Below are 44,581 nucleotides of genomic sequence, written 5' to 3'. Positions count from 1 at the left end.
ATAAGATACTTCTATAATAACATAGTACTAAATAGTACTCAATATTTTATTTTAAAATTTGACAAAAAAATAAAGCCATCACTGGCTCTAAGGGCAATTTATTATTAGTTAGGTGTCAAACTCCCGATAAAAGGTTGTTATTGTTTTTCTATACATACATGTTTGCATATAGGGATTGATAAGGAATAAGAAGTACCTGATTTGAAACTGATCATATAAAATAATTCTATTTTGCTTATCTGTTTTGAAAACAAGTCCATATTTTTGTTCCAAAAAAGCAATTAATAGCATATTTTCTTGTTCGGAAAAGCTTTCAGTAGATAATATTATTTTTGTTGGTATACCATTAACAATTTTTAGATGCCCGTCATCCATGTACCACCAAGCAAGTGACTGTCTGATAAAATATGTATATAATAATGAGGAGGGAATTTCCTTTCTGTTATTTGAATACCATTGTTTGCGAAGATAGGAGATAATGGGAGAAGTCCTGGACTGTGTATAATGGGATGTACTGAAACCTTTAACTGATCGGTTATCAAATATTTTTCTGAACTTTGGTGGATTTAGTGGAATTTCTTTTTTAAATTGATGAAAACAATAATTACTCCATGCAAAATCTGCTGAGGTATGTATAAACTGAAATCTAGGTTTCCTACCCTGTTGAATAGTTATACATCCATCTCCTAATAACTTTCCAATTATTTGAGCTTTAAAGGCTGCTGAAGTATTTTTCCAGGGGGAAACATTCATATATTATCACTCCACATCAATTGGAACATATGTTCTATTATGCCTCATTTATGATCATAAGTACATTTTTTGTGGGATTTATTTTTTCATTACGAAACGGAAAAAGACATCATACTTTAACGAGCATATTTTGGAAATATAAAAAGAACTGCCAGAATGACAGTTCAATTATTTAATGATCATCTAATGATCCGATTTTATCTGCAGCCAATGCCTTCGCCCATTCAACAACGGCTTCTGCATATTTTTGTTCGTCATATATAGCATTTGGTCCATTCGGGTTTACTTCCATAATACTGATTTCCTTATTCGGATTGATTGCAAGAACGATACATAGCTCACTAATATCCCATGATGTTTCCAATGTAGTCGCAATTTGTACTGCAATATCTTTTATTTTTTGTTCGGCTGCTTTATCGTTTTCTAGAAAAGCGGACAATTCTTTTTCGTCTATTTCCACAGCGTTGTCATCTTGAAAATGCTGGGTCTGTCCAGTTGTATGAATGAAAGACCATTCTCGCCTTCTATCTTTTATTAAATGCAGATGAATGGACGTATATGTATCATCGACTGGTCTATTACCAGGGTCAGCTTGCACGATGTAGGCGTGTTTATCTATTTTTTCTTGTATAAGATGTTTAAGCTTTAAATCTGATTGCACTTTACACTTTGTCCCTTCCACAACTAGTGTTTGCCGATTTCCCATGTGTTTCATATATATGGTAGCACCAAACTTTTCTAGTTTTACCTGTACACTGCCATATTTCTCAAGCCATTGGATGACATGATGCGGTTTTCGCACTTTCTGGTAGCTGGCTATCATTGGTGCAAGCGCGTCATCTGCCAATAGCTGTTCATAAATAGCTGATTGCTGATGGGTTTGTACCGGGTATTCATTGGTAAATGGCACATCACTTAATTCATCATAAATAAACTGTGCATCGGCGTGACCACGCCATTTTAGCTGATCAATTATCACATTGGGATAAGCAGTAATCTGTTGGTGCCACTCTCCATCTTCGAAAAATGAGCCACGAATGAGTTCACGATCAAAATCAATGTCATTTGGTGTAAATTGATAAAATGTACATTGTCTGGCAGCTGCAGCTTCTGCGAATGCAAATACAAGTGTGTTTTCTTGAGTTTTTTCTGTGAGCATGCCAATGCATCGTTGTTCATTTATTTTCATAATCGGGAGCTTGCTGCCGCTTGCGTTGAATTGATTAGCTGCATGGATAGATTGTTGGGTATACATCACACCATTTTCTGCAATATATTTTGCATAAGCTATCGTGTTCACCGCACGTTTTTCTTCATGATAGGCGGTTTGCGGACCGTTATTTGCTTCATGCATCCAAATCTTGCCCGTTTCATCAATTGCGAAATCGAGTCCTAACTCATCCAGTGCCAAACCATACAATTTATCCAAATGCCAGGCAACGTCAACGGATAGCTGGAGAATTTCTGTTTCATATTGTTTGCCGCTTTTTTCCCCAAACTCGTTCCGCAAAAAAGCAGGAAAGTCCTCGACACGTCCTTCTGTACTAATATTGCTCAGATTGGTTTTTTTGTTGCCGATTCGCGGATAAATATGTGTCAGCTGCCATTTTCCTTCTCCGTTTTTTTGTACATGGGCTCTAAAATGATAGGGTTCATCCGCTTTTGTACGGGTATGAATATAGCGCTGGATGATAAAGCTGCCTTTTTCCCTTAAAATAATTTGCTCCAGAAATTCCTGAAAGGCATCTGCATTCAGGATTCTTTCCTTCTTTTGGTCCAGTAAAATATAACGGCTGCCTTTTTTCGTAATAAAAAATATATTTTCGCCGCGATTACTGCTTAAGGCTTTGAAGACAACGCGCGGATGTTTTTCCATAAAATCATAAACTTTTTTTGCATCTATACAAACGGTAAAAGGCACGAGCAACTCAGCATACTTTCTGTACTGAACCATCCTTCTCGGCAACGAAAATTTATTGCCGACATGGAAGCTTGTAAATGGTATATGTCGACGTAATTTACGCTCAGCTTGGGATTGTCTACCTACGCCTACATTATGTATCACGTCAGGAAACGGAATGGTTACCCGTTCCCAGTTTCCATTCTGAAAAGTATCAGCCTGAATTCGCTGATCTGCAAAGTTGATATCCTCCGATGTGAAAAAATAGAGCTGTGTTGCTTGGTTTTTACTTTCGTGTAGCATGGCATTCATCCGTGCTTCCGGATAAAAGCTTTTCGGATTACCCCAGCTGTGAAAGATGCCTATTTTTATCGTTTTGTTTTGTTTTTGATTCCCGACCTCCTGAATAAAGCTTTCATTCAGCCGGTTAAATAATGGCTGAAGGGAAAATTGTACGATTTCAGCTATTTTTATAAAATTGCCCGCTTCCAGCTGATTTGCAATCAATAGCAAATATTGTTCTAATTTTTTCGTTTGCTCAGAAAAACGATTGTCCTGTGCGTGAAGCATGTGGATGACAGCTTGTGATCCCTCCACAATGCTGCTAAACATATAAATACTTTGATTTAATTCCCGTTTTTTAATCAGATCTGAAAAATGTTCTGTTGCTTCCGCTAAGGTCTGCAATATATTTTGAACCTGAAACAGTTGTTTTTCGTTTGGTTTGGTCATTTTGACACCTCAATTGTTTGTCGCTAGCTTATACACTTATTATCGGTATTTTACATGGCGATGTTTAATCGCTTCAACATCCATCTCATTTTTTTCACAGATAAATAGTCTGTTTTTTCCATTTTCCTGTATAATGAACATATAGGGAGGTGGGGAATATGCGCATTGTATTGGTGGATGATGAGCCGCTCAACTTGAATCGTTTTGAGAAGTTGATTAAAAAGAACGGTGGGATGGAGATTGCCGGGAAGTATAGCAATCCGTTCGAGGCATTCGAGGCGATTAAGGAGAAGCAGCCGGATGTTGTTTTTCTGGATATCGAGATGCCGGAGTTGGATGGGTTGGAGCTTGCGGAAAAGATTCAAAATCTTCCATTTAAAACAAATATTGTCTTTGTGACGGCGTATCGCGATTATGCGGTTGAGGCATTCGAATTACATGCGATTGATTATCTGGTTAAGCCGGTGCAGCAACATCGGTTGAATGAGACGCTTCGAAGGCTGGCACGTGAACCAAGTGCAGAAGCGGATCCAATTCCAGAAATCATGGTCGGCTGCTTTCAGTCCCTACATTTCAAACAGGTCGGAAACAGACAGAAGACGATTGATGTACGGTGGCGAACAGCGAAAGCACGGGAATTATTTGCCTTTCTCATACATAACTTACATAAGCCTGTGCTCAAGGATGTTATTTTGGAATTACTTTGGCCGGAGATGGAAATCGATAAGGCGATGACGCAGCTTTACTCGACCATTTATCAGATTCGGAAAACGTTGGAAATGCTCGATTTGGAAATTGCGATTAGCAGCAAGAATAATTGCTATCAGCTGGATTTGAACGGAACGAAGCTGGATGTCGTAGAGTGGGAGTCCCAGCTTGATCGTCTACTTGCCGACCAAGAAGCGGATGTCCTTCAGCTAAATCATACCATCCAGCTGTATCAAGGGGATTATTTAGCTGATCATGATTATTTATGGGCCGAGGGTGAGCGGGAGCGTCTGCGTGCAAAATGGCTGGAGCTTGTGACCAAAACAGTAGAAAAATTTATTGTAAAAGAAGACATTACAGCGGCTATCGCCTTGTATCATCGTGTACAGAAACAGTATGCGTATTTAGATGAGGTGTATTTTATGCTGATGCAGCTGTATCACCAGCTCGGTGAAAGAAATGCGGTGATCCAGCAATATGAAAAGCTTGTACACATGCTGGATGAAGAGTTTGGCTTGGAGCCATCCGCTCTGATTAAAAATTGGTATGTCGAATGGAAAAAAGGATTAACACAGGAAGCGCCGTCTATTTAGCTACCTAAAAAGGGCTGTCTACGTTGATAAAAACTTGGGACAGTCTTTTTGGATTGTAAGAACTTCTCCCTGTGACCGGTACGGATGAACAAGTGTACAGTTTTTGTATAGCCCTATGGTGTATCATAGCAATTATTTAGGTCTATTTTCCAAAAATAATCATCTTCTAGTAGAAGTGAGTGTGTTACCATGAGAAAAATTGTCATTGTCAAGGAGCCTTCGATTTTGCGTACAGGGTTAGTTAAAATCTTAGAATCTATGTCAAAGGACGTAAAGGTTATCGTTTATGATGCTTCTGAAATGGAAGCAATGATGGAACTGAGCATAAAGGTGCTGTAATTATAATAGATGTGGATGCGCAGCTGGATTATTGGCGTGTGATTAACCATTATCAGCGCAGGAGGGATAAGCTTGTGATTTGGACTGCCGAGCCAACAAATCGGAAATTATTGGCGCTGTTCCATCGTAATTTGCATGGGTATTTTTTTGAACGGATGGACACGGGGGAACTCATTGCAGCAATTAGGAATGTGTTCCGGGGAGAGCGGTATATCGATCCTGCTTTTTCTGCATTACTATTGGCTGCCTTGGCGGAATAACAATGGGGGAGGCTTGTCAGATGAAACATAAAATCAGCTTGCTGTTCATTGTTACAGGTGTTCTGCTGATTGGTTTGGCTGCTTTTCAATATTTTCATAGCAAGCAGCAATTATCGGCTGCCTTACATGAAGCAGAAAAGCTTGTTTCTATGAATGTGAAAGAGGAGACTGCTGCATCTGCATCAGCAAAAATAGATGTTCCACCATTCAAAGAAAATGATGTGGTTGGTATCTTGCATATACCGAAAATTGAGGGGAAACTTCCTATCGTAGAGGGTACAGATGAAGCGGATCTGGCAAAGGGTGTCGGGCATTATCGTTCCACCGTTTTTCCAGGTGAACAGGAGCAAATCCTGCTGTCTGGCCATCGGGATACGACTTTTCGTAAATTTGGCGAATTAGAAGCTGGGGATCAGTTCATTATCGATATGCCATATGGGAGTTATACCTATGAAATGCGGGAGGCCGTTATTGTGCCTGCGGATGATACATCCATTATTGGACCAAAAGGGGAAGAGGTCCTGACATTATCTACTTGCTATCCATTTAGCTATATTGGATCCGCACCCGATCGGTATGTCATTTTTGCCTATCCAGTTGAAACGGACATTCCGGAATAATGGCTGGAATGCCCGCTTTGGGTTAATGTCTATTTTGTAGCTGCTCATTTAAGGTTTCTGTCTGTTTTCGATAATAGAACAGAGCGCCTAGCCAGAATAGGAAGTAAATCGCGATAAATACAAGTATGTTCAGGAAAATCAGGAGTGGTTTTGGCGATATCCACCCAACTGGAAAAGCAATGCTGAAATAAACGATGATGGACAGGCTGAAATGAATGATGAGTTTTTTGAGTGGGTTCCAGGTTCGGTGCTCCCAAATCAGTGAGGACCAGCCGAAATAAATCCCGACTGCCATACCAGCGAGCATATGCCACCATATTTCATCCACAGAACTGTCGATATGTTTAAACTTTAAGACGGTTAATGCGATAAAAGTGGAGATGGCTCCAAAGCCGACACCAATTATTCCTCGCTTGAAAAGCTCCCTAATCATCGACATAACCTCCCATCATTAACCGTTCTTTTACTTTGGAAACCTGGCTGCGTGAAATATATTCTTTATTTCCGGAATGAAAGTAGACACATAGATTTCCATTGAAGGATAGCTCAAAGCGCTGGATACGGTTCAGATTGCCTATGACAGATTTGGAAAACCTTAGAAAATGATGTGGCATAAGCATGTCTTCCACTTCGTAAAGCTTCATTTTCAGCTCCACATTACGATCTTCCAATGCGGCAAAAATTTTCCTTTTTTCTGCGTAAATATAATCGATATCAGTGGGGTCGAGCAATTCTGTTTGATCATCGACCACTCCGAATAGCCGCTCCGTTTTTCGTTTGCGGATGGTGTTGATAATTTCTTCCAGTTCATCGGACCATTCATTCGTTTGAATGGTAATCGACGGGCCTTCGTATTTGTCATCAATATCAATATTAATTTTCATACCTAACCCCCTTGGGCTTTATCCGCGGGCTTTTTTCAAGAAATGTGGATAGCGCATGAAGGCAATTAGAAATCCAATGCAGCCATATGCGAACACGACGGCGGTTGCTTTGGCGAACAAGGAGAGCTTCAGGGTGCCATTCATTGCATCCTGTAATTCTTGATGGGCCCAATATTGTGGCAGACCGTGTGCAATGATGCGCATGAAATCGGGCATCATCTCTAATGGCATCCACAGTCCGGACAGCATGGCGCCTCCCAGTGCAAATACTTGTGTTAAGGCAATTCCCATGTTTTCTGTATGGACGAGCATGGATAGGGCAAGCCCAATACCGGTTGCGGAAAATGCGAGAACAGCCGATGTGATGAGTAAATACCATGGTTGCCCCAATGGAACTTGATAAACGAGCTTACCAAATGCAAGCAGGATAAATATTTGTATCCATACAATAAACATATACGGTAACCATTTTCCAAGCAAATATTTTATCGAAGAAAGTGACGTGCTGGCAATGCGGGCTGTCATCCCTACATCTCGATCCTTCAAAAAGGTGTTAACCATAGAAATCAGAATGAAAAAAACGAACATGACCGTGTAGCCTGGCACGATGGAAAGAATGACGGTTTCTTGATCTGCATCTGGAACCCCCGATGTGAATACGGAAATAAATAGTACGGTAAAGGCAATTGGTAAAATAATCATCCAAAATAACAATCCGCGATCCTGTGCGTTTTTCTTTAATTCCAGTATAAGCATGGCTTTCATCTAAATGTACCTCCTTGGTTTGAATTTTTCATCAAGATGATTTATCCCGTAGTGCACTTCCAGTCAGTTGGAAGAAGACATCCTCTAGTTTTGGTTGGACCAATTGCAATTGTTCCAGTTTATCGGCATCATTTTTATAGTGATGGAGTATTTGATCCATCATGGCTAATGGTTGATTGGTAGTAATCAAATGTCCTCGATTTTTTTCAGTTATATTATCAGAAGCAGCTAGTTTAGAAGGAGGAGAGAGTTGACCTTTGACAAAAACTGCGGGTGTCACATGCTGTTGCAAAAGTGCATCCATGCTAGATTCTTGTAAAATTTTACCGTGATCAATGAATGCTACATGGTCACACAGCGTTTCGACCTCTTCCATATAATGACTGGCGTAAATGATGGTGCAGCCCTTTTTTATGAGTTGATGGATCATATCAAAAATATATTTCCTGGATTGAGGGTCAATGCCGACAGTTGGCTCATCCATAATGAGCAGCTTCGGTTGATGCATCAAAGCACAGCCAATATTGATTCTGCGTTTCATACCCCCGGAGAATTCGATGATTTTATCCTTTCCGCGTTTCGATAAACCGATTTCCGCTAGAACTTCCTCTGTGCGTTGTCGAAGTTCTTTTCCGCGTAGTCCATACAATCTGCCGAAAAAATGGAGATTGCTTGCTGCAGACAAGGTTTGTTCCAGACAAATTTCCTGTGGTACATAGCCAATATCCTCAGGCTTAGGCATGTCAACCTTGCCCGTATAATCCTGAATGATGGATGATAATATTTTTAATAAAGTAGATTTCCCTGCCCCGTTTGGGCCTACCAAACCATAACAAGATCCGGCTGGTATGGAGAGCGTCGCATCTTGTAATGCTTGATTTTTTCCATAATTCTTTGATACAGATTGGATACTTAACATGTTGATCACCGTCCTTGCTTGGAGTATAGCAAAATAAAACTGCATTTCGATTTGAAAATGGATAACATGCAGCATTCCCTTCATGAAACACCAAAAATAAGGGATGAACGAAATAAAATGATTGATCACAGATTGTTGATAACAAGAATAGTGCGTGTGGGTTCAACAGCCAGTAAAGGCCTGATTGGTTCAACTAACAATCAGTGGGGGAAGTGCGAGAATCCCCACTGATTGAAGTTTCACTTTATTTTACAATTGAAAATTTTAGAAACGTGGGCTATAGTTTGTTACAGGCTTGCTTCTATAAACAAGGGTAAGTGGTCTGGAAATGAATGGATAAACATGGATGCAGAATTGGAAGCGTGTGCATTACTTTACGTAGGATAAGTTGTGGGAATCGGCGAGCCAATTCCTGTCCTGATTGGAAAAGGTCTGACCCTGGGGAGGAATGGGCGCGAGTTGGGATGATTCCCGTGCGAGGATGCTGTTATGGCGCGCGACTTGGCACGTAACCCATGCGAGTTCCGTGCTAAGGTATGCGAGTTCTGCGCTAAGTCATGCGACTTCTACGCCAAGGCATGCGAGTTTCATGCCAAGTCATGCGACTTCCATGCTAAGGTATGCGAGTTCCGTACTAAGGCACGCGAGTTCTATGCTAAGGCATGCGACTTCTACGCCAAGTCATGCGAGTTTCATGCCAAGGTATGCGAGTTTCGTGCCAAGGCATGCGACTTCTGCGCCAAGTCATGCGAGTTCTGTGCTAAGGCATGCGACTTCCATGCTAAGGCATGCGAGTTCCGTACTAAGGCATGCGAGTTTCATGCCAAGGTATGCGACTTCTACGCCAAGTCATGCGAGTTCCATGCCAAGGTATGCGACTTCTGCGCCAAGTCATGCGAGTTCCGTTCTAAGGTATGCTACTTCCATGCTAAGTCATGCGACTTACACATCAAACAGCGACACATAACGCAAAGTCGCTGTCCATTCACCGTTATTCATATCACGACCTGCACATATAGGGTGGGCACAGTTTTTGGAGGAGGAATGTAATTGAAAATTAAGCTGGATGGTAAGGCGGTAGCTTTTGAACAGGCGCTTGTGGAATTGCAGGATGAGCTTGGATTTGTTTTAGCAGATGATGGGATGGTGCTTACTGCTGAACAGGATGATACGGCTGGTGTGTTGGTGGCGCTAAAGGATGGGAAGGCAGAGATTTCCTATCAACGTCCGATTCATTTTTTCCGTGGATTTGGGTTGCTCGTACAGCATGCGCTGAAGGGGGAAGCAGAATTTACGAAGAAAGAGACGCCGCAGTTTGATAAGATTGGTCCGATGTTTGATTTGTCGCGGAATGCGGTGCTTAGAGTGGATAGTGTAAAGACGTACCTTCGAAAGCTTGCCATCATGGGGCTGGATAGTGCGATGCTTTATATGGAGGATACATATGAGGTGGAATCGGAACCGTATTTTGGCTATATGCGTGGCAGGTATTCTGCAGCGGAATTGAAGGAAATGGATGATTATGCGTATCAGTTTGGGATTGAGCTCATTCCTTGTATCCAGACGCTTGCGCATTTGGAGGAATTCTTGAAGTGGGGTGCGGTGACTGCGTATAAGGATACGAGAGGTGCGCTTCTTTTGGAAAGCGAAAAGACTTACGCTTTGCTGGAGGATATGATTACTGCGGCTACGCAATCCTTTCGTAGTAAACGCATTCATATTGGGATGGATGAAGCGGAGGAGCTTGGTCGTGGAAGATTTTTGAATCAGCATGGCTATAAGCCGCGGTTTGAATTAATGAAGCATCATTTGGAGCGTGTGCTGGAGATTACCGATAAGCTTGGTCTCGAGGCAACGATGTGGAGCGATATGTTTTTGAAGCTTGCTTCTTCCACTGGAGATGTGTACACAAGCAATACGGAAATTCCGGAGCATATCGTGAATCAGACACCGGATGGTATCCAATTGATGTATTGGCAATACAATCAAACCGATAAAAATCATTATACAAAAATGTTTAAGCAGCATCAGGCATTTGGCCGGACACCGGCATTTGCAGGTGGTATCTGGGTATGGAATACGTTCGCTGTCAATTATAATTTGTCGCTAAAGGCGAGTGAGGCTGCGTTAATGGCTTGTAAGGAAGCAGGAGTTAAAGAGGTATTTATCACACTTTGGGGTGATGATGGATATGAAAATAATCCATTTGCTGCTTTGCTTGGTATGCAGTATTATGCGGAGCATGCCTATGCTGAGACATTGGATCAGGAGAAGCTTGAGGAGCGTGTGGAATTTTGTACAGGTGTGACAGAGCAAGCATTTCTGAAGCTTCAGGAATTGGACATGCCTCCAGGGGTGGAACAAACGAATACAGATCAGACCAATCCGTCTAAGTTTTTACTATGGCAGGATGTGTTGCTTGGTGTATTTGACAAGCACATTGAAGGGCAAGCGGTTGGAGATTTTTACAAGGAGTTAGCTGGTAGCTGGAAAGATACGAGGGATGCCAATCAAGCATTGGATTATTTATTTGATGTGCCGGAAAAACTGGCTGCTGTCCTTGCTTTAAAAGGGGATGTTGGTGTCAAGCTAAAGCGGGCATATGATGCAAAGGATAAAACGGAGATGGATCGGATTGCGAATCAGGTTCTTCCTGAGATTAGCGTGCGGGTGGATGCATTACGTGAAGCGCATCGGAAGCAATGGTTACAGATTAATAAGCCATTTGGCTGGGAAGTCGTTGATATTCGTTATGGTGGCTTGAAAAACCGTCTCGATACCGCGACGAAGCGCGTGAATGATTATTTAGCTGGTCGAATTCATGCTGTGGAAGAGTTGGAGCAGGAGCGGCTTTATTACACGCCAGAGGCTGCGGAATCAACAGGATTAGGCTGGTGCAGTTATCATTATCGGATGGCATCACCGAATGTGTTTTTCCACGTCTTGCCAATTTGCTAGAATTTTATGTAACGGACATGAGTAGAAAGGGTGGCTGTAAAGTGGGTAAAAAAAGTTATGAATTTCTAGTAGGCTGTTACGGTAGTGAGCAAGAGGAAACCATCCACTGGCTGGAATTGGATACAGCGGATGGCAAAATTCGTAAACTTGCAGCGTTTTCCGGGGTGGAAAACCCGAGCTATTTAACAGTAGATTCGAAGCGGAATAGTCTGTATGTAATTAGTGAGGTGGATCAGGGGGAGGTCATCAGCTTTGGCATGGACCATCAATCGAAAACGCTTCAACGATGGAATAGCAAACCGACAAAAGGCGGGCCTTGCTATGTGGAGTTAGGAGGCGATGATGACTATATTTTCACTGCTAATTATGGTGGTGGTAGTGTTATTGTTCATCAATTGAATGAAAAGGGAGAAACCGTAAAGGAAACAGATTTTAAAACGTATGATCCGGAAAAATCAAATGTCCATACGATTCGATCCATTCCTGGGACATCTTATTTTGTTGCGACAGATTTAGGCTGTAATGCATTATATTTCTATCGTTTTGAAGTGGAAACGGGTACATTAAATCAAATACGAGCAGTTACATTACCGGATCATTCAGGTCCGCGTCATATTGCTTTTCATCCCACACTAAACATGCTGTATGTGGTGACAGAGTTTAATTCTACCGTTGTTGCTTATGCTTATGATGATTCGTTGGAGTCAATTGAATTGGAACAGGTTATTCAAACTCTTCCAAGCGCTTATTCAGGCAAAAATTATGGGGCGGAAATTCACTTCTCGCATGGATATTTGTATGTATCCAATCGTGGACATCATTCGCTTGCGGTGTTTCAGGTGCTTCCGGATGGTAGGTTGGATGCAATGTCACATACAAGTACAACAGGGGAATGGCCGCGACATTTCACATGTATCCCGGATAGTGATTACGTCATAGTCGCAAATGAGCATACAAATAACTTAGTTGTTATGAAAAAAGACAAGCAGGGATTATTACACGTCCTTGAGGAGTCATATACAGTAGGAAAACCAGTTTGTGTTCATGTATTGACGTAAATCTGACAAAGGATTTACGTTCAAAACTCCTAGTAGTCAAGGATTGGATGTAAGGCATAAAGCCCCTATATGGGTACAATAGCGGTAAAAAATGGATTTGGAAACGCGGGTTTCCAAAAAAAATGATCCTAAACATTATAATGTTATATTGACATGACGATACAATAGTGCTATTATTTCGAATAAGAGGTGAAAACGCTTACTGATATTAGGTAATTATTCCCTGTTTTTTTTCATAGGTTCATGGACTACTAGATTATTTATTTTACATGCAGCGGAGCCTATGAAAACAGATGAATAACAATCAGTAATGGCAGTTCGATTTATCACGTGGAGTAAGAAATCTTGTAAGCGCATCATAGCTGAAAAGGGGTGATTCATCGCAAGGGTAAAAATGAGAGAAATATACATGAGGGTGGACAATTGGTTGTCATTTTTTTAATAACGAGGAGGTTACATTGTGAAATTGAGAAAAGGTTTAATTTTTATAATGGTTATTTTAATTGGACTCGTTTTAGCAGCTTGTAGTGATAAAGAAAGCTCAGGAAAAGATAAAGATTCATCTTCAAAAGATGAAAATGCAGTGAATGAAACAGGTATGCCGATTGTTGACGAAGAATTGGATCTAACGTTTTTCGCCAATAAGCCAGCTCAGAACGAGGGCAATGACTGGAATGATATTCTCATTTGGAATGAATATCAAGATCAGACGAATATCAATGTGAAATGGAATCAAATAAGTCCAGACGCATTGGAAGAGAAAAGAAACCTAGCACTTGGTGGTGGAGATTTGCCAGATGCTTTCTTCCTATCCCAAGTTACGAACACAGATTTACTTCGATATGGTGGACAAAAAGTATTCTTGCCATTAAATGATTTAATCGAGAAGCATGCACCAAATCTTACTGCTTTGATGGAGAATGACCCAAGTATCCGTAAGGCGATTACTTTCCCAGACGGTAATATTTATTCCATGCCTTCTCTAATTGAAGAAGATTTCCTATCCTTGCGCTTGAGTGCAAGACCATGGATTAATGAAGATTGGCTGAAAGAATTAGATATGGATATTCCTGAAACAACAGGTGAATTTTACGAGTACTTAAAGGCAGTAAAAGAGTTGGATCCAGTTGGTGGCGGTAAAACAATACCATACGGTGGAACACAAATTCAGGAAATGGTTCAGTGGTTATCAGGATCTTTCGGTGTCATGAATCATGGTCCATCGAATACAAACTTTGATTTGGATCCGAATGATGATTCTAAATTGCGTTTCTATGCAGCTACAGATGAATATAGACAAATGCTGGAGTACATTCATAAATTGTATGACGAAGACTTGATTGATCAAAGTATCTTTACCATTGAGTGGGGTCAGTTCCTAGCGAATGCTTCGGAAAATCTATATGGAAGTATGATTTTCTATGATCCAATTGAATTGTTTGGTGAAGAAATCGGTTCACAGTACAATAGCTTGGCTGCTTTAGAAGGCCCAGAAGGACATAAGGATTATAACAAACTATCCTCATCTGTTTGGGATACAGCTAACTTGGTTATTACAAGTGAAAACCCTAACCCTGCAGCAACTGTAAGATGGATGGACCATTTCTACAGTGAAGAGGGAGCAGAACTTTATTACATGGGTGTGGAAGGCGAAACCTTTGAAAAGAAAGATGGAAAAGCGGTTTACATGGATCACATCTTAAATCCAGAAGGCGATATGACGTTTGAACAAGCGATTGCAAAGCAGTTAACATGGTTGGGTTCCATTAACGGAATTATTAAAGCAGACTATTTCCAAGGTGGAGAATCTGCACCACAATCTATGGATGCTGCGGAAAAGATTGCACCATTCGTTCCAGACGAAATCTGGCCACGATTCACATTTACGGATGAAGAGAACAAGATTCTACAGTCTATTGGACAAGACGTTAACAACTATGTAGAAGAAATGCGCGATAAATTTATTACTGGAGATGAAGATTTAGCAGGCTGGGATAAATATGTTAAAACATTAGACCAGATTGGCCTGGAGCAAGTAGTGGAAGTCTATCAAGATGCATTCGATAGATACAAAGAGGCTAACTAAAATAAATAGTGGAGTGGTGGGAGGTTTCCCAACCTCCCACCACTATTATTTTACAGCCCTTTTACGCTAGCTTGAACTCCTAGTGAAAAAGGAGGTTTACAATTAAATGGAAATACAGCCCCCATTAAAACAAAGCAGAGGCTATAAAATTAAAAAGAAATTTGTAGCCAATTGGCAATTATACTTATTTCTTTTACCTGTTATGACGTATTTCTTTATTTTCCACTATATCCCAATGTATGGTATTCAGATTGCATTTAAAGATTACTTTGCGAACCTTGGTATCTTTGGGAGCCCGTGGGTTGGATTTGAGCATTTTGAACGTTTCTTTAACTCCTATTATTTTTGGAGACTATTAAAGAACACACTAATTCTGAATACTTACATGTTGATTCTATTTCCTTTACCGATCATCTTTGCGCTATCCTTAAACGAACTTCGAAATGGTCCATTTAAAAAGTGGTCACAAACACTTACATATGCTCCACACTTTGTATCTGTTGTTGTCGTTGTTGGGATGCTTGTTGCATTTTTGGATCCGAATACTGGTTTGGTGAATCACTTTGTTCGTTTACTAGGAATGAAGCCGATCCCATTTTTGACAGCACCAGAATGGTTTAGACATATTTTTGTTTGGTCCGGTCAATGGCAATCACTTGGTTGGGGAACAATTATTTATTTAGCTGCACTTGCTGGAGTGAATCCAGAGTTGCATGAAGCGGCTAAGGTTGACGGTGCAACGCGCATGCAACGTATTTTAAAAATCAATCTACCAAGTATCATGCCGACCATTGTCGTGTTGTTTATCTTGAATATCGGTAACTTTATGCAGATTGGTTTTGAAAAGGTTCTATTGATGCAGAACAATTTAAACTCAGAAACCTCTGATATTATTCAGACTTATGTTTATGAAACGGGTATCTTGCAAGGACAGTACAGTTTTGCAGCGGCAATAGGTTTATTTGAATCTATCATCAATATTATTTTACTCGTTACAGTTAACCAGATTGCAAGGAAAGTAAGTGACAACAGTTTATGGTAGGAAGGAGGTTGTGCTGTGTCAAAGTTTCAATTATCGGATAAAGCCTTTGATCGAGTGAATATCATCTTTGTGTCGATTGTTACGCTCATCATTATTTATCCGCTCATATTTGTAATTAGTGCGTCTATCAGTGATCCGCAAGCCGTTAATACAGGGAAAATGTGGCTGTGGCCAGTTGATTTGACCTTTGATGGATTTGTCCGTGTTTTTCAAAATAAAGCCATTTGGGTAGGGTACAAGAATACAATTATCTATACGACAGTTGGGGTATGTATTCATTTGTTTATATTGCTGCCTGCCGCTTATGCGTTATCCCGGAAGGAACTGATGGCTAAAAAGTTTATTCTCTGGTTCATCTTATTTACGATGCTATTTAATGGTGGGTTGGTTCCAACATATTTAGTTGTTCGAAGTGTTGGTATGCTTGATACCATGTGGGCGATTGTAATTCCTGGTGTTGTTGGTGCATGGTCTGTGCTTGTAGCACGTGCGTTTTTCCAGCAGACGATTCCGGATCAGCTTATTGAAGCGTCCAAAATTGATGGTGCCAATGATATTTACTTATTCATGAAGGTTGTGCTGCCATTATCACTTCCGATTATAGCAGTTATGGCTCTGTTTCATGGGGTTGCGCTTTGGAACCAGTATTTCAGTGCCCTCATTTATTTGTCAGATGAAAGTAAGTTTCCATTGCAGTTAATTTTACGGCAAATATTAATCTTAAATGAAGTAAGTGCAGATAGTGCTTCGAATGCTGCGGGTGCAGCACAGTCATTTGCCCAACAAGTAAAAACGGCTTCACTCGTCAAATATGCGGTCATCATCGTTTCAGCGCTGCCGTTATTAATCGTGTATCCATTCTTACAGCGTTTCTTTGTGAAAGGTGTATTAATTGGATCAGTGAAGGAATAAAAACGATGACTGTTTGATCAAGGAGGTGGGAAGACATGTCAGGATTTATTAATGGTTATTATACGTTTTCGGTTTGGATAACCCGGCTCGCATACTTGAATTTCCTTTGGGTAATATTTACCTTGCTTGGATTAGGTCTATTTGGCATCATGCCAGCGACAGTAGCAATGTTTGCAGTTGTGCGGAAATGGAATATGGGAGAAAAGGATATAGCGATCTTTAAATTGTTTTGGCAAACGTATCGACAGGAATTTGTTAAGGCGAACGTGTTTGGGCTAATTTTATTTGGTTTAGGTTATATATTGTCGATTGAATTTCAGATTATTAGTACCCAAACGAGTCTAACTTACTTGATTGTTCGGTTCAGTATTCTAGCGATCGCTTTATTGTATGTGATTATTTTGCTCTATTTTTTCCCGATTTTTGTTCATTTTAATTTAAGAACGCTACATTATTTGAAATGGCCATTTATTATTGGGGTAATCCATCCAATCCTGACAGTTTTCTTATTTATCAGTATCGGTCTGTTGCATTATGTAACGTTTATTACAGTTCCTGCATTACTTTTCTTTTTTGGAGCGAGCGTCACCGCGTTTATCATTATGTGGGGTGTTTCAAAGACATTTTCGAAATATGAAGCAGCTGCTTGATGATGAAACGATGGTTTAAAAATGGGAGGTAAAACGGTGGAAACAACAATCAAACAAAAGGTCGGACAATTTTTTGTGATTGGTTTTGATGGAAAGATCGTTCCGGATGCGGTTCGTGAATTGATACAGGACTACCATGTTGGTGGCATTATATTGTTTGTACGAAATATTGGAACACCGGAAGAAGTGCTTGCACTAACAACGGATTTACAGCGGGAAGCGAAGCGTGCGGGTTATACGCATCCGCTCCTGATTGGGATTGATCAGGAAAATGGTGTAGTGCGTCGCATGGGTGAGGGGACGACTGTTTTTCCGGGAGCGATGGCGCTTGGGGCAGCGGACAGTGTCACCCATGCCTATGACATTGGTTTAGCAACTGGTAAAGAATTACTTGCACTCGGTATTAACTGGAATCTAGCCCCGGTACTCGATGTGAACGTGAACCCGGCTAATCCAGTAATTGGGGTTCGTTCATTTGGTGAATCCCCGGAAAAAGTTGCTAATCTTGGTAAGGCAATGATGCAGGGAATGCAAGCTGCAGGCGTCATTGCCACGCTTAAGCATTTTCCTGGCCATGGGGATACTGCTGTCGATTCTCATTTGGCACTTCCGACTGTGGACCATAGCATGGAACGACTGGAGCAGGTTGAGTTGAAGCCGTTTCGTGCTTGTATGGAGGCGGGAGCGGATATGGTGATGACTGCACATATCCATTTTCCAGCGGTAGAACCTGATGCTGGTAAACCCGCAACCTTATCCAAGCGTGTGATTGACGGTTTACTGAGAGAAAGATTGAATTATCAAGGTGTCGTAACGACCGATTGTATGGAAATGCACGCCATTTCCAAATCGATAGGAACTGAAAAAGGATCGGCAGCTGCATTACAAGCGGGTGCTGATATTGTAATGATTTCCCATACCTTAAAGCTGCAAACAGGTGGATTGGATGAAGCTATTCGTGCTGTCGAAGCGAAGGAATGGAGCGAGGAGGCATTACAGGCTGCCGCTGGACGACTTCAAGCATTAAAGGATAAATTTTTGAACTGGGAACAAATTGCTTTGGATACGGATCCAGTTGTGCCAGACATTGTTGGCAGCGCTCAACATTATGACCTAGCAGAAAGGGTATATCGTGATAGTGCAACCCAAATTGGTAACCCGGATGTTCTGCCATTGGTAAACTCAGATCAGCAAAAGGTGCTCGTCATGGAACCGTCCAATGTTGGGGGTTCTCCGGCCGAGGATAAAACGCATGGCAATATTCAGCTTGGTACATTAATCCAGGCAACATGCGCACAGGCGGAGGTCCAATTTTTACCGGATGATATTTCGGCACCTGCCATGGACGATCTGATCCAGTTGGCGCAGGCGTATGACACGGTCATTGTTGGGACACTCGATTTGGCAGCTCATCCAGACCAACGTGTATTCATTGAAAGACTGGCTGATTTAGATGTTACGGTTGTTGTCGTAGCCATGCGGAGTCCGTATGATGCAGGCGATCTTCCAGCACAGGTGACAGGTATTTGTACGTATGAATTTTCTGAGCAGGCTTTACAGGCTGCTATCGATGCCATCTGGGGAAAGGTGCAGATTGCAGGAAAGCTGCCAGTTACAGTCGGAAAGCAATCCATTCAATAATAGAGGACAGTCCTTTCTTTAGAAATGAAAAGAAAGAAGTAATGGTGTCAAGCCTTATGATAGGGCAAGCGTCAGCACCGTCTGCAAGTTCTTCGGTGGGCAGGGATTCAGCATCGTTTAAGGTATTCGGGAGGGGCGAGCGTCGGCTTAGTCCTAGTCCCATTTCCATTCCCTGGTCTGGAGGTTGAGCGATTATTAACACTGTCCCAATCTAAACGGATGGGTGCTTGCGCATTTGCTGTAAAAATGATTTATAATAGTAGAAAGTTTATTTGATTTGTGGATTGGTTTTGTGTGGAAGAGATGCGGGTTAAAGGAAGTGCTAACGATGACACAAATAATAAAAAACGCGAGGCAAATCAATGGAGAAACTGTTGATATTGCCGTTAAAGATGGAATCATACAAGAGATAACTGAAAAATATGCAGGTGATGGTGTGGAAATTAAACCAGGGGAGGATGTATATATATCCCCCGGTTGGATTGATCTACATACCCATGCATTTCCAAAGTACGAACCGTATTGCGCTGAACCCGACGAAATTGGATTCCGCACAGGTGTAACAACGATTATAGACGCCGGGAGTAGCGGTGCGGATGATATAGATGAATTTTATGAAATAGCCCAGCAGGCAAAAACGCGCGTATTATCTTTATTAAATATCTCACGCAGCGGACTGCGGCATTTAAATGAATTAGCAGATTTATCGACGATATCTTTACCAGCGATAGAAGCAGCAGTTGAGAAACATCCTGATTTTATTGTTGGGTTAAAGGCTAGGATGAGTGCAAGTGTGGTCGAAATGAATGACATTAAGCCTTTGCAGCTTGCTAAGCAATTACGCTTGAAGGAGCCGTTACCAATGATGGTGCATATTGGGAGTGGGCCGCCAGCGATTGGTGAGGTGCTGGATGTGCTGGAGGCGGGCGATGTCGTGACCCATTGTTTTCATCAGAAGCAGGATAATCATATTTTTGCGACGCCTGAAGCGGTGCATCCGGCCTTATTAAGGGCAATGAAGCGTGGGGTACATTTAGATGTCGGTCATGGTACTTCCAGTTTTTCCTTTCCAATTGCGAAACAAGCAAAGGAAGCTGGGATTGCCTTTGATACAATTGGGACAGATATTTATCAGCGGAACCAGTTACATGGACCGGTTTATGATATGGCAACAACATTGACGAAGTTTTTGGCACTCGGACATTCCTTGCAGGAAATCATTTGGGCTGTTACGGGGGCACCGGCTGCTATTATTGGTAGAGATGACTTGGGTGTTTTACGTGAAGGATGCCCAGCTGATGCAACCTTTTTTACAGTAGAGAAAAAGCCAATGCAATTAATGGATTCATATGGACATACAATGGAAAGCCCCTTTTCAATAAAAGTGAAGGCAGTAATGATAGGTGGGGAGTATATTGAACTTGAAACAAGTAATTAACGCAAGTGGCAGAATGAGTATTTTAGGAGTTTCCACACTTTCCGACGTTGTTCTTGACGGTATGGCGTATGGTGGTAAGCATTATTTTGAAATGGAAGATTTGGTAACACAATCCGGTCAAGCTGTGGCAGGAATGCTGGGAACGGAAGCTGCTTTGATTGTCAATTCAGCTTCTGCTGGCATTGCGCTGTCCATCGCAGGTGCGATAGCAAAGGATAAACACCAGTTGGTTGAAAATATATATGCGCCTGCCCCGCAGGTTCAACGGGAAATATTGCTGATGAAGGGACATAATGTGGATTATGGCGCCCCGGTGGAAACCATGATTCGGCTCGGTGGCGGTATTCCGGTAGAAGCAGGCTATGCCAATGGCTGTCGACTTGAGCAATTGGAGCAGTCAATTAGTGAACAGACTGCTGCCGTCTTATTTATTCAATCTCATCATGCCGTACAAAAAAACATGCCGGCATTGGATGATGTTTACGCGTTGTGCCAGAGATACAATGTACCTCTCATTCTTGATGCAGCCGCTGAAGATCATCCACAGTCCTATTCCGAAAGGGCTGATGTTGTTATTTTTAGTGGATCCAAGGCTTTGGAAGGTCCAACGTCTGGTATTTTGGCTGGTAAAAAAACATACGTATCGTATGCAGCACAACATCAAAAGGGAATTGGAAGAGCCATGAAGGTTGGTAAGGAAGCAATCTTTGGTCTGTTGGCAGCGTTGCAACATTATGATGCGCGACCACGACCAGCAAGAGAGCAACAAGAAGAGCTCATGAAGCTACAGGAATTAGAAGCGATTCCAGGTGTTCGGGTGACCATTGAGCAGGATGAGGCGGGCAGGCCGATTTATCGTGGTCGAATCCATGTGGATGAACAAGAAGCTGCTTGCAATGCGCTAACATTAGTTGCAAGATTAAAGGAAGGTAACTTGGCTGTCTATACGAGAGATTACCATGCAAATGAAGGCAGCATTGATTTAGATTTACGTCCGCTCCAAGCTGGAGATTTAGAAAAAATAATTGCCAAAGTAAAGCAGATACTAGGGGGCGCATAAGATGTCGAAAATATCCTTTTATCAAAATCGAATTTGTTTAAATGTGTTAGCGAAGGACCCAGAAAATGCACGTGACATTTATGAAGCGACAGAGGGCCATGTCTTAATTGGTGTTCTATCTAAGCAATTTGCCACTGCTGAGGAAGCACTGCCTGTTCTTGATGCGTACAAGCAGGCAACCAATGATGCGGTATCGATTGGTTTAGGTGCTGGTGACCCAAATCAATGGCGGGCAGTTGTGGAGATTAGTGAGCTAACTGCGCCAGCGCATGTCAATCAAATCTTCTCTAAGGTTGGCGTAACGAGGGAAGCAGTTGGTCAAAATGAATCCTGGATCAATGGACTGGTGCACCCGGCAGGACGTGTTGGTTATGTAAAGGCAGCGATTGGGGACGGGGAACCAATCGAAATGGGAACAGCGGAAGCGATTGATCGTATACGGGCGATGGGCGGAAATGCAGTGAAGTATTTTCCGATGAATGGGTTGGAAACAAAGGAACAATATTTGGATGTGGTTCGTTGTTGTGCGGAAACGGATTTTGCAATTGAGCCTACGGGAGGCTTGGACTTAAGTAACTTCCGTGAAATTGTGGAAATCGCACTTCAGGCGGGTGTGAAGCAGGTTATTCCACATGTTTATTCGTCTATTATCGATAAGGAAACAGGCAAGACGAATATAGAAGACGTCAAGCAACTGTACGAAGTAATGAAAGAATTAGGCGATTCATATGGTGAATAAGGTAAAAGCCTTCGGTGAAGTGATGATGAAGTTGAATGTTCCTGGCTATACGAAGCTGGAGCAGGCAAACCGTCTTGATTTGTCTTTTTCAGGAACTGGTGTTAATGTGCTAGCTGCGATGAGTCGGTTTGGTCATTCGGCTTCCATTATCACCGCCTTACCGGATAATTCCGTTGGGGATGCTGCAGCTGCATACCTGCGTTCACTAGGGATAGCTACGGATGACATACAACATACCGGTGCATATATGGGGATGTATTTTTTGGAAAATGGTTTTGATAGACGTGCTTCTGTCGTTACTTATTCTAATCGAAAGGAAAGTTCTTTTTGTCAGTCAAGTGCAGCAGATTATCCACTTGAGAAGCTGTTGCAGGATACAGCAATGCTTCATTTTTGTGGCATTGGTCTAGCTGTATCTGAGCAAACGAGAGAGCTATTACTAACGGTTGCAAAAATGGCAAAAAAAGCTGGTGTTACCGTTGTATTTGATTGTAATTATCGGGAAAAACTATGGCTTAGTCAGGAAGAACAGGCAAAAGCGACCTACGAGGCAATGCTCGCCCATACAGATATTTGTTTTATGACGGAGCGGGATGCGATTTCTATACTTGGGATGGAGACTGCCGCAACGGATCAAAAAGAGCAGCTTCAGGATTTATTACCGAGTGTAGCAAAACAGTTTGGAATTCAAACGATTGCTGGTACAATAAGACAATCACAGAATGAAAAAAGCAGTATCCAAGGCTTCTTGCTGCAACAGGATCGTCTCGTATTTTCCAAACCGCAGGCGTTCCGGATATTGGAACGAATTGGCGGTGGAGATGGTTTTGCAAGTGGGATTTTGCACGGTTTATTAAGTGACTATTCACTGGAGGATACAGTGGAATTCGCTGCTGCTTCCGGTGCATTAGCCCATATGCTGCCTGGGGATTCTCCAAGAAGCTCAGAGAAAGAGGTTTGGAGGCTTGTAACGCGCAGTGAAATAGAAATGGAAAGGTAGATTGCGGATGAATTTACATTTAAAGCAAGGGCCACTCTATCTTCAGGTAAAGGATATATTAAAGGAACGGATTATTACGGGTCGTTATGCCAAAAATGAATTGATTCCGCCTGAGCCGGAGCTTGAACGTGAATTTGGAGTCAGTAAAATTACAATTCGTAAAGCGGTTGAGCAGTTGGTACAAGAAGGCTATGTAGAAAAACGCAGCGGGATTGGGACAACAGTGCTGGATAATCATGCGGTATCCAAGCTGTCAAAAGGGCAGCGTTTTTCAGAGTACTTGCTTGAAGAAGGGTATATGCTGCAAAAACAATTGATTGATGTATCAATTGTAACTGCAGATCTTCATGCAATTAAAGCCTTTGGTAAGCGTGCTTATTGTATTGAGCGATTGTATACATTGAATGATAAGCCCTATATTCATTTTAAGCATTATATATCCGGGGATATTGACCTACCAAATAATCGGGATTATTTTACACATTCTTTGTATGAAATTTTATATGAACAAGGTGTACGTTTTCATCGATTTAAAGATGAGTTCGGTGTTGCTGTCCCAGATGAAAAGATTGCGGAGCTGCTTCAGATAGAACAGCAACCATTATTACATCGTGAACGATTTTCCTATGACCTTGGTGAGCGTCTGATTGAGTATTCGGTTGCCTTTTATAATACGGCCGTCCACAAATACATCGTAAATTTGAATGTGTAAACACATTCTCTACGATTGTTCGTGGATGGCCTGTTTGGCAAGCTGATCTGCATGCGTATTTTCTTTAGATGGAATCCACTTAATAAAACAGTGCGTAAATAAACCCACTTTCTGCTCGATTGCTTCAAGTAATGGCTGAAAGCTGGGATTTTTTGTTGTTCCTTTATCCATGATATCGACAACGGTTCGTGAATCAGAGCGTATGGAAATAATTTCTCCTGGATAATGCTCCTTACAAATATCAAGTGCTAAGCTTACAGCATTGAATTCTGCCTCATGATTAGACATTTCCTCAAGTGGGATAGCGTGAGAGTGGGTAATTTTTCCCGCTTTAATATAAATTCCTGCACCGCTTTTTCCCGGATTCCCCATTGATGCGCCATCTGTATATACCTCAATCATTATGACTGTCCTCCTCTTGAACCTTCACATGCAAAAAAACCACTGCCTCCGGATGAATTGGGGCAGCGGCTTTGTCCGTTCGTGCGTTACAGTCCCATAATATGGTAGCCTGAATCGACGTGTAATACTTCCCCTGTGACACCTCTTGCTAAATCACTAATGAAAAAGAGTGTTGCATCTCCTACTTGGTCCTGATCAACATTTCGACGTAATGGTGCTTTTTCTTCAATGGTTGCGTTGATATCATTGAAGCCGGAAACACCTTTTGCAGAAAGTGTGCGGATTGGACCAGCTGAAACAGCATTCACGCGGATGCCGTATTTACCAACATCCTCAGCTAAATAGCGGACGCTTGCTTCAAGCGATGCTTTGGCAACGCCCATGACGTTATAATTTTTAATGACCCGTTCTGAGCCTAAGTAAGTCTGGGTAACGATGCTGCCCCCCTCTGTCATCACTTCTTTTGCCGCTTTTGTAACGGCAACAAGGGAATAAGCACTTATTTCCTGGGCCAAAAGGAACCCTTCACGTGATGTATCGGCATATTCGCCTTTCAGTTCATCACGATTTGCGAAAGCAACAGAATGAACAACGCCGTGAATGACGCCAACAGATTCTTTTATTTCCTGAAATGCTGCTGTGATGCTTTCGTCCTGTGCTACGTCACAAGACACAATAAGCTTTGCTTCGATATTATTCTTTTCTAATAGTTTGGATAATTTTTGATAAGAACGTTCTTGTCTATTCGTAAAGATTAAATTAGCGCCGGCATTGTGCAGTGATTTTGTAATGCCCCAAGCGATACTTCGCTCATTGGCAACACCCATGACGACGATGTTCTTTCCTTGCAATAAACCTGACATACGTGCACCTCCATAAAGATTTCAACTTTATTATAACCTAATCCCAACTCCGTGAGAAATAAATTCCCACCCTAATATAGGAATTTAGCCTTTTGTCAATTCAAATGGACTATGTTAACTTTTATCTTAAATATTTGAATTAATGGATATTTTTGAATATTTTAGAGGGTTTCTTCCTTTTTTGTAGAATAACTCAAGTATATTACGGAGGTTTGTTTTCATATGGAATGGAGGGGAATTTGGTGCCGGATATGGTTCTGCGGTTAAAGGATTTGCAAACACATTTCTTTACGGATCATGGTGAGGTCCCCGCGGTGGATCGGGTTAGCTTTTCGGTTGGCAAAGGTGAAGTGGTAGGTATTGTGGGGGAGTCAGGCTGTGGAAAAAGTGTTACCTCCCTTTCCATCATGCAACTCGTCCCAAGTCCACCTGGAAAAATAATTGGTGGAGAAATTCAATTTAAAGGGGAGGATTTGGTTCAGGCAAGCCCCAAACGGATGAAGCAATTACGGGGAAATGAAATTGCAATGATTTTTCAGGAGCCGATGACATCATTAAATCCATTATTTACAATTGGTAATCAGTTACAGGAAGCGATTCGAATTCATCGGAAAGTCACCAAAAAACAGGCGAGAATCCAAGCGATAGATTTGTTAAATCAGGTTGGTATTCCAAGGGCGGAAGCGATCATAGACGAATATCCGCATCAGTTATCAGGTGGTATGCGGCAACGGGTTATGATTGCCATGGCGATGTCCTGTCATCCGGACTTACTTATTGCCGATGAACCGACCACAGCATTAGACGTTACCATTCAGGCGCAAATATTAAGATTGATGAAGCAATTAAATGAGGAAAATAATACAGCCATTTTACTAATTACCCATGATTTGGGCGTTGTGGCAGAGCTTTGCGACCGGGTAGTCGTTATGTATGCTGGACAGGTGGTGGAACGGGGAACGATGCGGGAAATTTTGAAACAACCTAAACATCCGTATACGAAAGGGTTAATTCGCTCGTTACCAAAACTATCGGAACGGGAGCAGAAGCTGTATTCCATTCCCGGCACGGTTCCGCGTCTCGGAGTGGGACAAGTTGGCTGTCGGTTTGCGCCTCGATGTGAGATGGCATTTACCAGGTGCTTTCAAGAGAATCCAGCCTTATATGAGCTGGAAAATGGTCAAACAGCCCGATGCTTTCTATATGACGAAATCGAACGGGAGGGACATCCAGATGGTGGCAAAACCTCTATTGGAAGTAAAGGGACTTAAGAAATACTTCGATGTGAAAGGGGGTGTTTTTGGTCGGAAGGTTGGAGAGGTAAAAGCAGTGGATGATGTCTCGTTTACCGTAATGGAAGGGGAGATTCTGGGTATCGTTGGGGAATCTGGTTGCGGAAAATCGACAACAGGTAAGTCTATTTTACGTCTGATTGAACCAACAGATGGCGAGGTGACCTTTGATGGCCAAAACATTGCCTCGTTGAAGTCCGAACAGCTAAGAAAAATTCGACGCGATATGCAGATTATTTTCCAGGATCCATATGCTTCCCTTAATCCAAGACATACGGTAGAAAAAATCATTTCTGAGCCCTTGCTCATTCATGGAATGAAGCACGCTGCAGAACGTAAAAAACGTGTGCGGGAACTACTGGAGATTGTCGGGTTAAATGCGTATCATGCATCGCGCTATCCACATCAATTTAGTGGGGGACAGCGACAACGAATTGGAATAGCAAGGGCGCTTGCCAATCATCCGAAATTAATTATTTGTGATGAACCAGTTTCAGCATTGGACGTTTCCGTGCAATCGCAAATATTGAATTTAATGGAAGAATTACGTGATGCTTTTCAGCTAACATATATTTTTATTGCCCATGACTTGAGTGTCGTGAAACATATTAGTGACCGGGTAGCCGTGATGTATTTAGGCAGAATGGCAGAGCTGGCGGATAAGGATGTACTTTATGCCGATCCAAAGCATCCTTATACAAAAGCATTGCTGTCAGCAGTACCTATACCAGATCCAGATGAAAAAAAGGAAGCGATTATTCTGGAGGGGGATATTCCAAGTCCGGCAAATCCACCAACAGGATGTGCTTTTCATACGCGGTGTCCTGTCGCGATGTCTGTCTGTAAGGAGGTGCGCCCAACCTTCAAAATGGTAGACCAGGACCATTACGTTGCATGTCATCTTTACGAATAATCAAGGCACCATGAGAATACAATAGCTTGCATTTATGATTAAAAAGGAGGATTTTTTCATGAAGCATAAGTTTTTATTTTTTTATGTGTTTGGCCTTGCGGTGCTGCTCGTATTAGCGGCATGCAATGACAGTAGTAACAATGATGATCCGGCTGCGGAGGCAGAAGGCAATGATGTGGAAGCGGCAGATGGTGGTGTTCTAGTATTTGCCAGGGGTGGAGATTCCGAGAGCTTGGATCCTGGAAGTACAACAGATGGAGAATCGTCTCGGGTTACCAGGCAGATTTTAGAAGGTTTATTGGAGTTTGATAAGGAATCCTTCGATTTAAAGCCTGGCCTGGCTCATGATTGGGACGTATCAGAGGATGGCTTAACGTATACATTCCAGTTGGAGGAAGGGGTCAAGTTCCATGATGGGACAGACTTTAATGCAGAAGCAGTTAAGATCAATTTTGAAAGATGGGCAGATCCCGATCATGAATATGCATTTTCCGATGCGGGCTATGTTTACTCTATGTATGGCACGATGTTTGGTGGCTTTAAAGGTGATGAGGACCATGTGATTGAGGAAATCAATGTGCTTGGTGATCACGAAATTGAGTTTAAATTAAGTCAGCCACTTGGATTTTTCCTGCAGAACATGGGGATGACCTATTTTTCCATTACCTCTCCTAAGGCATTAGAGGAATATGGCGCAGAAATTAATGAACATCCTGTAGGGACAGGGCCTTTCAAATTCGTAAGCTGGCAAAAGGATGATTCCATTGTTGTAGAAAAATTTGAGGATTATCGTAAGGAAGGTTTGCCAAAGCTTGATCAAGTTATTTTTGAGGTCATTCCAGATAACGCTGCTCGCTTAATTGCGCTAAAAGCAGGTGAGATTGACATTATGGATGGCCTGAATCCAGATGATGCTGCGGGTGTTGAGGCAGATGAGAATTTGCAGTTATATACAAGGGCAGAAAATAATTTTGGCTATGTCGGCTTTAACGTGGAGAAAGCACCATTGGATATCAAGGAAGTGCGCCAAGCCATTAACCATGCTATTGATCGTCAAGCTATTGCAGATGCACTTTATGCAGGCTATGCCAATCCTGCCGTGAATCCATTGCCACCAGGTTATTTAGGCTATAACGATGAAGTACCAGGCTATGATTATGACTTAGATAAGGCGAAAGCATTGTTAAAAGAAGCTGGCTTTGAGGATGGTTTGGAAATTGAATTATGGACGATGCCAGTTGCCCGACCGTATATGCCAGACCCGGAAACAGTTTCGCAAATTGTGCAAAATAATCTAGCAGAAGTTGGGATTGATATTAAGATTGTGCGCGAAGAGTGGGCCCCATACTTGGAAAAGACGATGGAAGGCGAGCATCAAATGTATATGCTTGGATGGTCTGGTACAAACGGAGACCCGGATTACTTCCTTAGCAGCTTACTACATGGCAGCAATATAGGCACAAGCAATCGCTCTTTTTATGCAAATGATGAAGTGGATAAATTGCTCGATGCGGCAAAGCTTTCTGTCGATCAGGATGAGCGTGCGGATTTTTATAAGCAGGCACAGGCTTTAATTTCTGAGGATTCGCCAATGGTAACACTCGTTCATTCGACACCAGTCATGGCAACCACGAACCAGGTTAAGAATTATGTGCCACATCCATCAACTAGTGAATCACTGGAAGAAGTCGTTTTAAGCAAATAAATGGTCAGTAGCACTCCGGCCCCCAAATATGGGGCCGGAAGCGCATGGCCGTTATAAAATGGGACGAGTTATTTTTCACGAAAGGGTGAAAGGATGGCAGCATATATATCTAGACGGCTTTTGATGTTGATACCGGTATTAATTGGCATGACATTGATTACTTTTTCCATTGTACATCTGATCCCGGGAAACCCTGCCCAAACCATATTAGGAGAATCCGCTACCGAAACAGCCATCAAAAATCTCGAAGAATCAATGGGACTAAATAAGCCCTATCCCATTCAATATAGCATCTATGTGACTGATTTACTTCAGGGGGACCTTGGTACATCCCTTCGTTCGAAAGCACCCATATCCAAAGAAATTTGGCCTTATATTGCCGCGACTTTTGAGCTGACGTTATTCGCGATGATTTTTGCTGTAGTCATTGGGGTCAATGCTGGAATTATCAGTGCTTGGAAGCAGAACTCCTGGTTTGATTTTTTAGCGATGCTTGTTGCCCTCATTGGTGTTTCTATGCCTATTTTTTGGTTGGCTTTAATGGAACAATGGATTTTTGCGCAAGAGCTTGGATGGTTGCCGGCATATGGCAGACAAAACAATCGGGATCCGATGGAAGCCATTACCCATTTTTATGTACTTGATGCGATGTTGCATTTGGATTTTTCAAGAATCATTGGTATTTTAAAGCATTTAATCTTACCTAGTATTGCCCTCGGCACGATTCCAATGGCCATTATTGCCAGAATGACACGCTCCAGCATGCTTGAAGTGATGAAATCTGATTATATTCGCACCGTCAGGGCAAAAGGAGCGGGACAATTTCTAGTTATTTATAAGCATGCGCTGAAGAATGCGATGATTCCGGTATTAACGGTAATTGGTTTGCAAACAGGAGTCCTGCTTGGTGGCGCCATTCTGACTGAAACTATTTTTAGCTGGCCTGGAATTGGTAGATATATTTATGAAGCAATCAATTATCGTGATTATCCAGTTATTCAATCTGGCATATTGGTTGTTGCATTTATTTTTGTGATCATCAATCTGATTGTTGATTTGCTCTATACATATATTGATCCGCGGGTTAAATATTAGGGGGGATATGGATGAAAATTGACGAAAAAAGCAATTATTCAGAGCAGCTTCAGCCCAACCCCGCCAAAATAGGACAGCAAATGGATCTAAATGAGGTAGAAGCTTTTTCCCCATGGAAGGATACATGGAGGCAGCTACGTAAGAATCGCTTTGCAACAACAGGGGCTATGGTTATTTTGTTTTTTATTTTGCTTGGTTTATTAGCTCCGTTCATTACGGCTTATCCTTATGCAGAACAAAATCTGGTGGAACGATTAAAGCCGCCATCAGCAGAACATTGGCTTGGTACGGATCATTTGGGACGAGATATATTTACGCGGATAGCTTATGGAGCTAGAATCTCGCTGCAGGTTGGTTTTTTTGCTGTAACAGGTGCGCTTGTATTTGGAACACTTCTTGGGGTGATCGCGGGTTACTTTGGGCGTTGGATTGATATGATTATATCGCGTATATTCGATATTTTATTGGCCTTTCCCAGCATTTTACTTGCAATATCTGTTGTTGCGATTTTAGGAGCGTCCTTACAAAATGCATTAATTGCTATTGCGATTATTAATATTCCTATCTTTGGACGACTTGTGCGTTCACGGGTGATAAGTTTACGTGAGGAAGAGTATATCATGGCAGCAAGGGCGCAAGGAATGAAAAATGGCAGAATTCTATTTCATCACATTCTGCCAAACAGTATCGCACCTATTATTGTTCAGTCTACACTTGGATTTGGCACCGCTATTTTGGAAGCAGCAGCACTTGGATTCCTCGGTCTTGGCGCACAGCCGCCAACACCTGAATGGGGAAAGATGCTAGCAGAATCACGTGATTTTATTCAGCTGGCACCGTGGACATTGATTGCACCAGGGATTTCTATTATGCTAGTTGTGCTTGGATTTAATTTAATTGGTGATGGATTACGTGATGCACTGGATCCCAAAATGAAAAACTAAATAAAAAAGATTATATATGATGTAAGTCTGTTCGTAGGCTTGTGAAAAAAGGTATTTCCATCCGGCGATGTACTGGATGGAGATACCTTTTTTGGACCCAAAATAACTTTTGTGGAAAATATTGATTTTTCCCCTTTACAAACATTTAGATACTGTATATAATAAGATTCGTTGGTTTGGAGAGCTTGTACTGTTCAAGTAGCCAGCATCTTGTGTATGGCCCGTTGGTCAAGCGGTTAAGACACCGCCCTTTCACGGCGGTAACACGGGTTCGAATCCCGTACGGGTCATCTTTTTTTACTTTTAAGGGCTATTTTAAAAGATACAATGCTGTACAACAAGGTGAAAATGTTAACTACATTTCCCTTCTTACAACAAGCCGGCCTAGCTCAATTGGTAGAGCAACGAGCACCGCTTCTGCCGAATAAGCTACGAGTAACCCCGAAGCATTCACATCCTGAATAAGCTGGAAGATGCAGGGGTCGATACGGCGAAAACTTTAATGAACAATAAACTTTTATATCAAGCCGGCCTAGCTCAACTGGTAGAGCAACGAGCACCGCTTCTGCCGAATAAGCTACGAGTAACCCCGAAGCATTCACATCCTGAATAAGCTGGAAGATGCAGGGGTCGATACGGCGAAAACTTTAATGAACAATAAACTTTTATATCAAGCCGGCCTAGCTCAACTGGTAGAGCAACGAGCACCGCTTCTGCCGAATAAGCTACGAGTAACCCCGAAGTATTCACATCCTGAATAAGCTGGAAGATGCAGGGGTCAATCGGCGAAAAGCTTTAATCAATAATAACTTTTATATCAAGCCGGCCTAGCTCAATTGGTAGAGCAACTGACTTGTAATCAGTAGGTTGGGGGTTCAAGTCCTCTGGCCGGCACCATTTTGTGTGTATGTTTTCAACAGAATAGTGAAAAATAGATACGGAGGGGTAGCGAAGTGGCTAAACGCGGCGGACTGTAAATCCGCTCCCTCAGGGTTCGGCAGTTCGAATCTGCCCCCCTCCACCATACTATTTTTTTATTGGGCTATAGCCAAGCGGTAAGGCAACGGGTTTTGGTCCCGTCATTCCTAGGTTCGAATCCTAGTAGCCCAGTTTTTTTGTTGCCAAAATTAGGAAAACCTACGTTTATAAAAATAACGATAGGGTACAACTAACAATAAACAAAATATGAGCCATTAGCTCAGTCGGTAGAGCAAGCCGCAAGCATCATTGGATAATCATCCATGTGCAGGCTTGTGAGGAGTGCGTCATCATCGAATATACTTGCAACACGACGAACAACGAATTTCGATAGGGCAATACATCCACCGAATAAGCTACGAGTAACCCCGAAGCATTCGCATCCTGAATAATCTATAAGATGCAGGGGTCAACAAAATGAATGTTCTAATAAGATCAGAAATACTAAATCTTATGAGCCATTAGCTCAGTCGGTAGAGCATCTGACTTTTAATCAGAGGGTCACAGGTTCGAATCCTGTATGGCTCATCCTTTTACAAGAATTTGCATAGAAACTATTTTTATGGAAATGTAGATAAACAAGGCTGTTGGATTTTTATCATACAGCCTTGTTTATTTGCATTTTTGAGTGTTTTTCACCATAATAGATAGAGTAATTTAATTAAAATCGATACTTGTGTGCGTGGATGAAAATCCATGATGCAGGAAGTCGATATTTATATTATAATTTATATGATGCCTTACACATAAAAGGTACACGAAACTTTCTATCTAAACAAAAAAGGTCATCTATTTAATATATGAAAATGCAGGATTTACTATGAAATGCAAAAGGATGATACAGTATGAAGTCTTCTAGAATTCCTGGCTTCTATAAAAAAAGCGTTGATGAACGGAAAGCATGGTTGCGGGAGCAGGAAATATTTTCTGCGGATGATTTAAACAGTTTATCTCCTCAGCATGCTTTGCCGATTGCAACAGCGGATAATATGATTGAGAATGTAATTGGTACTTTTCCTTTACCGTTAGGTTTAGGTTTAAACTTTTTAATTAATAATAAAGAATATATCATACCAATGGTGGTGGAAGAACCATCTGTTGTGGCTTCTGCCAGCTATATCGCAAAAATTGTTCGCGATGCAGGTGGTTTCAAAACAGAGGCATCTGATCGAGTAATGATTGGACAAATTCAGGTCGTTGGTTGTGATGACTTTAAAGCTGCAAAGGAAGCTTTGCTTGCTGAAAAGGAGCAATTGATTGAGTCAGCCAATGCTGCGTACCCGAGCTTAGTAGCAAGGGGTGGCGGGGCAGAGGATATGGAAGTTCGTATTTTAAATGAATCGGCGGACTCCGCATATTCCAAAATGTTGGTTGTTCATTTATTTATTAATACTTGTGATGCAATGGGTGCCAACATTATTAATACGATGGTGGAATCTCTTGCGCCGACAGTGGAAGAAATAACAAACGGCAAAGTTTATTTGCGAATTTTATCAAATTTTGCAGATCGTTGTGTTGCAAAAGCTACTTGTGTGATTCCGCCAAAACTGCTTGCTAGTGATGGTTTCACAGGTGAAGAAGTTCGAGATGGTGTTGTGTCAGCTTATGAATTTGCTGCATCTGATCCGTATCGGGCGGTCACACATAATAAAGGAATTATGAATGGGATTGATCCAGTCGTCATTGCAACTGGAAATGATTGGCGTGCTGTGGAGGCAGGAGCTCATGCTTATGCCGCAAAAGATGGGCATTATGGATCAATGACTAAATGGTATGTTGATGAAGATGGAAATTTAGTTGGAGAATTGGAACTTCCTATGTCAGTTGGCACAGTTGGTGGCTCGATTCGTGTACATCCTGTTTCTAAATTGGCACATAAGCTATTGGGGACGGCATCTGCGCAGGAACTGGCTCAAATTATCGTATCAGTTGGGTTGGCACAAAACCTCGGAGCATTAAAAGCGCTCGTTACAGATGGTATCCAAAAAGGCCATATGGCGCTACATTCCCGCTCCGTTGCCATTGCTGCTGGTGCGACAGGGGAGATGGTTGATGTGATTGCTGAACAATTAGTAAAATCAAAGGAAATCCGTGTTGGAAAAGCTAAAGAATTGGTGGATAGTTATATAAAATGAGTGCAGAAAAAGCAACAACTTCAGAAAAAACAGCTATAGGTGTAGCTCATAGTAAACTAATTTTAATCGGAGAGCATGCGGTTGTACACGGACAGCCTGCAATAGCCATCCCATTTCCATTAGTTGGCGTTGAATCTATTATTGAATACGTGCCAGGTTCCATTAAAATCGATAGCACATTTTATCATGGACCGATTGATTCTGTGCCTGCTTCTTTACGCGGTATTGCCGATAGTATTTTAGCAACCTTGGATTATTTACAATTGCCGAAGCGTGATTTGCTGATTCAAATTAATTCATCTATCCCACCAGGGAAAGGGTTAGGATCGAGCGCATCTGTCGCTATTGCAGTTGTGAAATCCTTGTTTGCCTACGCGGATCGGGAGCATTTAGCTGATGAAGTGCTCGAACTCGCTAATATCGCTGAGACCTTTGCGCATGGTGCGCCAAGTGGTATCGATACGTTAACGATTACGTCTGAGTGTCCAGTTTGGTTTGAAAAGGAACATCCAACTTGCTTCATCCAGCCGAATGACGATTTTCATTTTATTGTCGCAGATTCAGGACGTGTTGGGGATACGAGGTCTGCGGTGGAATCTGTCGCTAACTTATTTAAGTCAGCGCCGAAAAAAATTCAACAACAATTGGACCGAATTGGTGAGCTTACTTATCAAGCGAAAGATGCTTTGGAAAAGGCTGGTAAACAGGTGCTCGGTAAAATGTTAGATGAGGCACAAAAAGAATTAGAAGCACTCGGTGTAAGTGATGCTGCGTTAAATCGACTTATTTATTTCGCCCGTCAGGAAGGCGCATTAGGTGCCAAGCTAACAGGTGGCGGAAATGGTGGATGCATCATTGCCCTTGCGCAAAATGAAGTGCATTCTAGACAGCTAGCCGATAAATTGAAGAAATTCGGTGCGCACGCTGTATGGCCGTTTGTTTTGAAAAAGAAAAATTAAGCGAAAAAAGGATATTCCAATGGTATATCCTTTTTTTCACTGATTAAATATAAAAAAGTGAGATATGAGAGCTGCCAAATGGGCAGCCATACATATATGATGGATAGAGGAGACATATGATGAAGGCGACTGCAAAAGCTCATACCAATATTGCATTGATTAAATATTGGGGGAAACGTGATGAGACGCTTATTTTACCGACAAACAACAGCCTTTCTTTAACATTAGATGGCTTTTATACGACAACAACGGTTCAATTTCGTGAAGAACTGACAGAGGATGTCTTTTTTTTGAATGATGAACGAATCCTTGACGAACCATATCGGCGTGTTTCAGCATTTCTCGATCTCATTCGCAAAATGGCATTACGTGAAGGTTCATATGCAGAAATTCATTCTAATAATGCCGTTCCGACTGCAGCTGGCTTTGCTTCTTCTGCTTCTGGTTTTGCTGCACTTGCCGCGGCAGGGTCACGTGCGATTGGTTTGAAGTTAAGCGAGGAAGAGCTGTCACGATTAACGAGACAGGGTTCAGGTTCAGCTTGCCGCTCCATTTATGGCGGTTTTGCAGAATGGCAGATGGGAAATGAAATAGATGGTTCCGATTCCTATGCAGTTCCCATTGCACCACAGGAACATTGGGATGTTCGGGTTGCAGCGGTTGTTCTGTCAGATGTGGCAAAGGATGTGTCTAGTCGTGCAGGGATGAAGCGGACAGTGGATACTTCCGTTTTCTTTGATAGCTGGGTGAACAGTATTCCTGCTGACTTAAATGAAATAAAAGCTGGAATTATGAGCCGTGATTTTACAAAAGTTGGCCAGACTGCGGAAGCAAATTGTTTAAAAATGCATGCGACAACCCTTGGTGCAGCTCCACCATTTACCTATTGGCAAGACTCTACTTTTACTGTTATGCAAACCGTTCGTGAACTACGTCAACAGGGAATCCCTGCCTACTTTACAATAGATGCAGGGCCAAATGTGAAGGTTTTATATTTACCGGAAAATGAGCAGCAGGTTCAGGAGACTTTACGTCAAGTCCCTGGTGTGGCAGATGTGATTCTTAGCCGCGCAGGCCAAGGCATATCTTACCTGGATGAAGCTTAACAGGATAGAGGCGAAATGATGAGCTGCTTCATAGTTCATCGTTTTGCTGTTTAATGGGGGTAATAAATGATGTCCGCACAAACGTCAATTACTGTAAAAGCACCTGGCAAGTTAATGATTGCCGGAGAATACGCGGTATTAGAGGCCCATCATGTACTCGCTGTGATGGCGGTGGATCGCTTTGTCTATGCAACCATTGAAGATAGTGAAAAGCAAGCTTTGACATTAACAGATCTTGGATTACAGGAGCTATCCTGGTCCTACCAAAAAGGACAGGTTCATATTTATCGCGATGATTCACGCGTGCAGTTTGTCCAACAGGCCATGTCTGTGGTCTGCCGTTACTTAGAGGAGCAATCTCATGATTGGGGAAGCTTCACCTTATCCATTCAAAGTGAGCTGGATGATGTATCAGGAAGAAAATATGGGCTAGGCTCCAGTGCAGCTGTAACAGTTGCCGTCGTGTCTGCCATACTTGAATATGTGTTACCAGAAAAGCCAAAAGCAGAATTGGTATTTAAATTGGCTGCTACTGCACATGTGTTAGTCCAAGGAAGCGGTTCAGGTGCAGATGTTGCAGCGTCCGCCTATGGTGGTGTGCTACGATATGTATCGTTTCAGGCAGACTGGCTACTTGCTGCTTGGGAAGAGAACACCAGTATAACAGCACTTGTGCATGGTGATTGGCCATATTTGCAGCTAACGCCTGTTACCATACCAGATTCAATTGCAGTTCGGATTGGTTGGACAGGCAAGCCGGCCTCCACAACGAATTTAGTAGGACAGATCCAACAAATGAAGCGGGATAAACCAGCTCGATTTGCTGCGTTTATAAAGCAAAGTGATTTGGCGGTTGCACATATATTTGAGGGGATTCAAGCTGCTGATTGGGAGCTTATTTTTCAAGGTGTCAAACAGAATCGTATGGCTTTAGCAACCTTGGGTGAGGATGCCGACGTTCCATTAGAAACCCCGTTACTTGCAACGCTTTGTGATGCGGCAGAACAACTAGGTGGTGCTGGTAAGCAGTCTGGTGCTGGAGGTGGGGACTGTGGTATTGCCTTTATGCCTTCCGTGGAAACTGCGAAGCAATTAACAAATGTATGGCTTGAGGCAGGCATTCAACCACTGGACCTGCAAATTTATCATCGAAAATAGGCCATGAATGGTTTAGGATGATACAGCTTACATAAGTGTATAATTATACAAAAAGATGTCGAGTTGAGCCATCTATCCCTTATTAGGTAAAATAGCGGCAGGGAGGGGTAGATTATGAATCAACGTATTTCAATCATCGGTGTACCAATGGACTTGGGGCAGAGTCGCAGAGGTGTGGATATGGGTCCAAGCGCAATCCGATACGCTGGGGCAATGGAAAAGCTTGAGGAGCTTGGATTTACGGTTCAGGATTTAGGTGATATTACGATTCATCGCCCGAATACAGATGGTGGTAAGGATATTGGTAAGCTGAAGAATGTAAAACAAGTGGTTGAAGCAAATGAAACATTAGCTCAATTGGTGGATGCAGAAGTGGAAAAAGGTCGCTTACCACTTATATTGGGTGGAGATCATAGTATTGCTATGGGAAGTCTTGCGGGTATTTCCAAGCATTATCGAGAGCTTGGTGTTATTTGGTATGATGCACATGGCGATTTAAACACTGGAGAAACATCTCCTTCTGGAAATATACATGGTATGCCGCTCGCTGCGAGTTTAGGGATTGGTGATGAAGTATTAACTTCAATTTACGGCTATGCTCCAAAAGTGAAGCCGGAAAATATCGTTATTATTGGTGCTCGATCATTGGATCCTGGGGAAAAAGAATTAATTCGTGATAAAGGAATTCGGGTTTATACGATGCATGAGGTTGATCGAATGGGTATGTCGAAGGTTGTCGAAGAATCGGTTGCTTATTTAAAGGACCGTACAGACGGTGTTCATCTAAGTCTTGATTTGGATGGCTTGGATCCAACTGAGGCACCAGGTGTAGGTACGCCTGTACGTGGAGGTTTGACATATCGGGAAAGCCATTTGGCAATGGAAATGTTTTCGGAAGCCGACTTGATTACATCGGTTGAATTTGTTGAAGTAAACCCAATATTAGATGACAAAAATAAAACAGCCTCTATCGCTGTTGGTCTACTAGGTTCCTTATTCGGTGAAAAATTAAAGTGAAAAAAATGTGAAATAGAAAAAAGACATTAATTTTCTTGCGGAAAGTTGATGTCTTCTTTTCCATTCAATCTTGATTTTTACATATATGATAAAACGTGATGTCCAATTTAATTATGCCTTCGTTCTTGAACCGAAATGTTGACGTTGGTATGTTACGAGTAGGTGGTCCAGCTTCTTGCTTGATTGCACAACTATGTCGGAGGTCAGTCCATGGGCAACCCCAAGCTCAATCATTTCTTTACGGCATTGTTCTATTTCCTGTAATAATTTAACCATGCTATTGTCCTCCCATCCAGTATACTATACTATGTAATTATCTAGTTTTTTGCAAGTGTAAATTTTCGCGCGAATTACCTCGATAAATTGGGTATGGCAATAAAGTAAGATTACAGTCCATTTCATCCTATTTTTTTCCTAAGTAGATGCGAATTATTCTGTTTGCTTCCACATATTAGGAGGGCTGAAATGGATTGAATAGTGCAAAGATAAAAACTTTGAATTTAAATGAAACCTTTTGAGGCGGTTAATCGTTATAATAGTACCGCATATTAGCGGAGGTACAAATCATGGATGTTGTGATAAGAGATAAAATTAAACAAGTAAAAAAAGGGGATCAGGCTGCATACGAGGATGTGGTCCTATTTTTTCAAAACAAGATTTATCAGCATTGCTTTCGAATGTTAGGTAATGCGCACGAGGCGGAGGATATCGCACAGGAAGCATTTATTCGTGCATATGTAAATATCCACTCCTATGACGAAAACCGTAAATTTTCCACATGGTTGTATCGAATCGCAACGAACTTGTCCATAGACAGAATGCGAAAACGAAAACCAGACTTTCATTTAGATGCGGAAATTGCCGGTACGGATGGGTTGGATATGTACTCACAACTAGCAACGGATGAAAAGCTACCTGAAGAGGAAGTACAAAGCATGGAGTTGCAAAGCTATATTCAACACGAAATCAACGAATTGCCAGCTATCTATCGAACGATTATTATGCTACGCTATTTGGAAGAATTTTCTCTTCAGGAAATTAGTGAAATACTGGATATTCCATTAGGAACGGTCAAAACCAGAATTCACAGAGGAAGAGAAGCTTTGCGTAAAAAGCTTCGTCACGTGTAAAGGAGTGATCCACTTTGGATTGTAAAAAAGATGTTATACCATTGATGCATCATTTTTTGGATGGAGATATATCACGGGAAGATGAAACCAAACTGCGAAAGCATTTGGAACAATGCTCAGATTGTCAAAAGCACTTTCATGAGCTGAAGCGAACCATTTCATGGATCAAGAATGCAGAACCAGTGATGGCACCTGTCGATTTTACGCAGCAGGTGATGCAAAAACTTCCTACTGAAAAGAAACATGTTAAATATATGCGCTGGTTTAAAATGCACCCAGTCATTACAGCAGCTGCCATCTTTTTTATCCTCATGTTGAGTGGGGCATTTTCTGCATGGCAGCAGGATAGTAAGCTGACTGTGTCGAAACAGGATGATCTCATTATCCAAGGCGATACCGTTATTGTCCCAGAGGGTGTGACGGTAGATGGAGACTTGGTAGTGAAGAACGGAAACTTAAAAATTGAAGGTACGGTGGATGGCAACGTTACCTTGATTAATGGGAAGCTGATTCAAGATCAACTGAATGGGGAAGGATTAATGGCTTCTGTTGGTGAAGTGAATGGTGAATTTAAAAAGGTTGATCAGGTCTTCGAGTGGATATGGTTTAATCTGCAAAATTTATTTAGGGGTGTTTTTAGCTTTGAATAAAGTGAAACTTCAATCAGGGGTGAACTTGCCCCACTGATTGTTAGTTGAACCAATCAGGCCTTTACTGGCTGTTGATACCCCCATTATTCTTGTAATCAACAAAAACGCTTGTAGCGGGGGTTTTTACAGCCAGTTAATCTGTGGTAAATATGACCTCCCTTTATGAACAGAAGTTGATTGCTGGCAGGTAAGTATGCTAAGGGAGGGGTTATTGGATGAAAAAAATTATTGCTGTTGTAGCAGTTGTCCTTGTTTTTGGTGGGATAATGCTTTATTTTTCTGGAGAAGGAAAGCGAAATATAAAGCAAGCGATGGCTGTAGGCGAGAAATATAAGCAAGCGGTCTATACAATGAAATATGCGGATATCCCTCAAAACATGGCGGAGTGGGATCCTTTTTTGGAAAAACGTGCGGAGAAATTTGCGACAAGAGATGAACTGGATGAACAGATGTTGATCATGCGCCAACACGGATTGCAATTAGCCCTCGTTCATGAAGTAGATGTCGAACTGGTTGATATTGCTTTTGAATTGTTGGATCTACCCGATAATACGAAGGACAAACTAAATTTCCAATATACGATGGATATCGCCTTGAAGCATGGGGAAGAAACTGTCACTGAAATATCGGTGGATGGTAGGATGCGTATTGAAAAAGTTGATTCCGGCTGGAAGGTTGCTTGGAGTAAAGATGACTTACCAACGGAAAGTTCATTATAAAGTGAAACTTCAATCAGTGGGGTTTCTGCTCTTCCCCCACTTACAATGCTTGTGATCAACAAAAGTTCTTGAAGTGAGGGAATTATAGCCAGTTGATCTGTGATAAAGTACCCTTTAATATAAATGGGGTATTTTTTTATGTCTATATCCATATAGCTTTCCAAATCGGCGATATGTTTGGTGGGACATTTTTTTGCCCTGTCGGTGTAGTGAATTACATATCGATGATGAAAATATGATATAATATGAACCATTAATACATCATATTGTTAAAGGATATGATAAATAAAAAGGAAGTGAAAACATGCTTGATGGGGGAATCAATTTTTTAAATCTATTACGAATAGTCGTTGACATAGCTCTCGTCTGGTATGTTTTATATAAATTAATCATGCTAATCAGAGGTACGAAGGCGATTCAGCTACTCAAGGGTATCGTTGTCGTGCTTGTTGTTCGTGTGGTTAGTTTAATTTTGGAACTGCAAACGATTGAGTGGATTACGAGGCAGGCTATTTATTGGGGTTTTCTCGTTATTATCATATTATTCCAGCCTGAACTCAGACGTGCGCTTGAACAACTTGGACGAGGCAATATATTCTCCAGAGGCACGAAATCGGAAGAAGAGCTATTGGAGGAATCCATTGGACATATTATTCAGTCGTGTAATTATATGGCGAAGCGCCGAATTGGTGCACTGATTACCATTGAACGTGAAACAGGTGTTGGTGAATATAGTGAAACAGGAATTTCGATTAATGGGGAGTTAACCCATCAATTATTGACAAATATTTTTACACCAAATACACCATTACATGATGGTGCGGTCATTATCAAAGGTAATGAAATAATTGCTGCAGCATGTTATTTGCCGCTTTCAGAGAGCCCATTCATTTCTAAGGAATTGGGAACGCGTCACCGTGCAGCAATGGGTGTTAGTGAAGTAACAGATGCGATTACGATTGTTGTATCTGAGGAAACTGGCTTTATCTCGGTCACGAAAAATGGTGAGCTGCGAAGAGAATTATCCGATAACGAGCTTCGTGATTATTTACGCGAAAATTTATCAACGAACTTAAAAGCCCCTGATAAGAAGTCATGGAAATGGAGGGGGAAAAAGAATGGATAATTGGTTTAAGAGTAAATGGTTTGTTCGACTTCTCTCACTCATTTTTGCAGTGGTGCTTTATGCGTTTGTATCGATGGAGGATGTTAACACGAAACAAGGAGATACGATTCTATTCCCGAATATATCACAAAAAGAAGATACGATTGAAGACATGCCGGTACAGGTTAAAGTAGATAGTGAAAAATATGTCGTCAGTGGTGTGCCTGAGTTTGTCACCGTTAAATTGGAAGGTCCACCTGGTGTTTTGACGCCAACTGTACGACAGCGTAATTTCGATGTATTTGTCGATTTACAGAAGTACGGTGAAGGAGAGCATACGGTGGAAGTGGATTATGCGAATCTGCCTAGTGAGCTTTCCATTTATATTGAGCCAAAGCAAATTGACGTCACCTTGGAAGAACGAGCGACAGAGGAGTTCGATGTAACAGTTGATTTGATCAATACAGATAAGCTGCCTGCCGGCTATGAGGTTGGTACACCAGAGATTAGTCCTGGTAAGGTCAAAATCACAAGCTCCAAGAGTGTCATTGAACAAATCGCTATTGTGAAAGTATTCGTCGATGTTGCTGGAATAAATGAACCAATTAAAAACCGCGAAGTACGTGTGAATGTCTATGATAGTCAAGGGAATGAAATGCATGCAAGAATTGAGCCTGAAAATGTTATCGTATCTGTACCAGTCGATAATCCTAGTAAGACGGTACCGGTAAGTGTGGCTACAACAGGTAAACTTCCAGATGATTTAGCACTTGTATCGATGACATTGAATATTGATGAGACAAAAGTGTTTGCAACCAGCGATGTATTAAATCAGCTGGAAGAAATTAAAACAAAGGAAATTGACTTATCGAAAATAACCAAATCAGGCAAAATTGAAACAGAGTTGGATTTACCAGATGGTGTACAGGCTCCAGATGGTGGAAAACTGGAGGTCACCGTAGAGGTAGAGCAGAGCAAGACGTTTGAGAATGTACCAATTTCCATTGAGAATCAGGAAGATGGACAAGAGGTAACGTTCATTGACCCTGAAAAAGCTGAAATGAGTATAACCGTTGTAGGCAATGAGAAGGATGTTAGTAAACTAAAAATCGAGGACATACAGCTCACAATTGATGTGAAAGATCTTGCAGAAGGTGAGCATCAAGTTCCAATTACGATAGAAGCCCCGGAAAACATCGAGGTTGAAGGAGAAATGGAACAGATCCAGATTGAAATCTGATGAGATGCTGCACCATGGATGCATGATCAGGAAATAAAGGAGAGGTATTTAAAATGAATTTTTTTGGTACTGATGGCGTTAGAGGAATTGCAAATGAAGAATTAACACCGGAATTAGCTTTTAAGCTAGGTCGTTGTGGTGGCTATGTGTTAACAAAGGATGCAAATAAACCAAAAGTTTTAATTGGTCGCGATACGCGTATTTCTGGACATATGTTGGAAAGCGCACTTGTTGCAGGGTTGCTTTCTATTGGTGCAGAAGTAATGCGCCTTGGTGTCATTTCTACTCCTGGAGTTGCCTATTTGACAAAAGCAACAAGCTCACAGGCAGGTGTAATGATTTCTGCATCTCACAATCCGGTAGCTGATAATGGTATCAAGTTCTTTGGTCCAGAAGGGTTTAAATTAGCGGATGAGCAAGAAGCGGAAATTGAACGACTGTTGGAAAGTGAAGATGAGCTACCACGTCCAGTTGGAGCGGATATCGGTTTAGTGAATGATTATTTTGAAGGCGGACAGAAATACCTTTCCTATTTGAAAGAATCAATTGATAATGATTTTGAGGGACTGCGCATTGCGCTTGATTGTGCACACGGAGCTACCTCGAGCTTGGCAACACATTTATTTGCCGATTTGGAAGCTGATATTTTCTCCATTGGTTCTTCCCCAGACGGGTTGAACATCAATGACGGATTTGGTTCTACACATCCGGAAACCTTACAAGCGTTTGTAGTAGATAAGGAAGCGGATATTGGCCTTGCCTTTGACGGAGATGGTGATCGTCTGATTGCTGTCGATGAAAAAGGAAATATTGTCGATGGCGATAAAATCTTATTTATCTGTGGGAAATATATGAATGATAAAGGCTTCCTGCGTCATAATACGGTCGTTTCTACTGTAATGAGCAACCTAGGCTTTTATAAGGCACTTGAGGAGCATGGTATGCGTAGTGACAAAACGGCTGTTGGAGATCGCTACGTCATGGAAGAAATGCGACGTGGTGGTTATAATCTAGGAGGCGAGCAATCCGGCCATGTTATTTTCTTGGATTATATTACGACCGGCGATGGGATGTTAACCGCATTACAGCTTGTTAATGTCATGAAAGATACTGGTAAAAAGTTATCTGAATTGGCAGCTGAAATGACAGTTTACCCACAGGTTTTAAAAAATATTAAAGTAAAAAATAAAGCTGCAGTGCTAGAGGATGAGAAAATCCAACGTGAAATTGAAGCTGCAGAACGTGAGCTTGGCGATGAAGGACGAATCTTGGTTCGTCCGTCTGGAACAGAGCCACTCGTACGTGTGATGGTGGAGGCGAAAACAGAAGAAGCCTGCCATCAATATTCAGATCGGATTGTAAAACTAATCGAAGAAAAGCAATAACCAACAATTTATACCA

Annotated in this window: 41 protein-coding genes and 5 tRNA genes; 37 read left to right on the top strand and 9 right to left on the bottom strand. The window is 41.8% G+C overall.

The window, feature by feature from the left end:
* Nucleotides 1–108 precede the first annotated feature (108 nt).
* Nucleotides 109–753, bottom strand: a complete 645-nt coding sequence (locus tag DX933_RS17440; RefSeq protein ID WP_123317711.1) for a hypothetical protein — start codon at nt 751–753, stop codon at nt 109–111.
* Between the two features lie 172 nt (nt 754–925).
* A complete protein-coding gene (locus DX933_RS17435) occupies nt 926–3,385 on the bottom strand; it encodes a YheC/YheD family protein (RefSeq protein ID WP_123317710.1) in 2,460 nt (819 codons plus the stop codon).
* Between the two features lie 158 nt (nt 3,386–3,543).
* Between DX933_RS17435 and DX933_RS17430 the strand changes: the two genes are divergently transcribed.
* The 4 genes from DX933_RS17430 to DX933_RS17420 all read left to right on the top strand — a co-directional run bounded on the left by DX933_RS17430 (nt 3,544) and on the right by DX933_RS17420 (nt 5,905).
* The gene (locus tag DX933_RS17430; protein WP_123317709.1) at nt 3,544–4,686 is read left to right on the top strand and encodes a response regulator; all 1,143 of its coding nucleotides are present in this window, start codon (nt 3,544–3,546) and stop codon (nt 4,684–4,686) included.
* Between the two features lie 189 nt (nt 4,687–4,875).
* Complete coding sequence (locus tag DX933_RS18525) at nt 4,876–5,025, top strand: hypothetical protein (RefSeq protein WP_190279582.1); 150 nt, start codon at nt 4,876–4,878, stop codon at nt 5,023–5,025.
* A 74-nt stretch (nt 5,026–5,099) separates the two neighbouring features.
* Entirely contained in the window at nt 5,100–5,285 is a 186-nt protein-coding gene (locus tag DX933_RS17425; RefSeq protein ID WP_123317708.1) for a hypothetical protein, read from the top strand.
* A gap of 20 nt (nt 5,286–5,305) precedes the next feature.
* The gene (locus DX933_RS17420) at nt 5,306–5,905 is read left to right on the top strand and encodes a class D sortase (RefSeq protein ID WP_123317707.1); all 600 of its coding nucleotides are present in this window, start codon (nt 5,306–5,308) and stop codon (nt 5,903–5,905) included.
* Between the two features lie 22 nt (nt 5,906–5,927).
* Here the strand turns inward: DX933_RS17420 and DX933_RS17415 are convergent, their stop codons facing one another.
* From DX933_RS17415 to DX933_RS17400, 4 genes are read right to left on the bottom strand one after another with little or no spacing between them, the layout of a single operon-like run.
* Nucleotides 5,928–6,338, bottom strand: a complete 411-nt coding sequence (locus DX933_RS17415; protein WP_190279581.1) for a DUF3021 domain-containing protein — start codon at nt 6,336–6,338, stop codon at nt 5,928–5,930.
* On the bottom strand, nt 6,331–6,789 hold the full coding sequence (locus DX933_RS17410; protein WP_123317705.1) for a LytTR family DNA-binding domain-containing protein: 459 nt from the start codon (nt 6,787–6,789) through the stop codon (nt 6,331–6,333). The genes DX933_RS17415 and DX933_RS17410 overlap by 8 nt, the downstream gene beginning before the upstream one ends.
* 18 nt (nt 6,790–6,807) lie before the next feature.
* Nucleotides 6,808–7,554 (bottom strand): ABC transporter permease, encoded by a 747-nt coding sequence (locus DX933_RS17405; RefSeq protein WP_123317704.1) that lies wholly within the window; start codon nt 7,552–7,554, stop codon nt 6,808–6,810.
* Nucleotides 7,555–7,585: 31 nt separating this feature from the next.
* Nucleotides 7,586–8,473: an ABC transporter ATP-binding protein gene (locus DX933_RS17400; RefSeq protein WP_123317703.1), complete on the bottom strand. Its 888-nt coding sequence runs from the start codon at nt 8,471–8,473 to the stop codon at nt 7,586–7,588.
* Between the two features lie 1,050 nt (nt 8,474–9,523).
* Here DX933_RS17400 and DX933_RS17395 point away from each other — a divergent pair.
* From DX933_RS17395 to DX933_RS17340, 12 genes are all read left to right on the top strand, one after another.
* Nucleotides 9,524–11,431, top strand: coding sequence for a beta-N-acetylhexosaminidase (locus DX933_RS17395; RefSeq protein WP_223806031.1), 1,908 nt, complete (start codon nt 9,524–9,526; stop codon nt 11,429–11,431).
* Between the two features lie 41 nt (nt 11,432–11,472).
* Nucleotides 11,473–12,489, top strand: coding sequence for a lactonase family protein (locus tag DX933_RS17390; RefSeq protein ID WP_190279580.1), 1,017 nt, complete (start codon nt 11,473–11,475; stop codon nt 12,487–12,489).
* 460 nt (nt 12,490–12,949) lie between these two features.
* The gene (locus DX933_RS17385) at nt 12,950–14,575 is read left to right on the top strand and encodes an ABC transporter substrate-binding protein (protein ID WP_123317701.1); all 1,626 of its coding nucleotides are present in this window, start codon (nt 12,950–12,952) and stop codon (nt 14,573–14,575) included.
* A gap of 106 nt (nt 14,576–14,681) precedes the next feature.
* A complete protein-coding gene (locus DX933_RS17380) occupies nt 14,682–15,617 on the top strand; it encodes an ABC transporter permease (protein ID WP_123317700.1) in 936 nt (311 codons plus the stop codon).
* Nucleotides 15,618–15,632: 15 nt separating this feature from the next.
* Nucleotides 15,633–16,529 carry a carbohydrate ABC transporter permease gene (locus DX933_RS17375; protein ID WP_123317699.1) on the top strand — a complete coding sequence of 299 codons (897 nt, stop codon included), beginning with the start codon at nt 15,633–15,635 and terminating at the stop codon, nt 16,527–16,529.
* A gap of 35 nt (nt 16,530–16,564) precedes the next feature.
* On the top strand, nt 16,565–17,179 hold the full coding sequence (locus DX933_RS17370) for a YesL family protein (protein ID WP_123317698.1): 615 nt from the start codon (nt 16,565–16,567) through the stop codon (nt 17,177–17,179).
* A gap of 36 nt (nt 17,180–17,215) precedes the next feature.
* The gene (gene nagZ, locus DX933_RS17365; RefSeq protein ID WP_223806030.1) at nt 17,216–18,820 is read left to right on the top strand and encodes a beta-N-acetylhexosaminidase; all 1,605 of its coding nucleotides are present in this window, start codon (nt 17,216–17,218) and stop codon (nt 18,818–18,820) included.
* Nucleotides 18,821–19,148: 328 nt separating this feature from the next.
* Nucleotides 19,149–20,258 carry an amidohydrolase/deacetylase family metallohydrolase gene (locus tag DX933_RS17360; RefSeq protein WP_123317696.1) on the top strand — a complete coding sequence of 370 codons (1,110 nt, stop codon included), beginning with the start codon at nt 19,149–19,151 and terminating at the stop codon, nt 20,256–20,258.
* The gene (locus tag DX933_RS17355; protein ID WP_397316846.1) at nt 20,224–21,318 is read left to right on the top strand and encodes a DgaE family pyridoxal phosphate-dependent ammonia lyase; all 1,095 of its coding nucleotides are present in this window, start codon (nt 20,224–20,226) and stop codon (nt 21,316–21,318) included. The genes DX933_RS17360 and DX933_RS17355 overlap by 35 nt, the downstream gene beginning before the upstream one ends.
* Before the next feature lies 1 nt (nt 21,319).
* Nucleotides 21,320–22,057, top strand: coding sequence for a 2-dehydro-3-deoxy-phosphogluconate aldolase (dagF, locus tag DX933_RS17350; protein ID WP_123317695.1), 738 nt, complete (start codon nt 21,320–21,322; stop codon nt 22,055–22,057).
* Nucleotides 22,047–23,057: a sugar kinase gene (locus DX933_RS17345; protein ID WP_123317694.1), complete on the top strand. Its 1,011-nt coding sequence runs from the start codon at nt 22,047–22,049 to the stop codon at nt 23,055–23,057. Before dagF ends, DX933_RS17345 begins: the two co-directional genes overlap by 11 nt.
* A 7-nt stretch (nt 23,058–23,064) precedes the next feature.
* Entirely contained in the window at nt 23,065–23,769 is a 705-nt protein-coding gene (locus DX933_RS17340; RefSeq protein ID WP_123317693.1) for a GntR family transcriptional regulator, read from the top strand.
* A 9-nt stretch (nt 23,770–23,778) separates the two neighbouring features.
* On the opposite strand, the gene DX933_RS17335 is transcribed toward DX933_RS17340, so the two are convergent.
* Both DX933_RS17335 and fabI read right to left on the bottom strand, forming a co-directional pair.
* A complete protein-coding gene (locus DX933_RS17335) occupies nt 23,779–24,171 on the bottom strand; it encodes a ribonuclease HI family protein (RefSeq protein ID WP_123317692.1) in 393 nt (130 codons plus the stop codon).
* Nucleotides 24,172–24,257: 86 nt separating this feature from the next.
* Nucleotides 24,258–25,034 carry an enoyl-ACP reductase FabI gene (gene fabI / locus DX933_RS17330; protein ID WP_123317691.1) on the bottom strand — a complete coding sequence of 259 codons (777 nt, stop codon included), beginning with the start codon at nt 25,032–25,034 and terminating at the stop codon, nt 24,258–24,260.
* 242 nt (nt 25,035–25,276) lie between these two features.
* Between fabI and DX933_RS17325 the strand changes: the two genes are divergently transcribed.
* From DX933_RS17325 to rocF, 15 genes are all read left to right on the top strand, one after another.
* Nucleotides 25,277–26,305, top strand: coding sequence for an ABC transporter ATP-binding protein (locus DX933_RS17325; protein ID WP_123317690.1), 1,029 nt, complete (start codon nt 25,277–25,279; stop codon nt 26,303–26,305).
* Complete coding sequence (locus DX933_RS17320; protein ID WP_123317718.1) at nt 26,271–27,239, top strand: ABC transporter ATP-binding protein; 969 nt, start codon at nt 26,271–26,273, stop codon at nt 27,237–27,239. Before DX933_RS17325 ends, DX933_RS17320 begins: the two co-directional genes overlap by 35 nt.
* 58 nt (nt 27,240–27,297) lie before the next feature.
* Nucleotides 27,298–28,944, top strand: a complete 1,647-nt coding sequence (locus DX933_RS17315) for an ABC transporter substrate-binding protein (protein ID WP_123317689.1) — start codon at nt 27,298–27,300, stop codon at nt 28,942–28,944.
* Between the two features lie 93 nt (nt 28,945–29,037).
* Nucleotides 29,038–30,039 carry an ABC transporter permease gene (locus DX933_RS17310; protein ID WP_123317688.1) on the top strand — a complete coding sequence of 334 codons (1,002 nt, stop codon included), beginning with the start codon at nt 29,038–29,040 and terminating at the stop codon, nt 30,037–30,039.
* Between the two features lie 80 nt (nt 30,040–30,119).
* Nucleotides 30,120–30,983 (top strand): nickel transporter permease, encoded by an 864-nt coding sequence (gene nikC / locus DX933_RS17305; RefSeq protein ID WP_123317717.1) that lies wholly within the window; start codon nt 30,120–30,122, stop codon nt 30,981–30,983.
* Nucleotides 30,984–31,201: 218 nt separating this feature from the next.
* Nucleotides 31,202–31,273, top strand: a tRNA-Glu gene (locus DX933_RS17300).
* Nucleotides 31,274–31,804: 531 nt separating this feature from the next.
* A tRNA-Thr gene (locus DX933_RS17295) sits at nt 31,805–31,880 on the top strand.
* A gap of 42 nt (nt 31,881–31,922) precedes the next feature.
* Nucleotides 31,923–32,007, top strand: a tRNA-Tyr gene (locus tag DX933_RS17290).
* 14 nt (nt 32,008–32,021) lie between these two features.
* Nucleotides 32,022–32,093: transfer RNA gene (locus DX933_RS17285), tRNA-Gln, on the top strand.
* 323 nt (nt 32,094–32,416) lie between these two features.
* Nucleotides 32,417–32,489: transfer RNA gene (locus tag DX933_RS17280), tRNA-Lys, on the top strand.
* Between the two features lie 317 nt (nt 32,490–32,806).
* Entirely contained in the window at nt 32,807–34,096 is a 1,290-nt protein-coding gene (locus tag DX933_RS17275; protein WP_123317687.1) for a hydroxymethylglutaryl-CoA reductase, degradative, read from the top strand.
* Nucleotides 34,093–35,055: a mevalonate kinase gene (gene mvk / locus DX933_RS17270; protein WP_123317686.1), complete on the top strand. Its 963-nt coding sequence runs from the start codon at nt 34,093–34,095 to the stop codon at nt 35,053–35,055. The genes DX933_RS17275 and mvk overlap by 4 nt, the downstream gene beginning before the upstream one ends.
* A 119-nt stretch (nt 35,056–35,174) precedes the next feature.
* Nucleotides 35,175–36,161 (top strand): diphosphomevalonate decarboxylase, encoded by a 987-nt coding sequence (gene mvaD, locus DX933_RS17265; protein ID WP_123317685.1) that lies wholly within the window; start codon nt 35,175–35,177, stop codon nt 36,159–36,161.
* Nucleotides 36,162–36,230: 69 nt separating this feature from the next.
* On the top strand, nt 36,231–37,319 hold the full coding sequence (locus DX933_RS17260; protein WP_123317684.1) for a phosphomevalonate kinase: 1,089 nt from the start codon (nt 36,231–36,233) through the stop codon (nt 37,317–37,319).
* A 114-nt stretch (nt 37,320–37,433) separates the two neighbouring features.
* The gene (rocF, locus tag DX933_RS17255; protein WP_123317683.1) at nt 37,434–38,336 is read left to right on the top strand and encodes an arginase; all 903 of its coding nucleotides are present in this window, start codon (nt 37,434–37,436) and stop codon (nt 38,334–38,336) included.
* Nucleotides 38,337–38,447: 111 nt separating this feature from the next.
* Here rocF and DX933_RS17250 read toward each other — a convergent pair whose 3' ends face one another.
* Nucleotides 38,448–38,612: an aspartyl-phosphate phosphatase Spo0E family protein gene (locus DX933_RS17250; RefSeq protein ID WP_123317682.1), complete on the bottom strand. Its 165-nt coding sequence runs from the start codon at nt 38,610–38,612 to the stop codon at nt 38,448–38,450.
* 290 nt (nt 38,613–38,902) lie between these two features.
* On the opposite strand from DX933_RS17250, the gene sigW reads away from it, so the two are divergent.
* The 6 genes from sigW (at nt 38,903) to glmM (ending at nt 44,565) form a co-directional block, all read left to right on the top strand.
* Nucleotides 38,903–39,466 carry an RNA polymerase sigma factor SigW gene (sigW, locus tag DX933_RS17245; RefSeq protein ID WP_123317681.1) on the top strand — a complete coding sequence of 188 codons (564 nt, stop codon included), beginning with the start codon at nt 38,903–38,905 and terminating at the stop codon, nt 39,464–39,466.
* A gap of 14 nt (nt 39,467–39,480) precedes the next feature.
* On the top strand, nt 39,481–40,116 hold the full coding sequence (rsiW, locus tag DX933_RS17240; RefSeq protein ID WP_123317680.1) for an anti-sigma-W factor RsiW: 636 nt from the start codon (nt 39,481–39,483) through the stop codon (nt 40,114–40,116).
* 215 nt (nt 40,117–40,331) lie between these two features.
* The gene (locus tag DX933_RS17235) at nt 40,332–40,835 is read left to right on the top strand and encodes a hypothetical protein (RefSeq protein WP_123317679.1); all 504 of its coding nucleotides are present in this window, start codon (nt 40,332–40,334) and stop codon (nt 40,833–40,835) included.
* 304 nt (nt 40,836–41,139) lie between these two features.
* On the top strand, nt 41,140–41,961 hold the full coding sequence (gene cdaA / locus DX933_RS17230) for a diadenylate cyclase CdaA (protein ID WP_123317678.1): 822 nt from the start codon (nt 41,140–41,142) through the stop codon (nt 41,959–41,961).
* On the top strand, nt 41,954–43,180 hold the full coding sequence (locus DX933_RS17225) for a CdaR family protein (protein ID WP_123317677.1): 1,227 nt from the start codon (nt 41,954–41,956) through the stop codon (nt 43,178–43,180). Before cdaA ends, DX933_RS17225 begins: the two co-directional genes overlap by 8 nt.
* A 53-nt stretch (nt 43,181–43,233) precedes the next feature.
* Nucleotides 43,234–44,565, top strand: a complete 1,332-nt coding sequence (gene glmM / locus DX933_RS17220) for a phosphoglucosamine mutase (protein ID WP_123317676.1) — start codon at nt 43,234–43,236, stop codon at nt 44,563–44,565.
* The last annotated feature ends 16 nt before the right edge of the window (nt 44,566–44,581 follow it).

This window comes from Ornithinibacillus gellani (assembly GCF_003730295.1).
In the GTDB taxonomy this organism is placed as follows: domain Bacteria; phylum Bacillota; class Bacilli; order Bacillales; family Amphibacillaceae; genus Ornithinibacillus_A; species Ornithinibacillus_A gellani.
The sequence above is the reverse complement of the archived record's forward strand: the minus strand, read 5'-3'. Positions and strand labels throughout refer to the sequence as shown.

Excerpts from the sequence above, each read along its gene's own strand:
- DX933_RS17440 (WP_123317711.1), bottom strand. The coding sequence starts at position 753 with ATGAATGTTTCCCCCTGGAAAAATACTTCAGCAGCCTTTAAAGCTCAA.
- DX933_RS17435 (WP_123317710.1), bottom strand. The coding sequence starts at position 3,385 with ATGACCAAACCAAACGAAAAACAACTGTTTCAGGTTCAAAATATATTG.
- DX933_RS17430 (WP_123317709.1), top strand. The coding sequence starts at position 3,544 with ATGCGCATTGTATTGGTGGATGATGAGCCGCTCAACTTGAATCGTTTT.
- DX933_RS18525 (WP_190279582.1), top strand. The coding sequence starts at position 4,876 with ATGAGAAAAATTGTCATTGTCAAGGAGCCTTCGATTTTGCGTACAGGG.
- DX933_RS17420 (WP_123317707.1), top strand. The coding sequence starts at position 5,306 with ATGAAACATAAAATCAGCTTGCTGTTCATTGTTACAGGTGTTCTGCTG.
- DX933_RS17415 (WP_190279581.1), bottom strand. The coding sequence starts at position 6,338 with ATGATTAGGGAGCTTTTCAAGCGAGGAATAATTGGTGTCGGCTTTGGA.
- DX933_RS17410 (WP_123317705.1), bottom strand. The coding sequence starts at position 6,789 with ATGAAAATTAATATTGATATTGATGACAAATACGAAGGCCCGTCGATT.
- DX933_RS17405 (WP_123317704.1), bottom strand. The coding sequence starts at position 7,554 with ATGAAAGCCATGCTTATACTGGAATTAAAGAAAAACGCACAGGATCGC.
- DX933_RS17400 (WP_123317703.1), bottom strand. The coding sequence starts at position 8,473 with ATGTTAAGTATCCAATCTGTATCAAAGAATTATGGAAAAAATCAAGCA.
- DX933_RS17380 (WP_123317700.1), top strand. The coding sequence starts at position 14,682 with ATGGAAATACAGCCCCCATTAAAACAAAGCAGAGGCTATAAAATTAAA.
- DX933_RS17370 (WP_123317698.1), top strand. The coding sequence starts at position 16,565 with ATGTCAGGATTTATTAATGGTTATTATACGTTTTCGGTTTGGATAACC.
- DX933_RS17360 (WP_123317696.1), top strand. The coding sequence starts at position 19,149 with ATGACACAAATAATAAAAAACGCGAGGCAAATCAATGGAGAAACTGTT.
- dagF (WP_123317695.1), top strand. The coding sequence starts at position 21,320 with ATGTCGAAAATATCCTTTTATCAAAATCGAATTTGTTTAAATGTGTTA.
- DX933_RS17345 (WP_123317694.1), top strand. The coding sequence starts at position 22,047 with ATGGTGAATAAGGTAAAAGCCTTCGGTGAAGTGATGATGAAGTTGAAT.
- DX933_RS17340 (WP_123317693.1), top strand. The coding sequence starts at position 23,065 with ATGAATTTACATTTAAAGCAAGGGCCACTCTATCTTCAGGTAAAGGAT.
- DX933_RS17335 (WP_123317692.1), bottom strand. The coding sequence starts at position 24,171 with ATGATTGAGGTATATACAGATGGCGCATCAATGGGGAATCCGGGAAAA.
- fabI (WP_123317691.1), bottom strand. The coding sequence starts at position 25,034 with ATGTCAGGTTTATTGCAAGGAAAGAACATCGTCGTCATGGGTGTTGCC.
- DX933_RS17315 (WP_123317689.1), top strand. The coding sequence starts at position 27,298 with ATGAAGCATAAGTTTTTATTTTTTTATGTGTTTGGCCTTGCGGTGCTG.
- DX933_RS17310 (WP_123317688.1), top strand. The coding sequence starts at position 29,038 with ATGGCAGCATATATATCTAGACGGCTTTTGATGTTGATACCGGTATTA.
- nikC (WP_123317717.1), top strand. The coding sequence starts at position 30,120 with ATGGATCTAAATGAGGTAGAAGCTTTTTCCCCATGGAAGGATACATGG.
- DX933_RS17275 (WP_123317687.1), top strand. The coding sequence starts at position 32,807 with ATGAAGTCTTCTAGAATTCCTGGCTTCTATAAAAAAAGCGTTGATGAA.
- mvk (WP_123317686.1), top strand. The coding sequence starts at position 34,093 with ATGAGTGCAGAAAAAGCAACAACTTCAGAAAAAACAGCTATAGGTGTA.
- mvaD (WP_123317685.1), top strand. The coding sequence starts at position 35,175 with ATGAAGGCGACTGCAAAAGCTCATACCAATATTGCATTGATTAAATAT.
- DX933_RS17260 (WP_123317684.1), top strand. The coding sequence starts at position 36,231 with ATGTCCGCACAAACGTCAATTACTGTAAAAGCACCTGGCAAGTTAATG.
- rocF (WP_123317683.1), top strand. The coding sequence starts at position 37,434 with ATGAATCAACGTATTTCAATCATCGGTGTACCAATGGACTTGGGGCAG.
- DX933_RS17250 (WP_123317682.1), bottom strand. The coding sequence starts at position 38,612 with ATGGTTAAATTATTACAGGAAATAGAACAATGCCGTAAAGAAATGATT.
- sigW (WP_123317681.1), top strand. The coding sequence starts at position 38,903 with ATGGATGTTGTGATAAGAGATAAAATTAAACAAGTAAAAAAAGGGGAT.
- DX933_RS17235 (WP_123317679.1), top strand. The coding sequence starts at position 40,332 with ATGAAAAAAATTATTGCTGTTGTAGCAGTTGTCCTTGTTTTTGGTGGG.
- cdaA (WP_123317678.1), top strand. The coding sequence starts at position 41,140 with ATGCTTGATGGGGGAATCAATTTTTTAAATCTATTACGAATAGTCGTT.
- DX933_RS17225 (WP_123317677.1), top strand. The coding sequence starts at position 41,954 with ATGGATAATTGGTTTAAGAGTAAATGGTTTGTTCGACTTCTCTCACTC.
- glmM (WP_123317676.1), top strand. The coding sequence starts at position 43,234 with ATGAATTTTTTTGGTACTGATGGCGTTAGAGGAATTGCAAATGAAGAA.